The following is a 57306-nucleotide window of genomic DNA, read 5'->3' as shown; positions in this document are numbered from 1 at the left end:
ACGGGAATGGGAAGGGGCGGCGGGGGCGAAAAGCCCTCCGCCGCACCCCCTCACTTCACAGACCCCGCCATAACCCCCTGCACAAAGTGCTTCTGAAACGCGAAGAACACCACCACCGGCACCACCAGCGACACAAACGCCCCCGGCGCCAGCACATCGATGTTGCTCCCGAACTGCCGTATCTGCGACTGAAGTTGCACCGTCAACGGCTGCGACGAACTGTCCGCGAACAACAGCGCCACCAGCATGTCGTTCCACACCCACAGAAACTGGAAGATCGCCAGCGACGCAATCGCCGGCCGCCCCACCGGCAGCACCAACCGCGTAAAGATCCGCCACTCGCTCCCGCCGTCCATACGAGCAGCCTCCAGCATCTCCTTCGGCATCTCGGCGAAGTAGTTCCTCAGCAGGAACACCGCGAACGGCAGCCCGTACGCCACATGGAACAGCACGACCCCCGGAATCGTCCCGAACAGCCCGAGCTCACCGAAGAGTTTGGCCACCGGCAGCAGCCCGATCTGCACCGGCACCACCAACAGGGCCACCACGACCAGGAAGACGGGCTCCCGCCCGGGGAAGTCCAGCCAGGCGAAGGCATATCCGGCCAGCGCCGCCAGCACCACGACCAGCACCGTCGCCGGCACGGAGATCAGTACGGTGTTCCAGAAGGCCTGCGTCATCCCGGAGTTCTTCAGCAGCGCCGAGTAGTTGTCGAAGGACAGCCGGCCCGGGCTGCTGAACACCGTCCACCAGCCGCTGCTCGCCGAGTCCTGCGAGGACCGCAACGACGACAGGAACAACCCCGCGAGCGGCGTCAGCCACACCAGGCCGATCACCACCAGGAAAGCCTGCACCAGCCCGTTCCCCAGGCCACGCCTGACCGCGTTCATCGCTGACTCCTCCGGAAACGACGGACGTTGAAGACCATGGCGGGGACCACGAGAAGCAGGAGCAGCACGCCCAGCGCACTCCCCAGCCCCTGGTTGTTGCCGCCGCCGAAGGACACCAGCCACATCTGGGTGGCGAGCACGGTCGCGTCCTCCTGCACCGGCCCGGGCGCGATGATGTAGACGAGGTCGAACACCTTCATCACGTTGATCACGAGGGTCACGAAGACGACCGTGAGCACCGGAGCCAGCAACGGCACCGTGATCCGCCGGAAGATCTGCCACTCGTTGGCGCCGTCCATCCGCGCCGCCTCCAGCGCATCGCGCGGCAGCGTCGCGAGCCCGGCGCCGATCAGCACCATCGCGAACCCGGTCCAGATCCACAGATACGCCCCGATGATCGCCGGCGTGACGAGCATCGGCCCGAGCCACGAGACACCCTGGTACGGCTGCGCGAAGTTCGACGCGGGCAACTCCACCGTGTACGAGCCGGACTTCAGCCCCGCGAAGTGGAAGGAGCCGTCAGCCGCGGTCGTCGTACGCCCGACCGTCGTCCCGTCGTCCCCCACCGCCTCGACCTTCATCTCCGGCAGCCCGCTCTCCCGCGGGTCGACCCTGCCCTGCTTCCCGCCCCCGCCGGGGGTGAAGTCCAGGTAGACCACCCCGCTCACCTCGTCGGCCGCGGCCTTGCGGTGCGCGGCGCCGTACGCGCGCTCGGCACCGCCCGGCAGGTCCTTGGGGGCGACGCCCACCAGCCCGAGCGTCACCGACTGCCCCGGCGACACGCTCCCGCTCGTCCGGTACGAGCCGTCCGGCCCCGCCTTCAGCCCCTGGCCCACGCGGGCCCGCGCGGTCGGGTACTCCGACGTGCCCTTGAAGGCGTCGTGCACTGAGACCACGGCCGCGTTGAGCACGCCCTTGTTCGGGTCCTCGTCGTAGGCGAGCCGGAAGATGATGCCCGCCGCCAGGAAGGACACCGCCATCGGCATGAACAGCAGGAGTTTGAAGGCCGTCGCCCAGCGGACCTTCTCCACCAGTACGGCGAGGATCAGGCCCAGGCCGGTCAGCAGCGCAGGCGCCACGACGACCCAGATGGCCGTGTTCCGTACGGCTTTGAGGGTCGCCGGATCCCGGAACATCTCGGTGTAGTTCTCGCCGCCCACGAAGCGCGTCCCGGACGCGTCGAAGAAACTGCGGCCGATCGAGAACAGCACGGGGTACACGACGAGCGCACCCAGCAGGAGCAGCGCCGGGAAGACGAAGAGCAGGGCGATGATCCGGGCCCGGCGGCGGGAGCGCCGGGCCCGCTCGACGCCCGCGATCGCGGGCGGACTTGTCTCTTTCACCAGAGTCGCGGTCATGGCGCGTCAGCCCTTGTAGGCCTTGGCCGCCGCGGCCTCCAGCTGTGCCGCGGTGCCCTTCGGGTTCGACGGGTCGCTCAGGAAGTCCTGGAGCAGCTTCCACTCGCCCGCGCCCTTCGTGCCGCCGAACGCCGCCGGCGCCTGGTCGGACATGTCGAAGCGGACCGAATCCCCGGCGGAGACAAGGGACTTGGCAGTGGCACGGGTGACGTCGTCGCCGTAGGAATCGAGAGACAGCTTCTTGTTCGGGGACAGGAAGCCGCCGGCCTTCGCCCACACGGCGGCGGCCTCCGGGGTCGCCAGGTACTCCAGGAGCTTCATGCCGGCCTTGGCGTTCTTGCCGTCCTTGAGGACGACGGCCGCGTCACCGCCGCTGACCACCGGCGCCTTGCCGCCGTCGACCGCGGGGAAGGGGAAGAAGTTCGCGTCCTTGCCGATGGTCTTGCCGAACTGGTCGTGGGCGACGCCGGCGACGAAGTCGCCCTCGTAGACCATGCCGGCCTCGGGCTTGGGTCCGAACACCTTCTGCACCGAGCCCGGGAAGTCGGTGTTGAGGGCCTCCTTCTGGCCGCCGGCTATCAGCTGCTTGTCCTTGAACAGCTTGCCGAGGGTGCCGAGCGCCTTGACCACCGAGGCGTCGGTCCACTTCAGCTTGTGGGCGGCCAGGGCGTCGTACTTCTCGGGGCCCGCCTGGGAGAGGTAGATGTTCTCGAACCAGTCGGTGAGGGTCCAGCCGTCCTGCCCGGCGACGGAGAAGGCTGCGAGCCCGGAGTCGGAGACGGTGTGTCCGGCCTTCAGCATCGCGTCATAGGTCTTCGGCGGCTTGACGCCCGCCTGGGTGAGGGCTTCGGGGCTGTACCAGACCGTCGACTTGTGGGCGGCCTTGAAGTAGAGGCCGTAGAGGGTGCCGTCGACGCTGCCGTACTTCTTCCAGACGGGGGCGTAGCCCGCGTCGACGGCCTTGTCGGTGGTGGCGGACAGCGGCTTGAGCCAGCCCTTCTTCGCGAACTGCTGAAGCACACCCACCTGCGGGACCATCACCACGTCGGGCGCGTTGCCGCCTTCGATCTTGCTGCCGACGACGGTGGAGACGTTGTCGCCGGTGGAGATGAACTGCGTCTTGGCACCGGTCTTCGCGCTGAAGGCGTCGAGGACCTTCTGGAAGTTCTTCTGCTCGCTGCCGGTCCAGACCCCGGCCACCGTGACGGTCTGGCCGCCCAGCGACTTGTCGCCGCCACCGGCCGAGACCGGGCCGCCGCCTCCGCAGGCGGTGGCGCCGAGCGCGAGGGCAAGGGCGGTGCAGCCGGTGAGCAGGGTCGTGCGTCGTCGCATCATCGTTGATGTCCCTTCAAGGGGTGGGAAACTGACGAACAATCAGGGGTGGTGGGCGGTGGTGGTCAGAGGTCGTTGATCCACCAGGCCGCCGTCGAACCGGGCAGCACCCCCGCCGTGCAGGGGCCGCTGGACAGCAGCGGGGTGCCGGAGACCGGTGCGGGCATGGGTGCCGTACCGAAGTTGACGGCGCAGACGAGGCCGTCGCCGCGGACGAAGGCGAGGACGCCCGGCGGGGTGTCCAGCCAGTCGAGCGTTCCCTCGCCCAACTGGGGCAGTGCGGCGCGCAGTTGGAGGCCGTCGCGGTACAGGTGCCAGAAGGAGCGGGTGTCTGCGAGGGCGCGGTCGGTGGCGTACTCGGCGAAATACGAAGGCTGCGGCAGCCACGGCCGCGCGCTTTCGGCGCCGGAGGTGAAGCCGAAGGGTGAGGCCTGTCCGGACCACGGCAGCGGGACCCGGCAGCCGTCGCGGATACGGGCACGGCTTCCGGTGCGGCGGAAGATCGGGTCGGTGAGCACGTCGTCAGGCAGGTCGACGACCTCGGGCAGGCCCAGTTCCTCGCCCTGATAGATGTACGCGGCTCCGGGCAGCGCCAGCATCAGCAGTGCGGCGGCGCGGGCGCGGGCCGTGCCCAGGCCGCTGCCCTCCGGCGCGGGTTCGCCGTAGCGGGTGACGGTGCGGACCTGGTCGTGGTTGTTGAGGACCCAGGTGACCGTCGAGCCCGTGCCGGCGATGTCCTGCATGGCCTCGGTGATGACCTTGCGGAAGGCGTCGGCGTTCCAGGGTGCGCTGAGCAGGTCGAAGAAGAAGGCCTGGTGGAGTTCGTCCGGGCGGACGTACTGCGCGTGTTCGCGTGCGGTCGGCACCGACACCTCACCGACCAGCAGCCGCTCGCGGCCGTCGCGTGCCGTGTACTCCTCGCACACCGCCCTCCAGTGCCGCCACACGTCGTGCACCTCGGGCTGGTTCCAGGCGAGCGGGTTGACGGAGTCGCGGGTGCGGGCGTCGGCCTCGGGGTCGTCGGAGTCGGGCAGTTCGGGGTGCTTGTAGAGGCCGGCGGCGACGTCGATGCGGAAGCCGTCGATGCCACGGTCGAGCCAGAAGCGCAGGACCCGGTCGAACTCGGCGCCGGTCTCGGGGTTGCGCCAGTTCCAGTCGGGCTGTTCGGGCGCGAACATGTGCAGGTACCACTGGCCGGGGCGGCCGTCCGGCTCGGTCACCCGGGTCCAGGCGGGGCCGCCGAACATGGAGTGCCAGTTGTTGGGCGGTTCGCCGCCGTCGGCGCCGCGGCCGTCGGCGAAGTGGAAGCGGGCGCGGGCCGCGCTGCCGGGTTCCGAGGCGAGGGCCTCCTGGAACCACGGGTGCTCGCTGGAGCAGTGGTTGGGCACGACGTCCAGCAGCACCTTGACGCCGAGCTTCCGGGCGGCCGCCATCAGCAGGTCGAACTCGGCGAGGTCGCCGAAGAGCGGGTCGACGCCGCAGTAGTCGGCCACGTCGTAGCCGTGGTCGTGCTGCGGGGACGGATAGAAGGGGCTCAGCCAGATCCCGTCGACGCCCAGCTTCTTCAGGTACGGCAGTCCGGCGCGGACCCCGGCCAGATCGCCGATGCCGTCGCCGGTGCTGTCCAGGAAGCTGCGGACGTACACCTGGTAGATCACCGCGTCGCGCCACCAGCGGTACTTACTCAACATGCATGCATGTTAGGTAGGCGTGTCGTGAGGGTGTCAATGAAAGAAACGGAAGCTACTGCTGAGTCGGCATAGCAAAAGCGGACTTAAGGGGGCATTCTGAAGCCAGATGAGACTTCCGCGTTACCTAACAAGTAACTAGCGGCTGGAGACAGCTGCCAGCTCCCGCGCCAGCCTCTGCACCGCCGCGGCCGGGGTCTCGTGCCCGGTCATGGCGTCGCGCACGACCGCCTGCACCACCAGGCTGACCTGGTCGTAGCGCGGGCTCTTGGGGCGCGGCGCGGCGTGCAGGACACTCGTGCGCAGGGTCGGCAGATACGGGAACCGCCGTATCAGCTCGGGGTCCTGGTACAGCGCGGCCCGTACGGGCGGCAGCGCGCCGCGGGTGAGGACCTGACGCTGGACGGGCTCACTGGTGAGGTACGCGAGCAGGCGCGCGGCGGAGTCGGGGTGCTGTGCGTGCGTGTTGACGGCCAGGTTGGAGCCGCCGAGGACGCTCCTGCCGGGCCCGTCCGGGCCGGGCAGCGGTACGGCGCCGATCCTGCCGGCGACCGGGGAGCCCTTGGCCGAGGCGCCGACGTAGGCGTAGGGCCAGTTGCGGAGGAAGAGCAGACGGCCGTCCTGGAAGGCCTGCTTGGACTCCTCCTCCTTGTACATCAGCGCCTTCTTCGGGATCCAGCCCTCGCGCACGCCGCGGGCGAGGAAGCCGATGCCCTCGCGGGCGGCCGCCGAGTTGACGGTGACGCGTGCGCCCTCGTCGCCGAGGATGCTGCCGCCCGCGGAGTAGACGGCCTCGGCGGCGTTGACGGTGAGGCCCTCGTACGGGAGGAACTGCCCTGCGTAGCCGTCGAGTCCGTACTTCGGCGCGATGGTCTTCGCGTCGTACTCCAGCTCGGCCCAGGTGCGCGGCGGCGGGACGCCCTCCTTGGCGAGGATGTCCTTGCGGTAGAGGAGCAGTCCGGCGTTGGTGACGTACGGGACGGCGTACAGATGGCCGTCGTAGGTCGCCGTGTCCACGACCGGCTTCAGGAAGCTCTTCGTCGGGAAGCGGTCGCGGGGCAGCGGGCGTATCCAGCCCGCCGCCGCGAACTCCGAGGTCCAGCTGACGTCGATGTTGAGGACGTCGAAGCGGCTGCGGTCGCCGCCGCGCAGGTCGGTGACCATCTGCGCATGGGTCTCGTCGGCGGAGTCCGGGAGCTCGACGAGGGTGACCTTCTCGCCGGGGTGGGTGCGGTTCCAGCCCTGGAGGAGGGGGTCGAGGTAGTTGGTGAGGTCTCCGGCGGTGGCGAGCGTCAACGGTCCGCGGCCGCCCGCCGTGCCCTCCTCGGCGCGGGCGCCGGAGGCGACATATCCGGTCATGACCACGACGAGAACAAGGAGTCCCCTACCCGCGGCATGGATCCACCGCATAGGTTCCTCCCTGTACACCGGCGCCGGGCATCTTCGCCCGGAGTCAGAGGCCATGTATACCTGTTAGGTATGCGCGATACTAGGGCCTGGAGCACATTACGAGGACAGGAGGACAGCACGAGTGCGCCTGCCCCTCCTGGCACTCCTGGCACGCGGTCCGGCCCACGGCTACGAGCTCAAGCAGGACCTTGAGCAACTGCTGGGCTCCGCGTACCCTCAGCCGAACGTCGGCCAGATCTACGTAACCCTCGGCCGCCTCGAGAAGCAAGGGCTGATCGAGGGCGAGGACGTCGAGCAGTCGAGCCGACCCAACAAAAAGGTCTACCACCTCACCGACACCGGGCGGGAGGCGCTGCGCGCCTGGTTCGAGGAGCCCGAGGACGAGCCGCGGGTGCGGGACGAGTTCTTCATGAAGCTGGCGCTCGCTCCGCAGACCGGTCTCGCCGAGCAGATCGCCCTGATCAACAAGCAGCGGCGCCAGTACCTCAACACCATGCGCGACCTGTCGAAGCTGGCCGCCGCCGAAGACCGCGACAACCGCATCGCCCATCTGCTGATCGAGGGCGCGATGCTGCACCTGCAGGCCGACCTCGACTGGCTGGAACGGTGCCAGGAAGAGCTGGAGGAGCTGGAGTGAGCGACAGTCCCGCTCCCGTGCTGCACGCGGAAGGCCTGGTCAAGACGCACTACGGCGAGGGCGCGCCGGCGCATGCCGTGCGCGGGGTCGACCTGTGCGTCCGGCAGGGCGAGTTCGTGGCCGTCACCGGCCCGTCCGGCGCCGGCAAGTCGACCTTGCTGCATCTGCTGGGCGGGCTGCAGCGGCCGGACGGCGGCAGCATCCGGCTGGACGGTGAGCGCACGGATGCGTGGAGCGAGGCGCGCTGGGCGGTGGAACGCAGGAAGCGGATCGGGATCGTCTTCCAGTTCTTCAACCTCGTCTCCAATCTGTCGGTCGCCGACAACGTGGAACTGCCGGCCCTGCTCGCGGGGGTCGCACCGAAGCAGGCGCGGACCGAGCGGGAGCAGTTGCTCGGCGAACTGGGTCTTGGCGGCAAGGAGCGGAGCATGCCGGGCGAGCTGTCCGGCGGCGAACAGCAGCGGGTCGCACTCGCCCGTGCCCTGGTCAACCACCCGCCCCTCCTCCTGGCCGACGAGCCCGCGGGCAGCCTGGACAGCAAGGGCACCCGCGAGGTGATGCGGCTGCTGTCCCGCTTCCACCAGCGCGGCCAGACGATCGTGCTGGTCACCCATGACGCCCGGCTGGCGAGCGCCGCGGACCGTGTGATCAGCTTCTTCGACGGCCGGATCGCCGACGACGCGGAACTGGACGGCACCGGGGCGTCCCGCAGGACCGGGATATCCGGGGTGCTGGAGCTCAGGGACTGACATGCGGGTGTACGACGATCCCCGGAAGGCCTGAGCCGTATGCGAGCAACCCTGCGCTGGGCGCACTCCGATCTGCGCACGCACCGCGGCGAGGCGCTGTTTCTGGTTCTCGCCACCGCCGGGATCGTGGTGTCGCTCCTGCTGGCGACGGCCCTGTTCGGGTACGCCACCAACCCCTGGCAGCGGATCTTCACCCAGGAGCGCGGCGCGCACGTCTGGATCCACACGGACAAGTCCGCCCAGGTGGGGAAGCTGGCCGGCCTGGACGGGGTGCAATCCGTCGCCGGCCCCTACCCCACCGCCGTCGCCACCCTCGCCTCACGCGGCACCCGCGCCTCGGTCGAACTGCGCGCGACGCCCGAGCGCCCCCACGTCGGCCGCCCGTTGCTCACCGCCGGCCACTGGCTGACGGCCGCCACCCCCGACGGCGTGGTCCTGGAGAGCCGGCTCGCCCGCGCTCTGCTCGCCGAACCGGGTGACACGCTCACCCTGCCGGGCACGACACGGATGGTGACCGTCGTGGGCGTGGCCGACAGCGCGGAGCCCCGCTACCGCGCGAACGAGCAGCCGGGCCTGGTCTGGGCCCTCCCCTCCGCCGTGCCCCACCCCACCGGCCAGGTCATCGGCCTGCGCCTCACCGACCCCGACGACACGGACTACGCCGTCCAGCGCGCCGTCACCGTCCTCGGTGCGGGCGCCATCGGCGAGGTCTCCACCTGGCAGCAGGCCCGCGCCGAGGCACAGGGCGACAACAGGCTGCTGGGCCAGGTCCTGGGCCTCTTCGGCCTGGGCGCACTGGTCGCCGCGGGCCTCGCTGTCCACGGCGCGATCGCCACCCGCATCCGCGGCCACCTGCGCGACATCTCGGTCCTGAAGGCGATCGGCTTCACCCCGGCCCAGGTCGTCCGCGTGTTCCTGTTCCAGCACATCGCGTACGCCGTACTGGGCGCCGCAGCCGCGGCAACACTCACCCAGTCCCTGGGCAGCCGCTTCCCCGGCCGCCTCGGAGACGCCCTCGGCGTATGGCAGGGCCTGCCCGGCCACACACCGACCCTGTTCGCCATCCCGGCGGGCGCCGTGCTCTTCATCGGCGCAACAACGGCCCTCGCAGCCTGGCGAGCGGGCCGCGTACCACCGGTCCCGGTGGCCCGCCCTGCGGGTGCGGGGGGTACAGGGCTGTTCCTGGCTCGCAGAGCGCTCGGCCTGCAAGCCGCAACTCCCCCGCCCTACCGACTGCCACACGACGCCCGCCGGACACCCGACCCCCAACCCCAAGCTCCCACCGACGGCCGCCCCGCCCACCCGGCACCCCCGAACTCACCCCCCACCACCCCCCGACCAGCGGCCACGGGAGGCAGGGGGCTGCTGGAGAGGACCCGCCGAACCCTGAGACTGCAAGCCCCAACACCACCGGCCCACCAACTGCCACACGACTCCCGCCGGACACCCCATCCCCAACCCCAAGCTCCCACCGACGGCCGCTCCGAACCTGCACACATATCCCCAGCCCTGCACTCCGCCGCCCCCCGGCCTGCGGTTACGGGAGGCAGGGGGCTGCGGGGGATGGCCCGGCGGGTCCTGGGGCTGAAGCGGCGGACCGTCGCTTCGGCGGGGCATGCGCCTTCCAGTCCGGCGCGAGGGGTGTTCAGTCGTCCGGCCGCGGCTGCGGTGACCGGGCAGGCCGGCGAGCCCGCGCGCCACGCCGCGAGCCTGCAGCAGAGCGCACCCTCCGGCGGGCACCTCTCCGGCATGGCCCGGCGGGCTCTGGGTCTGGGGGTGCCGCCCGCCTTGGTGCTGGGCTGGCACACGGCCTCTGTCCGTCGGCTGCGGTCCCTGGCCACCGTGGCCCGGCTGGCGCTGCCGCTGCTGCTCATCGTCGTGGCGATGAGTGCCTGGACCACCATCGACCGTTTCCACAGCAGGCCCGAGCAGATCGGGCTGCCGGCCGCGCTCACCGTCCACGCCGACGCGGGTCTGAGCGACAGGGCCACCCGCGCACTGTTGCAACGCGACCCGCAGGTCGCCTCCGCCTACCCGGGTGTCGAGGTCGCCGCCCTGGTGCCGGGCCAGACGGCCACGATCGCCCTGCGCGGCCTCGGCACCAGCCACAACCCCTACCCGTACACCCTTGCCGAGGGTCGCCCCGCCCGCGGCAGCGACGAGGCGGTTGCCGGACAGGGCCTCCTGGACCTGCTGGACGTGCGCGTCGGTGACTGGGTGCGGATGACGGTCGGCGACCAGCCGCAGATCCTGCACATCGTGGGCCGCAGCATCGAACCGGAGAACGCCGGCCGGGTCATCTCCACCTCGCTCGACACCCTCCGCGAGAACGACCCGCGTCTCACCCCCACCCTCTACCAGCTCCGCCTGCGCCCCGGAGCCGACCCGCACGCCGTCGCCGGCAGGCTGGCCGCCGCCGGGCACGGCCGGCTCGACGTGCACGCCGTGACCAACCCGGCCGACGGGCTCTCGCCCCTGCGCTCGGTCGTCGTCGGCCTGATCGCCGTCCTGGCTCTCATCGGGCTCGTCGAACTGCTCACCGCGATCGGCGGCACGGTCCGCGAGGGCGAACGCGACCTGCTGGCCCTCAAGGCCATCGGGCTGTCCCCGCGCCAGATCACCGCGATCACCGTCACGGCCACCGGCTGCACGGCCCTGGCCGCCGTCCTCGCCGGTACGGCTCTTGGCACCCCCCTCGCACACTGGCTGATCGACTCCCAGGGCAGATCGAGCGGCATCGGCGCGGGGATCGCCCAGAGCCCCTCGCCGGTACTGCTCCTGCTCTTCGGTGCCGCCGCGGTGCTCGGCGCGGCCGCACTCGCCGCCCTCCCGGCGGCACGCGCGGCAAGACGACGGCTCGCGGACACCCTCAGCGCCGTGGCCTGACCGGGGCGGCCGGGCGCATCAACTGCCTTAGAAATCCTACGGGTTGCACGGCGACGGGAAGCGGACGGTCACGCGCCGCTCGCTTCCCCCTACCGCAGGGACGGTGTTACGCCCGGCCCCGCAACTCCCGGTACTTGGCGACCAGCGCCTTGCTGGACTCGTCCAGGCCCGCCACCGCCGCCCCCTCGGTCAGTGCGGGCTCGACCCGCTTGGCCAGCACCTTGCCGAGCTCGACGCCCCACTGGTCGAAGGAGTCGATGTTCCACACCGCGCCCTGCACGAACACCTTGTGCTCGTACAGCGCGACCAACTGGCCCAGCACGGACGGCGTCAGCTCGCGCGCCAGGATCGTCGTCGTCGGGTGATTGCCCTTGAACGTCTTGTGCGCCACCAGCTCCTCCGGCACGCCCTCGGCCCGCACCTCGTCCGGTGTCTTGCCGAAGGCGAGGGCCTGCGTCTGGGCGAAGAAGTTCGCCATCAGCAGGTCGTGCTGCGCCTTGAGCCCGTCGCTCAGCTCGGCCACCGGCTCGGCGAACCCGATGAAGTCCGCCGGGATCAGCTTCGTGCCCTGGTGGATCAGCTGGTAGTAGGCGTGCTGGCCGTTGGTGCCCGGCGTGCCCCACACCACCGGCCCCGTCTGCCACTCCACCTCCTGCCCGTCCCGGCCCACGCACTTGCCGTTGGACTCCATGTCCAGCTGCTGCAGATAGGCGGTGAACTTGGAGAGGTAGTGGCTGTACGGCAGCACCGCATGCGACTGGGCGTCATGGAAGTTGCCGTACCAGACGCCCAACAGGCCAAGGAGCAACGGCACGTTGGACTCCGCGGGCGCCGACCTGAAGTGCTCGTCCACCAGCCGGAACCCGTCGAGCATCTCCCGGAAGCGATCCGGGCCGATGGCGATCATCAGCGCCAGCCCGATCGCCGAGTCGTACGAGTACCGGCCGCCGACCCAGTCCCAGAACTCGAACATGTTGGCCGTGTCGATGCCGAACTCCGACACCTTCCCGGCGTTGGTCGACAGCGCCACGAAGTGCTGGGCGACGGCCTCCTGACCGGCTTTCAGCTCACCGAGCAGCCACTCGCGCGCCGAGGTCGCGTTTGTGATCGTCTCGATGGTGGTGAAGGTCTTGGAGGCGATGACGAACAGGGTCTCCGCCGCGTCCAGGTCACGGATCGCCTCGTGCAGGTCGGCGCCGTCGACGTTCGACACGAAGCGGACCGTGAGGTCGCGGTCGGTGTAGCTGCGCAGCACCTCGTACGCCATCGCCGGGCCCAGGTCGGAGCCGCCGATGCCGATGTTGACGACATTCTTGATGCGCTTGCCGGTGTGGCCCGTCCAGGCGCCGGAGCGGACCCGCTCGGCGAACTCGGCCATCTTGTCGAGCACCGCGTGCACACCCGGGACGACGTTCTCCCCGTCGACCTCGATCACCGCGTCACGCGGGGCGCGCAGCGCGGTGTGCAGTACGGCGCGATCCTCGGTCGTGTTGATCTTCTCGCCGCGGAACATGGCGTCCCGCAGGCCGAAGACGTCGGTGGCGGCGGCCAGCTCGCGCAGCAGCCGCAGGGTCTCGTCGGTGACGAGGTGCTTGGAGTAGTCGATGTACAGGTCGCCGACCTGGAGTGTGTACCCGGCGCCGCGTCCCGGGTCGGCGGCGAATAGGTCCCGCAGCCGCACTTCGCCGAGCTCCTCGCGGTGCTTGGCCAGCGCGGTCCACTCGGGCGTCTGGTTGAGTCTGTTACGGACGTCTGCGTTCATTTCGGACTTCAGCCTTCTTTCCTGCCTTGCCCCGCTGCCGGTCCCAACCTAGTTGATCAGCGCGTGACATGAGCGGTCGTGGTGTCGCCGTGCGGCGCAACCACAGGTACGTCCGGCTTGCGGGCAGGTATCAGGGCGAGGACCGACAGAACGAAGAAGGCGGCGGTGAGCAGGGCCGGCGTGTTCAGCCCCCAGGCGGTGGCGACCGCGCCGCCGAGCAGCGCGCCCGACGGAGCCCCGGCGACGGCCAGGGTACGGAAGGCGGAGCTGACCCGGCCGAGCAGGTCGGCGGGGGTGCGCTGCTGCATCAGCGTGGTCGTGTTGACGTTCCACACCATTCCCATGAAGCCGAACACCGCGAGTGATGCCGCCATCGCGGTCAGGCTGCGCACACTGCCCATGACGACGAGGGCGCCTATCTGCACCAGGCCGGCGAGCAGTACGGCCCGCATGGGCCCGAGTCGGGCGGTGACCTGCCGGTTCGCGGCTCCCCCGACCAGGCCGCCGACGGTGTAGGCGGTGGTGGCCGCCGCGTATCCGGTGGTGCCGGCGTCCAGCCAGCCGGTCACCAGGACGACCAAGGTGGCGATGAGAGCGCCCATGCCGATGTTGCACAGGGCGGTCGCGGCGCACAGTCCGCGCAGGGCCCGGTCGCGCCACAGGGTGCGCAGCCCCTCCGCGATCTCTCGGCGCAGGGTGCTTCCCGCCGGTTTCGGCCCGCGCTCGGGTGCCGCGGTGCGCAGCGAGGCGACCAGCGCGGCGGCCACCAGGAAGGTCCCGGCGTCGGCCGCGAAGGGAACGGCGGCCCCGGCGGCGAGCAGCAGCGGCACCGCCGGTGCCCCTATCAGGCCGCCCGCGATCTGCTGTCCCGTCATCAGCCGGGCATTGGCACTGCCGAGCGCCCCCTGGTCCACCAGGGCGGGCAGCAGGGCCGTGGAAGCGTTGTCGAAGAGCGTCTGGAGAGTGGTCAGCACGAAGGCGAGCGCGATGAGCAGCGCGATCGAGGCCTGACCGAGGGCGACGGCCACGGCGAAGGCGGCGACGAGCACTCCTCGTACCGCATCCACCGTCCACATGGCGCGCCGCTGGTCCACCCGGTCCGCGACCGCGCCGCCGAGGAGTCCGAAGACGATCCAGGGCAGATAGCCGCAGGCGGTCACGGACGCGATGAGCAGGGGGCGGTCGGTCAGGGAAGCGGCAAGCAGGGGCAGCGCCGCACCTCGCAGCGCGTCTCCGAACCGGGACACCACCGCGGCCGTCCACAGCAGCCCGAATCCCCCACGCCACGCGGGCGCAAGACTGCCCGCCTCCTCGACCGTCGCCACAACTCCCCCTCACGATCTGCCGATGCACAAACCGTAGAGGGCACCACTGACAATCGGTCCGGAGGCGGCCGGGGCCGGGTACGAAACAGCTCCGGCCAGACACCCCTCGGTGCCCGGCCGGCTCTCAACTCCTAGATCTCGCCCCGCAGTTTGGCGAGCGCCTCGGCGAGGATCGCCTCGCCGTCCGCGTCACTGCGCCGTTCCCGTACGTACGCGAGGTGCGTCTTGTAGGGCTCGGTGCGCGGCGGGTCCGGCGGGTTGTCCCGGTCCTGTCCGGCGGGGAAGCCGCAGCGCGGGCAGTCCCAGGTCTCGGGAACCTGCGCGTCGCTGGCGAAGCTGGGCTGCGTCTCGTGCCCGTTCGAGCACCAGAAGGAGATGCGCAGACGCGGCGCGGACTCGCCGCGCTCGGCCTCGCCCATCGGCCCCGCCCCGACCCGGCTTCCTCGGATCGCGTTGCCACTTGCCACGGTCGTAACTCCCTGCGTGATGGTGCCGCGAAGCGAGTCGGCGTTTCGCTTCGTTGCGAGCGCCTCAGTCTACGTAAGGCCCAACGCGCGTCCAGTGATTGGAGTTACACCCCCCACACCTAGACGCAAGCCCCATGATAGGCCGCGCTCAGCTGCGCGTACCGAACATGGGGCCTTACGTGCGGAATGTACGTGCTGTGTGCGTCGCTGCTCAGCTGTTCGACTTCATGATGATGCCGAGTACGACAATGCACGCGAACCAGAGCAGACCGATCACCACGGTGATGCGGTCGAGGTTGCGCTCGGCGACCGAGGAGCCGCCGACGGACGACTGCATGCCGCCACCGAACATGTCGGAGAGGCCGCCGCCCTTCCCCTTGTGCATCAGCACCAGCAGCATCAGCAGCAGGCTGAAGACGATCAGGGCGATCGAGAACCCCAAAACCACGGCTGGACCAACTTCCTCGGATTCGGATGAACGACGGGGGCACAGCAACCGAGCTGTGCCCCCGCAAGGGTACGACGTATCGCCGCTACCGCATACTCCCAGCTCGTGTCACTGGTCGCGGAAGCGCACGATCTTGACGAACTCGTCCGCGTCCAGCGAGGCGCCCCCGACCAGGGCGCCGTCGATGTCGGCCTGCGCCATGATCTCCGCGACGTTGCCGGACTTGACGGAGCCGCCGTACTGGATGCGGACCTGGTCGGCCAGCTCCTGGGTGTACAGCTCGGCGATCTTGCCACGGATGGCGGCGCAGACCTCCTGGGCGTCCTCGGCGCCGCAGACCTTGCCGGTGCCGATGGCCCAGACGGGCTCGTAGGCGATCACGACGGTCCCGGCCTGCTCGGCCGGGAGGTCCTTCAGACCGCCCTCGACCTGGGCGAGCGTGTGCGTGACGTGGTTGCCCGCCTCACGGACCTCGAGCTCCTCGCCGACGCACAGGATCGGGGTCAGGCCGTGCTTGTAGGCGGCCTTGACCTTGGCGTTGACCAGCTCGTCGGTCTCGTTGTGGTACTGGCGGCGCTCGGAGTGGCCGATCGCCACGTAGGTGCACTTCAGCTTGGCCAGCATCGAGCCGGAGATCTCGCCGGTGTAGGCGCCGGAGTCGTGGGCCGAGAGGTCCTGGGCGCCGTACTTGATCTTGAGTTTGTCGCCGTCGACCAGGGTCTGCACGGAGCGCAGGTCGGTGAAGGGCGGCAGGACGGCGACCTCGACGGCCTCGTAGTCCTTGTCCGCGAGGGCGAAGGCGAGCTTCTGGACGTGGGCGATGGCCTCGAGGTGGTTGAGGTTCATCTTCCAGTTGCCCGCCATCAGCGGCGTGCGCGTGCTCATTAAGGTCAGTCCTCCAGTGCGGCGAGGCCGGGGAGCGTCTTGCCCTCGAGGTATTCGAGGGAGGCGCCGCCACCGGTCGAAATGTGGCCGAATGCGTTCTCGTCGAAGCCCAGGAGGCGCACGGCTGCGGCGGAGTCGCCGCCGCCGACGACCGTGAAGGCCGGGGAGTCGAGGAGGGCCTGGGCGACCGCCTTGGTGCCCTCGGCGAAATCGGGGTGCTCGAAGACGCCCATCGGGCCGTTCCAGAAGACGGTGGCGGCGTCGGTGATCTTCGAGGCGTACAGCTTGCGGGACTCCGGACCGATGTCCAGGCCCATCTGGTCGGCGGGCACAGCGTCCGCGGCGACGGCCGTCGGGTTCGCCGGGGCCTTGGTCTTCAGGTCCGGGAACTCGGGGCCGACCAGCACATCGACGGGCAGGACCAGCTCGACGCCGGTCTTCTCCGCGCGCTCGATGTACTCCAGGACCGCCGGGATCTGGTCCTCCTGCAGGAGGGACTTGCCGATCTCGTAGCCCTTGGCCTTGAGGAAGGTGTACGCCATGCCGCCGCCGATGAGGAGGCGGTCGGCCTTGCCGAGCAGCTGGTCGATGACGGCGAGCTTGTCGGAGACCTTGGCGCCGCCGAGGGCGACGACGTAGGGCCGCTGCACCTCTTCGGTGAGCTTCTTCAGTACGGCGACCTCGTTCGCGATGAGGTAGCCGGCGGCGTGCGGCAGGCGCGCCGGGAGGTCGAAGACCGAGGCGTGCTTGCGGTGCACCGCGCCGAAGCCGTCGCCGACGTAGACGTCGGCGAGGGCGGCCAGCTGGTCCGCGAACTCGCCGCGCTCGGCGTCGTCCTTGGAGGTTTCGCCCGCGTTGAAGCGCAGGTTCTCGATGACCGCGACCTGGCCCGGCTCGAGACCGTCGACGGCGGCGTGGGCGGCGGGGCCGACGGTGTCCTGGGCGAAGGCCACGGGGGCGCCCAGGAGTTCACCGAGGCGCTCGGCGGCCGGAAGGAGGGAGAACGCCGGGTCCGGCGCACCCTTGGGTCGGCCGAGGTGCGAGGCCACGACCACCTTGGCGCCCGCGTCCGCGAGGGCCTTGACGGTGGGCAGGACGGCGCGGATACGGCCGTCGTCGGTGATGAGGCCGTCGGCGAGCGGCACGTTGAGGTCGGCGCGGACGAAGACCCGCTTGCCGTCCACGCCGTCGGCGAGAAGTTCGTCGATCGTCTTCATGTGAGGACTCCTGGTGAGGGCTGCTCTGATCGTACGAGGGCTGATCCGTACGTGAGTCAGGGCCCGGGCGGCGCGTCCCTGCGCTGCCCGAGCCCTGCGTTCACATCGAGTTGCCTGCTCTGTGGATCAGATCAGAGCTGGTTGCCGACGAAGACCGTGAGGTCGACGAGGCGGTTGGAGTAGCCCCACTCGTTGTCGTACCAGCCGAGGATCTTCACCGAGTTACCCTCCTGGACCATGGTCAGGGAGGAGTCGAAGGTGCAGGAGGCCGGGTCGCTGACGATGTCCGAGGAGACGATCGGGTCCTCGGTGTACGACAGGTAGCGCTTGAGGTCGCCGTCCTCGGAGGCCTTCTTGAACGCGGCGTTGACCTCGTCCTTGGTGACCTCGCGCTGCAGCGTCACGACCAGGTCGGTGGCCGAGCCGGTCGGGACCGGGACGCGCATGGCGATGCCGTCCAGCTTGCCCTTGAGCTGCGGGAGGACCAGGGCGGTGGCCTTGGCGGCACCGGTGGTGGTCGGGATGATGTTCTCGGCGGCGGCGCGGGCGCGGCGCAGGTCCGAGTGCGGGAAGTCCAGGATGCGCTGGTCGTTGGTGTACGCGTGGACCGTCGTCATCAGGCCCTTGACGATGCCGAAGTTCTCGTCGAGGACCTTCGCCATCGGCGCCACACAGTTGGTGGTGCAGGAGGCGTTGGAGATGACGTGGTGGTTGGCCGCGTCGTACTTGTCCTGGTTGACGCCCATCACGATGGTGATGTCCTCGTCCTTGGCCGGAGCCGAGATGAGGACCTTCTTGGCGCCGCCGGCGATGTGCTTCTCGGCGTCGGCCTTCTTCGTGAAGATGCCCGTCGACTCGACGACGATGTCGACGCCCAGCTCGCCCCACGGGATGTCGGCGGGGTTGCGCTCGGACAGCACCTTGATGGTGTGGCCGTCGACGGTGATCGTGTCGGCGGTGTGCGACACCTCGGCCTTGAGGCGGCCCAGGATGGTGTCGTACTTGAGCAGGTGGGCGGTGGTCGCGGTGTCACCCAGGTCGTTGACAGCCACGATCTCGATGTCTGCGCCCTGCTCCAGCAGTGCGCGGAAGTAGTTGCGACCGATACGACCGAAGCCGTTGATGCCTACGCGGATCGTCACGAACCGATCTCCTCGTTGGTACGCCGGCCATGCGGTGCCGGCGAGCTCTGTTTGGGATGTCCCCGACCACCCCCGACCCTACCTCCCTGAGGGCCCCGCAGTGACATCGAGATGCCGCATACACGGGCAGGCGGTCCGTACCCGCCAGTAGGGGTACGGACCGCCCGGGCCGAAAGATCGACTCACTCTTTTTGACTACGGAGAGCTAGTCATCGTTGACCGTGGTGTTCACCCTTCGAGGGCCGCGAGGGCCTTCTTGATGAGGGCGTCGCGGTCTGCCGCCGCGGTGACGTGCTCCAGGCCGAAGCCCAGCAGCACGGTCCGGTCGGTGGTGATCGCTCCGTATGTCCTGAACAGGGCGCCGGTGCGCGTCCAGTCCTTGAGGACGGCCGGGCTGCCCGCGGGCGGTCCGGACACGCTCCAGGCGCCGAGCGACGTCTCGAAACCCTCGGTCTGCGTCGCGGTGCCGCCGACAACGAGCGAGGCGTCGTCGGCGAGGACGCCGTGGCCGCCGGTACCCGGGTCGGTGACGTAGCTGATGGAGACCTCGACGGACTTGCCGGCGTAGGCGCTCAGGTCGAAGTTGACCTGCTCCCAGCCGTTGGAGGCGCCGGTGAGGCTGTTCCAGGCGCCGCTCGTGCCGGTCGCGGTGCAGTCGTTGTTGGCGATGGTCAGGTAGTGCTTGAGCCACGGGTGCTCGTTCACCAGGAAGCCCGCCCCGCACTCGCTCGGCACGGTCTGCCTGGTCGCGCCGCCCTTCTCCGGGAGGGTCGTCCAGTCGTCGGCGCCGGTGGTGTGGGCCTCGACGATGACGTGGTCGTAGCCGGGCTCGGTGTCCCACAGCAACTGGCTGCGCAGAGTGGGCTGCTGAGCCGCGGTGACACCGGTGAGGTCGATGGTGCGGGTGAGGCGCTTGTATGCGTCGTCGGTGTGGACGGCGGCCGCCATGAAGGATCCGGTGTACGGCCCGTACGGGTTGACGGTCCCGGCGAACTGGCCCGCGCCCGCGCTGGCGAACTGCGGGTACTTGTCGGCGGGCAGCGAGTCGGAGGTGACGCTGTAGGTACCCGCCTTGTCGAGCGGATTGCCGGTGGCGGCACCCAGCGCCCCGGTGAAGCCGTCGAGCTTGCCGGAGCCGGTGAATCCGGTGGCCCCGGGGGTCGACGTACGGGAGTAGGCGCCCAGGTAGTACTGGCTGAAGTCGTTCGACAGGGTGCCGCCGCCGAGGTCGACGCTGCCGCCGGCCTGCTCGCCCGCCTCGATCAGCTTGCCGCCCTCGTTGAGGTACGCGCGCAGCTGGAGCTGGGTGGCGTTGCCCGGGACACTCGCACCGGTGTAGTGGACGACCGTCCTGAAGTGCTTGAGCACGCCGAGCGCGTCGGGCGCGCCCTGGGTGGCGACGTCCCAGACGATCGCCTTGCGGCCGTTGGCTTTCAGCGCGTCCACATAGGTCTGCGCCTGCGTGGCAGCCGCACCTTCCTCGGCGACGACGAGGGTGTCGGCCTTGGGCCGCTGGGCGACGGTGTAGGTGAAGTGCTCGCTGGAGACCTTCTTGCCGCTCCTGCCCTTGCCGGTGAACCACACCTCGACCTTGTCGCCCGGGTCGCCGTCCCTGACCTTGGCCCGGTACTCGTCGAAGTGCAGGTTGTCGTCGCCGCCGTACGTCTCGCCGCCCTTCCAGGCCTTGAGCGCCAGGTCCTCCGTACGGCCACCGTTCACGCGGTACTTGAGCTCCTTGTCGCGCACGGCCTTGCGTACGACGACGGAGACCTCCTGGGCGGCGCCGCGCGAGTACGACGTGGCGAACGTGGCCGGGGTGAAGTCGGCGGCGGTCAGGCCGAGCGAGGAGGACGGTGTGTCGGGGTGCGGCGCGGTCTCGGCGACGGACAGCGCGAACGGGATGTTCTTCTCGAACTCCTGCTGGATCAGCTTCTCGTCGTCCGGGAAGTTGAAGACGGACTGGCAGTCGGCCGCCTTCCACTGGTCGTTGGGGTCGATGTTCGACGCCGTCTGACACGTCGACATCTCAGGGGTGAACATCGACATGCCGTTGACGTTCCCCGCGTGCCCGTCCGCCTCGCCGTTGGTGGTGTACAGCTCGGAGGAGACCTGCGGGCGGTAGCCGGGGATCGCGGAGTGATCCGGCGAACCGGCGAGGGCCTTGTAGACCACGTCGTCGGGCGTCGGGGTGGCCACCTGCCAGCCGACGCCGTAGAGGAGGAGTTCGGCGGCGGAGTGGTAGTTGATGGCGTACCTGAAGCCGATGCGCTTCTCGAAAGCGTCCAGCGCCCTGGTCTCGGGCTCGGAGGCGGGGCTCGCGCCGCGATAGGTCTCGCTGGTGGGGTTGGGGGACGAACCCTCGTCGTCGTAGCCCCACTTGTAGGCGAAGTTGCGGTTGAGGTCGACACCGTCACCGGTGGAGATGACACCGTCGCCGTTGACATCACGCAGGTTCTTGCGCCACAGGCGTGTGTCGGAGTTCTTGAAGGTGTAGTCGTAGCCGTCGGGGTTGGCCGAGATCACGAACCACAGCTCGGTGGAGTCCACGATCTTCTTGATGCGCTGGTCGGTCTTGTAGTGGTCCAGGTAGTAGTGCATCAGCCGGCGGGTCATCTCCGGCGTGATCCACTCGCGCGCATGCTGGTTGGACAGGTAGAGGACGGCTGGTTTCGAGCCGTCCTTGGACTTCTTCGCGCCCTTGGTCAGTTTGAGGGCGAGGATGTCCTGTCCGTTGACGGTCCTGCCGATGGAGACGACCTTCGTGAGAGCGGGGTTCTCCTGTCCGGTCCGGACGATCTCCTCCTTGAGGCCACCGCTTCCGCTGTACGGGCGGAACACTCCCTGGGCGGCGGCGTCCACGCGCTTCTCGGCCCTGGCCGAAAGAGTGTGCTCGGTGAGGGCGACGCCCTGCTTCTCGAGCTTGTGGGCCTGTTGGCCGGTGAGGTAGACCTCGACCGAGGCGGTGCCCTTCTCCGGGACGTGCTCGCCGAGTTCGTGGCCGTCCTGTCCGGCCGCCAGCAGCAGGGGTACCTGCTTGGCGGTGACGTCGGCGCGGTAGACCTTGACCTCGTTGGGGTCGGATCCCTGCGAACTTCCGTTCTGCGCCTGGGCTATGGGCGCGAGGCTCGCTCCGCCGAGCAGGAGCGCGCCGACAGCGAGGATCGATCTCGCTCTGTGTCTCATGAACCCCCCTAGCAATGGTCCGCCACAGCAGCGAACTGTTGCCAGGCTCATGACACTTCATGATCCAGTCAAGAGTGCCTCACGGACAGACAAATGCCGGTGCCGGCGTCCCAAGTGGGCGCCGGCACCGGCATGTTGAGCGTTCTTCAGGTGTACTTCTGCGAGGTCAGCCGACCAGGTTGTCGGCCATCTCCTCGGTGATGCTGGACTCCGTGCCCGGAATGCCGAGGTCGGAGGCGCGCTTGTCGGCCATCGCAAGGAGTCGGCGGATACGGCCGGCGACGGCGTCCTTGGTCAGCGGCGGGTCGGCGAGCGCGCCCAGCTCCTCCAGCGAGGCCTGCTTGTGCTCCATGCGCAGCCGCCCGGCGGCCGCGAGGTGCTCGGGGACCTCGTCGCCGAGGATCTCCAGGGCGCGCTGGACGCGGGCGCCGGCTGCGACGGCCGCGCGTGCGGAGCGGCGCAGGTTGGCGTCGTCGAAGTTGGCGAGACGGTTCGCCGTGGCCCGCACCTCGCGGCGCATCCGGCGCTCCTCCCAGGCCAGCACCGACTCGTGCGCGCCGAGGCGGGTGAGCAGGGCGCCGATCGCGTCGCCGTCGCGGACGACCACGCGGTCCACGCCGCGTACCTCGCGCGCCTTCGCGGCGATCGACAGCCGGCGGGCGGCGCCGACCAGCGCGAGCGCGGCCTCCGGGCCGGGGCAGGTCACCTCCAGGGAGGAGGAGCGGCCGGGCTCGGTCAGCGAGCCGTGCGCCAGGAAGGCGCCTCGCCAGGCGGCCTCCGCATCGCAGGTGGCCCCCGAGACCACCTGCGGGGGCAGACCGCGGATCGGGCGGCCACGGCCGTCGACGAGACCGGTCTGCCGGGCCAGCTGGTCGCCGCCGGCGACGACCCGTACGACATAGCGCGAACCGCGGCGCAGTCCGCCCGGCGCCATCACGATCAGTTCGGAGCTGTGACCGAAGATCTCCAGGATGTCCCGCTTCAGGCGCCGCGCCGCCATCGCGGTGTCCAGCTCCGCTTCGATCACGATGCGCCCGCTGACCAGGTGGAGGCCGCCGGCGAACCGCAGAATGGCGGAGACCTCCGCCTTTCTGCAGCAGGTCCGGGTGACGGGGAGCCGGGAGATCTCGTCCTTCACCGCTGCCGTCATCGCCATGGGCCGATCCTTCCATGCATCCGAAAAATACGGTCGTACGCGGCGGCCAGCAGCTCCGGGTCGTGCCGCGGAGTTCCGTCCCTCCGGGCCACCGGCGCGAGCTCGACCGCGGCACCGAACCGCTCGGCGGCCTCGGTGAGCACGTCACGGTCAGGCACGGCGGCCTCGTCGGCCAGCACCACGTCCAGGGCGAGTTTAGGGGCGTGTCGTCCCAAAACCTCCAAATGACGCTGCGGGGAGAAGCCTTCGGTTTCTCCGGGCTGCGGGGCGAGGTTCAGCGAGAGTACCCGGCGCGCCTTCGTCTCGGTGAGGGCGTCCAGGAGTTCGGGAACGAGCAGGTGCGGGATGACCGAGGAGAACCAGGAGCCGGGGCCGAGGACGACCCAGTCGGCGTCCAGCACCGCCTCGACGGCCTCGGGGACGGCGGGCGGGTCGTGCGGCACGAGGTGCACGGACTGCACCTCGCCCGGCGTGAGCGCCACGTTCGCCTGTCCCCGCACGGTGTCGACGTCCTCGGGCCGCTCCGGGGCGTGCCCCTTGACCAGTGCCTGCAGCTCCAGGGGTACGGCGGACATGGGCAGCACGCGCCCGTGCGCGCCGAGCAGCTTGCCGACCAGGTCGAGGGCCTGGACATGGTCGCCGAGCTGTTCCCACAGGGCGACGATCAGCAGGTTGCCGACCGCGTGTTCGTGCAGGTCGCCCTTGGACTGGAAGCGGTGCTGGATGACCCGGGCCCAGGTCTGTCCCCAGTCGTCGTCGCCGCACAGCGCGGCCAGCGCCTTGCGCAGGTCGCCGGGCGGCAGCACGCCCAGCTCGTCGCGCAGGCGTCCGCTGGAGCCCCCGTCGTCGGCCACGGTGACGACGGCGGTGAGGTCGCCGGTGATCCGGCGCAGCGCGGCGAGCGAGGCGGACAGGCCCATGCCGCCGCCGAGGGCGACGACCTTGGGCTGGGCGCCGCGGCGGCGCGGCCGGGCGCCGCGGGCCTCGACGGGCCGGCCCGCGCGGGACTCGGGCACGACCCGGCGCAGCCTGCTCAGCCGCGGAGAACGCTCCGTCATTCGCGTCCCATGTCCCGGTGCACGAGCACCGTCTCCACACCCTCGGCCGCAAGACGTGCGGCGAGCTTCTCCGACATGGCCACCGAGCGGTGCTTGCCGCCCGTGCAGCCGATGGCGATGGTCACGTAGCGCTTGCCCTCGCGGCGGTAGCCGGCCGCGATGAGGCGGAGCAGCTCGGCGTAGCGGTCGAGGAACTCCTTGGCACCGGGCTGGTTGAAGACGTACGCGGCGACCTCTTCGTTCAGGCCGGTGAAGGGGCGCAGCTCGGGGACCCAGTGCGGGTTGGGCAGGAAGCGCATGTCCGCGACCAGGTCGGCGTCGACCGGGAGGCCGTACTTGAAACCGAAGGACATGACGGTGGCCCGCAGCTCGGGCTCCTCCTCGCCGGCGAACTGGGCGTCCATCTTGGCGCGCAGCTCGTGCACGTTCAGGCTGGAGGTGTCGATCACCAGGTCGGCGTCGCCGCGCAGCTCGCGCAGCAGCTCGCGCTCGGCGGCGATGCCGTCGACGATGCGGCCGTCGCCCTGCAGGGGGTGCGGGCGGCGCACCGACTCGAAGCGGCGCACCAGGGCGTCGTCGGAGGACTCCAGGAAGACGATCCGCCGGGTGACGTGCTTGGCCTCCAGGTCGGCGAGGGACTCGCGGAGGTTGTCGAAGAAGCGGCGGCCGCGGACGTCGACGACGACCGCGATCCTCGCCACGTTGCCCTGCGAGCGGGCGCCGAGTTCCACCATGGTGGGGATCAGCGCGGGCGGCAGGTTGTCGACGACGAACCAGCCGAGGTCCTCCAGACACTTGGCGGCGGTCGACCTGCCCGCCCCGGACATACCCGAGATGATCACCAGCTCGGGAATGGCGGCCTCGGGCACCGCCCCGGGTGTGTCGCTGCCCGTAGCCACCTGTGCTCCGTCTCCGGCCTGGCTTTCTTGCCCGTCGTGCTCGTTCACATTCATGTCTCCTGCCCCCGTCGTTCGTCCGGGGCGCCCATGGTTACGGACTGCCCGCTGGAACCCATTGTTCCGGGTTCCTCCTCCATGATCTCTCCAGTCGCCGTGTTCACGGCGGGTGCGGCCGGGGCCGCCTGGGCGAGCGCCACGGCGATCGTCTCGGCCGTCTTGCGGCCTATGCCGGGAACCTCGCAGATCTGGTCGATGGTGGCGGATCGTAGTTTCTTCAATGAACCGAAATGTTTCAGGAGTGCCTGCTTGCGTGTGTCCCCGAGTCCCGGCACGTCGTCCAGCGGGCTCGAGCGGAAGCGCTTGGCCCGCTTGGTGCGCTGGTAGGTGATCGCAAAGCGGTGGGCCTCGTCGCGGACGCGCTGCAGCAGGTAGAGGCCCTCGCTGGTGCGGGGCAGGACCACCGGGTCGTCGTCCTCCGGCAGCCACACCTCCTCCAGGCGCTTGGCGAGGCCGCACACGGCGACGTCGTCGATACCGAGCTCGTCCAGGGCCTTCTTGGCGGCCGCGACCTGTGGCTGCCCGCCGTCGACGACGAGGAGCTGGGGCGGGTAGGCGAACTTCTTGGGGCGGCCGTCCTCCTCGGTGAGCGTGTTCTCGCCGTCGGCCCACTCCCCCGTCTTCTCCTTCTCCGCGAGGTACCGCTTGAAGCGGCGGTTGATCACCTCGTGCATGGAGCGGACGTCGTCCTGTCCTTCGAAGCCCTTGATCTGGAAGCGGCGGTACTCGCTCTTGCGCTGCAGCCCGTCCTCGAAGACGACCATGGAGGCCACGACGTCGTCGCCCTGGAGGTGCGAGATGTCGTAGCACTCGATGCGGAGGGGTGCGCTTTCCAGGTCGAGAGCCTCGGCGATCTCCTCCAGGGCGCGCGAGCGCGTGGTCAGGTCGGAGGCGCGCTTGGTCTTGTGCAGCACGAGCGCCTGCTGGGCATTGCGCTCCACCGTCTCCATCAGGGCCTTCTTGTCGCCGCGCTGCGGGATGCGCAGCGAGACGCCCGAGCCGCGGCGCTCGGTGAGCCACTCCTGGACGGGCTCGACCGGGTCGGGCAGGGCCGGGACGAGGACCTCCTTGGGGACGGAGTCGCCCTTCTCCTCGCCGTACAGCTGCTGCAGGGCGTGTTCGACCAGGGCGCCGGTGGTGATCTCCTCGACCTTGTCGGTGACCCAGCCGCGCTGGCCGCGCACCCGCCCGCCGCGCACGTGGAAGATCTGGACGGCCGCCTCCAGCTCGTCCTCGGCGACCGCGATCAGGTCGGCGTCGGTCGCGTCGGCGAGCACGACCGCGTTCTTCTCCATGGCCTTCTTCAGGGCCTCGATGTCGTCGCGCAGGCGGGCCGCCCGCTCGTACTCCATCTCCTCGGCCGCCTGGGTCATCTGCTTCTCGAGGCGGCGGAGGTACGTCCCCGTACGGCCGGCCATGAAGTCGCAGAACTCCTCGGCCAGTTCGCGGTGCTCCTCGGCGGAGACGCGCTCGACGCAGGGGGCGGAGCACTTGCCGATGTAGCCGAGCAGACAGGGGCGGCCGGTGCGGGCGGCGTTCTTGAAGACACCCGCCGAGCAGGTCCGCACCGGGAAGACGCGCAGCAGGAGGTCCACGGTGTCGCGGATCGCCCACGCGTGCCCGTACGGCCCGAAGTAGCGCACCCCCTTGCGCTTGTGGCCGCGCATCACCTGGACGCGCGGAAACTCCTCGTTCATCGTCACCGCGAGGTACGGGTAGCTCTTGTCGTCGCGGTACTTGACGTTGAACCGGGGGTCGTACTCCTTGATCCAGGAGTACTCCAGCTGCAGGGCCTCGACCTCCGTGGACACCACGGTCCACTCCACGGACGCAGCCGTGGTGACCATGGAGCGGGTGCGGGGGTGGAGGCCGGCCAGGTCCTGGAAGTAGTTCGCCAGGCGCTGGCGCAGGCTCTTCGCCTTTCCGACGTAGATCACCCGGCGGTGCTCGTCACGGAACCTGTACACCCCTGGCGAGTCCGGGATCTGTCCCGGCTTGGGGCGGTAGCTGGAGGGATCGGCCATGTCTCACACCCTACTGGCGAGCGCTGACAGTGCGGCGGGCCTGTGGACAACGCCGCCGCGCGGGCCACCGGGACTCGAGGAACGTCGCAAGAGCCAGGACACTGCGGTGATCGTCGCCGGCCTGGGTGAGGCGGCGTCTGCCCGGGCTGCTGGGGGCGTCTCGTCCGCTCGGTGACCCACACTCTGCGGGCCGTGCCCGTGTGCGAGGCCCGTGCCGGGGGTCGAACGGCGTCTCCCGCCCGCCCCACCGGAAAGGTGCTCGGCAACGACGGGACCGGCGCACCGACTTGGAGCCACCGATCGGGTCTCGGCCAGGAGTACACCGCTGTTGGGTCTCAGGTGTTGTCGGGACTAGGTCAACACGCTTCAATGCGGGGGAACTCGGGACCGGGAACGACGGCGTACGGATGTGAAGACTCCACGGCGCCGACGGGGTGGCCCCGACACCACGCAGAACCCGGCCCGACCAGCCGTAGCGAGCATTCACAGAAAGGCCCCTGCATGCCGCACGCCACACAGCACGCGGACGTCGCCGTCGTCGCGACCGCAGAACTGGACTCGGCCCTGCGAGGCGGCCCCTTCCATGTCGCACTGCGTGCCGCGATCGCCGCCCGCGGACTGCCGCTGCAGCGCGTGCAGCACCATCTGTCGCGCTACGGGGTCAAGGTCGGTGTGACGAGCCTGAGTTACTGGCAGCAGGGTGCCCGACGCCCGCAGCGCCCCGAGTCCCTGCGGGCGGTACGCGCGCTGGAGGAGATCCTCCAGCTGCCGGAGGAGTCCCTGATCCGGCTGCTCGCCGAGACCGACGAACCCTCGTGCGCGGGGCGGCCCGCAGGCCGCTCCTACCGCGCCCTGGTGGAGGCCTCGGGCGTCCTGGAGCGGCTGCTGGCGGAACTGGGCTCGCCCCTGGACGGCGGCCTGCACACCCTCGGGCACCACGAGCGGGTACGCATCGGCGCGCACCGCGAACTGGCGGGGCGCGAGTCCCACCACATAGTGCGCGCCCACAAGGACGGCGTCGACCGCTTCGTGGCCGTCCACCACGGCGACCCGGGGTGCGCGCCGGAACGCATGCGGGTGCACGCACTGGAGAACTGCCGCACGGGACGCGTGCGCGTGCACCACGACACCGGCGTGCTCGTGACCGAGCTCCTCTTCGACACCCGCCTGCGGGCCGGGGACACCTTCCTCTTCCGCTACGGCATCGAGGACGGCACCGCCGGCGTGTCCCGCGAGTACATCCGCGGCTTCGGGCCGGCCGGCGGGCAGTACGCGCTCCAGGTGCGCTTCGACGAGCAGGCCCTGCCCTCCCGCTGCCACCGCTTCGCCCAGCACTCGCCCGCGGCCCCGCGCAGCGGCCGCCAGGAACTGCCCCTCAGCGGCCGCCACCGCTCGGTCCACCTCGTCGAGCCCCGGGTGCGGACGGGGATCGTGGGCATCGGGTGGGACTGGGAGTGAGCCCTGCCCGACGGGCCGGCCAGATCGGCGCACTTCTCCCTCATTACTGGACGTAAACGTTTGCGCAAACGTTTACGTGGGACGCCGGATGGGATACCGTCCCGGCCGGAAGGCACGCGGTGCCGTCGAATGAGGCCGGGCCCAGGAAGGGGGACGCGATGGCGACCATGGCCGACGTCGCTCGAAGCGCCGGGGTGTCCGTGGCGACCGTCTCGCACGTCCTGAACGACACCCGGCCCGTCCTGCCCCACACCCGCCAGGCGGTCCTGGACGCCGTCGACCGGCTCGGCTACACCCCGAACACCCTCGCCCGCTCCCTGGTGACCTCGCGCACCCGCTCCATCGGGCTCGCGGTGTCGGCGATCAGCAACCCGTACTTTACCGAGATCCTCCAAGGCGTCGAGGCGGGCGCCCTGGAACACGGCTACAGCCTGCTCATCGCCGATCCGCACGACGACCCGGAGCACGAGCGCAAGGTCGTCCAGCTCCTCCAGGAACGCCGGGTCGACGGCATGATCGTCGCCCCTTCGGCGAACCCGGGCGACCTCCTCGCCTACCTCGGCCGCCACGGCGTGCCGGCCGTCTTCCTGGACCGGCTCGTCGCCACCCCGGCCGACGGCACGCCTGCCTACGACCAGGTCTGCGCCGAGAGCGTCGAACCCACCACCCGGCTGGTCACCCATCTCGCCGAGCTCGGCCATCGCCGGATCGCCCTCGTCGCAGGCCGGCCCGGGCTCAGTACCACCCGCGAACGCGTCGCCGGGTACCGCCACGGCCTCGCCGCCTCCGGGCTCCCCCACGACGAACGCCTTCTGGTGCACGGCAACTCCGAATCCGCCGACGCCGAGCGCGCCACCACGGCTCTTCTCTCCCTCGCCGCCCCGCCCACCGCTCTCGTCACCGCCAACAACGCGATGACCATCGGTGCCCTGCGCGCCCTGCGCGACCGCGGTCTGTCCGTGCCCGAGGACATGGCCCTGTGCTGCTTCGACGACTTCGCCTGGGCAGACCTGTTCTCGCCCCGACTGACCGCCGTCGCCCAGCCCAGCCGGGAGATCGGCGCCCAGGCGGTACGGGTGCTCCTGGAACGCCTCGCCTCCCCGGACCGCCCCGCCCGCACCCTGCGGCTCCCCTGCACCTTCGTCCACCGGACCTCGTGCGGCTGCCCGGACGAACCGGTGCGGTCAGAACAACCCGAACAGACAGAGAAGTTCGAGAAATCCGAGAAGCCCGAGAAGTTCGGGAAGCGCGAGAAAGGAACCGCCTCGTGATCGTCGTCGCCGGTGAGGCTCTGATCGACCTGGTACCGCAGGGTACGGGGGCCCTCGCAGGCCTGAAGCCGGTGCTCGGCGGCGGCCCGTACAACACGGCCGTGGCCCTCGGCCGTCTCGGCTCCCCCACGGCGTTCTGCTCCCGCACCTCCCGCGACGCCTTCGGCGAGGCGTTGCTCGACGGGCTCCGTGCAGCGGGCGTGGACGTCTCGGCCGTGCAGCGCGGTGCGGAGCCGACCACCCTCGCGGTCGCCACGATCGACGGAAACGGATCCGCCGCCTACTCCTTCTACGTCGAGGGCACCGCCGACCGGCTGTTCGCGGCGCCCGAGGCGCTCCCCGCCGGGACGCGGGCCGTGTCCTTCGGCACCTGCTCGCTCGTCCTGGAGCCGGGGGCGACGGCCTACGAGAGCCTGCTGCGGACCGCGGCCGCGCAGGGCGTGTTCACCGCACTCGACCCCAACATCCGGGCGGGCCTGATTCCCGACGCGGACGCCTACCGGGCGCGTTTCCGGAGCTGGCTGCCCTCGGTGTCGCTGCTCAAGATGTCCGAGGAGGACGCCCTGTGGCTGGGCGGCTCCCCGCGGGAGTGGCTGGCCGCCGGACCCGCGGCGGTCGTGATCACTCATGGCGGCGACGGGCTCAGCGCCTTCACCCGGGACGGGGCGGTGTACCCCGCGCCGGGCGAGAAGGTCGACGTCGTCGACACCATAGGCGCCGGCGACACGGTGAACGCGGCGCTCCTGCATGGTCTGGCCGCCCGAAACGCCCTGTCCTCCGAGGCGCTCCTGGGACTGGGCGCCGAGGGCTGGACCAGGCTGCTGCGCTTCGCGGCGCGGGCAGCCGCGATCACCTGCTCCCGGGCGGGCGCGGAGCCGCCGTACGCGTCCGAAGTGGACGAGGCGTAGGGGCCGTTTTATCCCGTGCGCGGGCCCGGCAGCCCGGCCGGCAACGAGCGGCGCCCCCGAGGGGGGTTCTCCCGCGGGGGCGCCGAACTGTTCCGGACCTGTTCAGGCCTTCCGTGCCCGCGTCGTCTTCTTCGCGGGCGTGGCCTTCTTCGTGGCACCGGCCGCCTTCTTCGTGGCCGTGCTGTTGGCGGTCCTGGCCGTCGCCGTCTTCTTCGCCGTCGCCCCGGCCGCGACCGTCTTCCTGGCCGCGGTCTTGCGCGGGGCCGGCACCGAGCTGGCGTCGCTGATCCGGTCGGCGCCGAGGATCTCCCGCAGGAACTTGCCGGTGTGGCTGGCCGGGACCCCGGCCACCTCCTCGGGCGTGCCCTCGGCGACGACGAGTCCGCCGCCTGCGCCGCCCTCGGGGCCCATGTCGACGACCCAGTCGGCGGTCTTGATCACGTCGAGGTTGTGCTCGATGACGATGACCGTGTTGCCCTTGTCGACCAGGCCCGCAAGCACCGTCAGCAGCTTGCTGATGTCCTCGAAGTGCAGACCGGTGGTCGGCTCGTCCAGCACGTACACCGTGCGGCCGGTGGAGCGCTTCTGCAGCTCGCTGGCGAGCTTCACGCGCTGCGCCTCACCGCCGGACAGGGTGGTGGCCGACTGGCCGAGCCGGACGTAGCCGAGACCGACGTCGTTGAGCGTCTTGAGGTGGCGGTTGATCGCCGGGACCGCCTCGAAGAAGTTCATGGCTTCTTCGATGGGCATGTTCAGGACCTCGGAGATGGACTTGCCCTTGTAGTGGACCTCCAGGGTCTCCCGGTTGTAGCGGGCGCCGTGGCAGACCTCGCAGGGGACGTACACGTCCGGGAGGAAGTTCATCTCGATCTTGATGGTGCCGTCGCCCGCGCAGTTCTCGCAGCGGCCGCCCTTGACGTTGAAGGAGAAGCGGCCGGGTAGATAGCCGCGGACCTTCGCCTCGGTGGTCTCCGCGAACAGCTTGCGGATGTGGTCGAAGACGCCGGTGTACGTCGCCGGGTTCGAGCGCGGAGTGCGGCCGATGGGCGACTGGTCGACGTGCACGACCTTGTCGACGAGGTCGTCGCCGTCCACGCGCGTGTGCCGGCCGGGAACGCTCCTCGCGCCGTTCAGCTCACGGGCCAGGTGCGTGTACAGGATGTCGTTGACCAGCGTCGACTTGCCGGAGCCGGACACGCCCGTGACGGCCGTGAACACGCCCAGCGGGAAGGAGACGTCGATGTCCTGGAGGTTGTTCTCACGGGCGCCGTGCACCGTGAGCCTGCGGGAGGGGTCCTGCGGGCGGCGGATGTCGGGCAGCGGGATCGACTTCTTGCCCGCCAGGTACTGGCCGGTCATGGACTCGGCGTTGGTGAGCAGTTCCTTCAGGGAGCCGCTGTGCACGACCTTGCCGCCGTGCTCGCCCGCGCCGGGGCCGATGTCGACGACCCAGTCGGCGACCTTGATGGTGTCCTCGTCGTGCTCGACGACGATGAGCGTGTTGCCCATGTCGCGCAGTCTGACCAGGGTCTCGATCAACCGGTGGTTGTCGCGCTGGTGGAGGCCGATGGACGGCTCGTCCAGGACGTACAGGACGCCGACGAGGCCGGAGCCGATCTGGGTGGCCAGGCGGATGCGCTGGGCCTCGCCGCCGGAGAGGGTGCCGGCCGCGCGGTTCAGCGAGAGGTAGTCCAGGCCGACGTCGACCAGGAACCGCAGCCGCTCGTTGACCTCCTTCAGCACCCGCTCGGCGATCTTCTTGTCGCGGGCGTTGAGCTTCAGCTCGCCCAGGAAGTCGGCGCAGTCGCTGATGGACATGCCGGAGACCTCGGCGATCGACTTCCCCATGATCGTGACCGCGAGGACGATCGGCTTCAGGCGGGTCCCCTCACAGGTGGGGCAGGGCACCTCGCGCATATAGCCCTCGAAGCGCTCGCGGCTTGCGTCGCTCTCGGCCTCGCTGTGCCGGCGCTTGACGAAGGGGACGGCGCCTTCGAAGGGCGTGGTGTAGACGCGCTCGCGCCCGTACCGGTTGCGGTAGCGGACCTCGATCTGCGTCTTGTGGCCGTGCAGCAGAGCCTTCTTGGCGCGCTGCGGCAGGCCCGCGAAGGGGATGTCGGTCCGGAAGCCCAGGGCGTCCGCCAGGGCGCCGATCAGGCGGCCGAAGTAGTCCTTGGTGTGGCCGTGCGACCACGGGTGGATGGCACCCTCGTCGAGGGACTTGTCCTCGTCCGGGACGATCAGCTCGGGGTCGACCTCCATGCGCGTGCCGATGCCACTGCAGTCGGGGCAGGCGCCGAAGGGCGAGTTGAAGGAGAAGGAGCGCGGTTCCAGCTCCTCGAAGGACAGGTCGTCGTACGCGCAGTACAGGTGCTCCGAGTACATGCGCTCGCGCTCGGGGTCGTCCTCCGGGAGGTCGACGAAGTCGAGCACGACCATGCCGCCGGACAGGCCGAGGGCGGTCTCCACGGAGTCGGTGAGGCGGCGCTTGGCGGAGTCCTTCACCGTCAGGCGGTCGATGACCACCTCGATGGTGTGCTTCTCCTGCTTCTTCAGCGTGGGCGGGCTGGAGAGCTGGATGGTCTCGCCGTTCACGCGCGCGCGTGAGTAGCCCTTGGTCTGGAGGTCGGCGAAGAGATCGACGAACTCTCCCTTGCGCTCGCGCACCAGCGGCGACAGCACCTGGAAGCGGCTCCCCTCCGGCAGCTCCAGGACCTTGTCGACAATGGCCTGCGGCGACTGTCGCGAGATCGGGCGGCCGCACTCGGGACAGTGCGGCTTGCCGATGCGCGCGAAGAGCAGACGCAGGTAGTCGTAGACCTCGGTGATGGTGCCGACCGTCGAGCGCGGGTTGCGCGAGGTCGACTTCTGGTCGATGGAGACGGCCGGGGAGAGACCCTCGATGAAGTCGACGTCCGGCTTGTCCATCTGACCGAGGAACTGACGGGCGTACGAGGAGAGCGACTCCACATAGCGCCGCTGCCCCTCGGCGAAGATGGTGTCGAAGGCCAGCGAGGACTTGCCCGACCCCGACAGGCCCGTGAAGACGATGAGCGAGTCGCGCGGCAGGTCGAGCGAGACATTCTTGAGGTTGTGCTCGCGCGCGCCACGGACGATGAGACGGTCGGCCACGCCGGTCCGCACCTTTCTTGGCTTGAGAGGAGTGACAGGGGCGAGGCCCCCGTGCTTTCTCAGACTAGGGGGAGCCACTGACAACGCCGGTCGGATTCCCGGGTTGCATAACAATCCCCGGCCCTCCAGCATGCCCGACGCCACGCCCGACCATATAGCACGCGCATTCGATTTACGGCACGGCTTCACCACCTTCACCCAAAGGTGTGGCGAAGCTAGGGTCAGCAGCATGATTGATCACGGTGATGACCTGGCGTCTGTACGTGACGCAACGGACCGGCTGCTCACCGCAGCCGCCAAACTGGACAACGCGTCGGTGGCCGAGCCGTCACGGCTCCCCGGCTGGACCCGTGGCCACGTCCTCGCCCACCTCGCCCGCAACGCGGACGCGCTCGTGAACGTCCTCGAGGGCCGTCCCATGTATCCGTCCGGGGAGGCCCGCGACGCCGACATCGAGCGGGACGCCCCGCGCCCCCTCGACGTCCAGCTCGCCGATCTGCGCGACAGCGCGGCCCGCTTCCAGGAGACGGGAGCGGCGCCGGCGGACTGGTCGCGCACGGTGGAGCTGCGCAACGGGGTCACCGACTCGGCGTCCAGGGTGCCGTTCCGCCGGTGGGTCGAGGTGGAGCTGCACCACGTGGATCTCGGCATCGGGTACGAGCTGGAGGATCTGCCGGCGGAGTTCTCGGAGCGGGAGATCGATTTCCTGGCCGCGCGCTTTTCCGGGCACCCCGATGTGCCCCCCACCCGGCTGACGGACGGCACGCGCGCGTGGCGGACGGGCCGGGAGGCGACGGAGCCGGAGGTCACCGTCTCGGGCCCGGCGCCGGATCTGCTCGGCTGGCTGGCCGGGCGCCGCGACGGCTCCGGACTCACCGTGCAGGGCGGCCCGCTGCCGGCGCTCCCCCCGTTGTGACCGCGCGGCCCATGGCGGGGGCTCCTGCCGCGCTCCCCCGCTATAGGCTGCCGCCATGACGTACAGCGGACAGGTGACGGTCGGCGGCCCGGCGGATGTGCACGAGCTGAAGGACCTGATGATCACCAAGATCGCGGTCGGCCCGATGGACAACAACGCCTATCTGCTGCGCTGCCGGGCCACCGATGAGCAGTTGCTGATCGACGCGGCCAACGACGCGGACACGCTGCTCGGCATGATCGGTGACGACGGCATCGCCTCCGTCGTCACCACCCATCAGCACGGCGACCACTGGCAGGCGCTCGCCCAGGTCGTCACGGGCACCGGCGCCCGCACGTACGCGGGCCGGGAGGACGCCGTCGGCATCCCGGTGCCGACCGACGTCCTCGTCGACGACGGCGACACCATCCGGGTGGGGCACGTGGAGCTCACCGCGCGCCACCTGGTCGGGCACACTCCGGGCTCGATCGCCCTCGTCTACGACGACCCGCACGGGCATCCCCATGTCTTCACGGGGGACTGCCTCTTCCCCGGCGGTGTCGGCAACACCCGTAAGGATCCGAAGGCGTTTGCCAGTCTGATCCACGACGTCGAGACGAAGATCTTCGACGTGCTGCCGGACGAGACCTGGGTCTACCCCGGACACGGCAACGACACGACCCTGGGCGCGGAGCGGCCGCATCTGCCGGAGTGGCACGCGCGCGGGTGGTGAGAACGCCGAACGGCACACAGGGGCGGTCAGGTTCCACGACCTGACCGCCCCTGTACGCGTCGGCCCGCTTGCCGCCTCGAGAGGACGGGCCCGTGACCCATGGGAGTCATGCCCTACAGCGCGCCGAGCGGCAGATGCGTCACACCTCGGCCGCGCCCGTCGTGACGCGAAGGGTCGCGCCCCGCGCCTCGGCGCTCGATCCGGCGTGAACTCCCCGTACGCCCGCGCCGACTTGGCTCACGTGCCCCGTGTGAACCATTCACACGAGCCGAAGTCCTGCGCGCGCTCCCCGAGCACCTTGTTGCGCAGTCAACTGGAAGCAGCCCCGCACAGGATGACGGCTCCTGCGCGGTATGGGCCGCCGGTCTTTCGATCCCCGCCCTCGACCGGCGGCCCCGGCGTTCTCTCAGGAAGTGTTCACAAGGCCGCAACACGCGTTCCCACTATGCGGACAATTCCCGTCGTGACCTCGACAAACGGGATGCTGGACTGCCACTCTCCCGCCATGCACCTTGCCCCTCGCGCACTGCGCCGCGCCGTCGCCGCGGCAACCATAGGCCTGCTCGCCACCGCTGTCGGCTGCGCTCCGCAGCCGGAGGACAAGGCCGCGGCCACACCGTCCGGTTCGGCCCCGAAGACCTGCGCCAAGGGCAAGCTGGCCACCAAGACGTCCGGCAAGCTGACCATCGCCACGGACGAGCCCGCGTACGAGCCGTGGTTCAAGGACGACAAGCCCGCCAACGGCAAGGGCTTCGAGTCCGCGGTCGCCTATGCGGTGGCGCAGCAGCTCGGCTACGACAAGAGCGCCGTCGTCTGGCAGAGCGTGCCCTTCAACAAGGCCTTCGCGCCCGGCGTGAAGACCTTCGACTTCGACATCAACCAGGTGTCGATCAGCAACGAGCGCAAGAAGGCCGTGGACTTCTCCTCCGGCTACTACGACGTGCGCCAGGCCGTCATCGCGCTGAAGGGCTCCAAGGCCGCGAAGGCGACGAGCATCGCGGATCTCAAGGGCCTCAAGCTGGGCGCCCAGGTCGGCACCACCAGCCTCGACTACATCGACGACGTGGTGAAGCCGAAGCAGGAGGCCGCGGTCTACGCCAAGAACGACCAGGCCAAGTCCGCGCTGAAGAACGGCCAGGTCGACGCCATCGTCACCGATCTGCCGACCGCGTTCTACATCACCGCGGCCGAGGTGACCGAGGCCAGGATCGTCGGGCAGTTCGAGAACCAGGGCGGTACGCCGGAGCAGTTCGGGCTCGTACTCGACAAGGGCAGCGCCCTCACCTCGTGCGTGACGGGCGCCGTCGACGCCCTTCGCAAGGACGGCACGCTGGCGAAGATCGAGAAGCAGTGGCTCTCGGACGCCGTCGACGCTCCGGTGCTCAAGTGACCGTCGCCAAGGAGGAGTCCGGCCGGGAGGACGCGGACGACAAGGGTGACATGCCCGGCGGGGGCGACGGCTACGTCCCGTCGCAGCGGCGCATCGAGCGTGAAGCCTTCAAGCGCGCGCGTGCCCGCCGCGCGACGGCGATCGCCGCGCTGTCGACCCTCGTCACAGGCGTGGTCCTCTATCTGATCGTCGTCAATGCGCCCGGCTGGCCGCGCACCAAGGAGACGTTCTTCAACGGGCAGTACGCGCGCGAGGCGTTCCCCAAGGTCCTCGAAGGGCTCTGGCTCAACGTCCGGCTGCTGCTGATCTGCGGCGCGGCGGTGCTGGTCCTCGGCATGCTGATCGCCATCGCGCGCACCCTGCGCGGTCCGGTGTTCTTCCCGCTGAGGGCGCTGGCGGCCGCCTACACCGACTTCTTCCGCGGGTTGCCGCTGATCATCAACCTGATGATCGTGGTCCTGGGTGTTCCCGCGCTGCGGCTGCAGGGCGTGACCGTGGACCCGGTGCTCCTCGGCGGTACGGCGCTCACGCTGACGTATTCGGCCTATGTGGCCGAGGTGTTCCGTGCCGGCATCGAGTCCGTGCACCCCTCGCAGCGCGCAGCGGCCCGCTCGCTCGGCCTCACCAACCGGCAGGCCCTGCGCCATGTCGTCCTGCCGCAGGCCGTGCGCCGGCAGGTGCCGCCCCTGCTGAACGATCTGGTGTCGCTGCAGAAGGACACCGGACTCGTCTCGATCGGCGGCGCGATCGACGCCGTACGGGCCGCGGACATCATCGTGGGGCGCAGCCTCAACTACACGCCGTACATCGTCGCGGGTCTGGTATTCGTGGCGCTGACCATCCCGATGACCCGCTTCACTGACTGGGTGACGGCACGGATGGACCGCCGGCGGGCCCAGGGAGGATCGATATGAGCGACGCGCCCGTGCTGCGCATGGAGTCCGTGCGCAAGACCTTCGGCGACTCGGTCGTCCTGCGCGATGTCGACCTGGAGGTCGCGCCGCACACGGTGACCGCGTTGATCGGCGCCTCCGGCTCGGGCAAGTCGACGCTGCTGCGGTGCGCGAACCTCCTGGAGGAGATCGACGACGGGGCGATCTGGTTGGACGGCGAGGAGATCACCGATCCGCGCGCCGACCAGGACGCGGTTCGCCGCCGTATCGGCGTGGTCTTCCAGGCCTACAACCTGTTCCCGCACATGACGGTCCTGGACAACGTCACCCTTGCCCCGCGGCGGGTGCACGGCGCCTCCCGTGCGGAGGCCGAGGAGCGTGCCCGGGAGCTGCTGGACCGGCTCGGGCTGGGCGGCAAGGCGAGCGAGTACCCGGACCGGCTGAGCGGCGGTCAGCAGCAGCGGGTGGCGATCGTGCGGGCTCTGGCCGTACGGCCGCGGCTGCTGCTGCTCGACGAGATCACCGCCGCCCTCGACCCCGAGCTCGTCGGCGAGGTCCTCACCGTCGTGCGGGACCTGAAGGACGACGGCATGACCATGGTGCTGGCCACGCACGAGATGGGCTTCGCCCGGGACGTCGCCGACCAGGTTTGTTTTCTGGACTCGGGGGTGGTCCTGGAGCGCGGAACCGCCGAGCAGGTCTTCGGCGACCCGCAGCAGGAACGCACGCAGCGGTTCCTGCGGCGGATCGTGGAGGCGGGCCGGCTGTAAGACTCGGGCGCCTGGTGATCGGGGCTTACGCGTCGGCCTGAGCGACCCCCACCAGCGCCGCGACACGCTCCACGCCGAACACGTATCCCTGTACTCCGCACCCGGCGATGACGCCGTCGGCGCGCAGGGAGACGTACGAGTGGTGCCGGAACGACTCGCGCTGGTGGATGTTGGAGATGTGCACCTCCAGCACGGGCAGTCCGTCGCAGGTGTTGAGTGCGTCCAGAATCGCAACTGACGTGTGGGAGTACGCCCCGGGGTTGATGACGATCCCGCAGTGGTTCAGCCGTGCCTCGTGGATCCAGTCGACCAACTCGCCCTCGTGGTTGGACTGCCGGAAGTCCACCGTGCCGCCGTGCGCGGCGGCCGCCTTGGCGCACAGGGCCTCGACGTCGGCGAGGGTGTCCTTGCCGTAGATCTCCGGCTGGCGCTGGCCGAGCAGGTTCAGGTTGGGCCCGTTGAGGATCATGATCGGGGCGTTGGCCAGGGTGCGGGGCACGGTTCCTCCGGTCCGGTGGTTTGCGGCGATCCGTCGAGGACCGCTGTTCGCACCCGGTTTATCACGGTGCATTCGCGGCGGGACGGCCCGCACTCCCGACGGCCCGCCCGGCGCATCACCTCCCGTACCGGCGAGGCCCGATCACGCCCGTGCGTCCCCGTAACCCGCTGTCACCGTGGGTAGTTGACGCGGCATGCACGACGTACGCACCGTAATGAGACCCTCCATGCTGCGGCTCGCGGCCGCCTCGCTCGCCGGGACGGCCATCGAGTTCTACGACTTCTTCGTCTACGGGACCGCCGCGGCGCTGGTCCTGGGGCCGCTGTTCTTCCCGGCGTTCTCACCGGTGGCGGGCACTCTCGCGGCCTTCGTCACGTTCGGCGTGGGGTTCGTGGCGCGGCCGCTGGGCTCGGTGCTGTTCGGGCACATCGGGGACCGGCGCGGACGCCGGCCGGTCCTGGTCGGCTCGCTGCTGCTGACCGGCGCTGCCACGGTCGCGGTCGGCTGTGTGCCGACGTACGAGTCGATCGGTGGGGCCGCCCCCGCACTGCTCCTGGTGCTGCGTTTTCTGCAGGGGCTGGGGCTCGGCGGGGAGTGGGGCGGGGCGGTGCTGCTCACCGCCGAGCACGCGCCCGCCGAACGGCGTGCCCTGTGGTCGAGCTTCCCGCAGGTCGGGCCCGCCCTGGGGTTCCTGCTCGCCAATGGTGTGGTGCTGGCGCTGTCGGCGACGCTGTCCGACGCGCAGTTCGCCCAGTGGGGATGGCGGGTGCCGTTCTGGGCGGCGGGTGTGCTGGCCGCGGCGGGGCTGTGGCTGCGGTCGTCGCTCGCCGAGAGCCCCAGCTTCCTGGAGATCGACGACCACGCGCGCGTGCCGCTCGCGGAGGTCGTGCGCGGCCACTGGCGGCTCGTCCTGCTGACGGCCGGGGCGCTCTCCGTCGGGTACGCGATCTTCTACACCGTGACGACCTGGTCCCTCGCGTACGCGACGGAGCGGCTCGGGGTGAGCCGTACTGTCATGTTGACCTGCATCATGGCCGCGGTGGTGGTGATGGGCGCGCTCACCCCGCTGGCCGCGCTGCTCGGGGACCGCTACGGGCGACGGCCGATGTGCCTGGCCGGGTGCACCGCCGCCACCGCTTGGATGTTTCCGACGGTCTACCTCCTCGCGACCGGTGAGCCGCTGCTGATGTTCGCCGGCTTCCTGGGGGCGCTGCTCGCGTTCGTCACGATGTCCGGGGTGATCGCCGCGTATCTGTCCGAACTGTACGAGCCGCGGGTGCGCTGCACGGGAGCGGCTGTCGGCTACAACCTCGGCGGGGTACTCGGTGGCGCGCTCACGCCGATCGCGGCGACGGCGCTGGTCGGGCACAGCGGCCGGGTCCCGTGGGGCGTGGGGGCCTATCTGACGGGGATCGCGCTGCTGAGCCTCGGGTGCTTCGCGCTGCTGCCGGAGACGCGGCCGGTGGCGGTGGTCGCCCCGGAGCCGGTCATGGATTGATGGCGAGCTCCAAGTACGCCGCGAACAGCACCAGATGGACCCCGCCCTGCAGCGGCGTGGCCCGGCCCGGCACCACGGTCAGGGAGCTCACCACCACGGTCAGGGCGAGCAGCACCATGTGGGTGGAGCCGAGGCCGAGGACGAGCGGGCCGGAGAGCCAGATGGATGCCAGGGCGACGGCGGGGATGGTCAGGCCGATGCTGGCCATGGCGGAGCCGAGGGCCAGGTTCAGGCTGGTCTGCACCCGGTCGCGGCGGGCGGAGCGCAGGGCCGCGATGGTCTCGGGGAGCAGCACCAGCAGGGCGATGATCACGCCGACGACCGCGTGGTGCAGTCCGGCGGCCTCCACTGCGGACTCGATGGTGGGCGACACACCCTTGGCCAGGCCGACCACGCCGATCAGCGCGAGACCGAGCAGGGCCAGGCTGATCCACGCGGTGCGGACGGTCGGGGTGTCCGCGTGGTCGTCGGTGGTGATCACCCCGCCCTGGCGGCTGATGGGCAGGAAGTAGTCGCGGTGCCGCACGGTCTGGGTCGCGACGAACAGGCCGTAAAGGATCAGCGAGGAGATCGCGGCGAAGGTCAGCTGTACGCCCGAGAACTCCGGGCCCGGCTTGCTGGTGGTGAACGTCGGCAGTACCAGGCTGAGCGTGGCCAGGGTGGCGACGGTGGCGAGCGCGGCGCCGGTGCCTTCGGGGTTGAAGACCGCGGTGCCGTGACGCACGGAGGCGACCAGCAGACAGAGGCCGACGATGCCGTTGCAGGTGATCATCACCGCCGCGAAGACCGTGTCCCTGGCCAGGGTCGAGCTCTTGCCGCCGCCGTCTGCCATCAGGGTGACGATCAGGGCGACCTCGATGACCGTGACGGCGACCGCGAGTACGAGGGAGCCGAAGGGTTCGCCGACCCGGTGGGCGACCACCTCGGCGTGGTGCACGGCGGCGAGGACGGCGCCGGCGAGGACGAGGGTGACCACAGCGACGACCGCGGCGGGCAGATCACGCCCCCAGGTGAAGGCCAGCAGGACGATCGATAGCACCGGCACGACGGACGTCCACTGCGTCGTGAGCGACCTGAGCCGAGCGATCATGCAGCGATCGTGGCAGAGACGTACGGGCCCCGCACCCGGGCGGTGCGGGGCCCCTTCGGGGGGTGCGCGGCTATTTGAGCTCGCTCATCTCCAGCAGGTCGCAGTTGGTGAACGTGCGCTCGCCAATGCTCAGCGCGCCCATCTGCTCCGCCATCTTGGCCGTCTCGGGGTCGTTGCTGTTCCGCATCGCGTCCTCGTACGACTCGAATTCGATCAGCGCCAGATAGCGGCGGGGATTGTCCCGGTCTTTGAGGAGCATGCTGTGCGTGGGGCCGCCCGCCCGGCCGGCGTTGCGCTCCCTCGCCTCCTGCACCAGTTGCTGCATCTCCTCCAGACGCTCGGTCTCGAAGGTGATGATCTGTACGAACTTCATGGGTACCTCCACGCGGCCAGGGCGCTCCCTGGCCGGGAAACGCGCTCAGGAAACAAGCAAGCACCGGGAGCGGTGCGCGGCAATTCGCCGCGCACCGCTCCCGGTGGTGGTTGTTTCTACGTCCGTCGCAGTCAGGCCTGGATGCTGTCCTTCGCAGCGCCTTCGCTCTGCGCCTGCGCCGCCTCGGCCGCCGCCTGCTTCTTTGTCGCCCTCAGGCTGGTGATGGTGGTGACGATCAGGACCGAGCAGATCACGCCGAGGGAGACCGGGATGGAGATCTCCGGGACGTGGACGCCGGACTCGTGCAGCGCGTGCAGCACCAGCTTGACGCCGATGAAGCCGAGGATGATCGATAGGCCGTAGCTGAGGTGGACCAGCTTCTTCAACAGGCCGCCGATCAGGAAGTACAGCTGCCTGAGGCCCATCAGCGCGAAGGCGTTGGCGGTGAAGACGATGTACGGGTCCTGGGTCAGGCCGAAGATCGCGGGGATCGAGTCGAGGGCGAACAGGACGTCGGTGGTGCCGATCGCGAGCATCACGACCAGCATCGGCGTCATGACCCGCTTGCCGTTCTGCTCGATCCACAGCTTCGTGCCGTGGTAGCGGTCGGCGACGCCGAAGCGGCGCTCGGCGGCCTTGAGCAGCTTGTTCTCCTCGAACTCCTCGTCCTCCTCATCGGCCCGGGCCTCCTGGATGAGCTTCCAGGCGGTCCAGATGAGGAAGGCACCGAAGAGGTAGAAGACCCACGCGAAGCTGGCGAGGATCGCCGCACCGGCGGCGATGAAGATCGCCCGCAGGACCAGGGCTATGAGGACGCCGACGAGCAGCACCCGCTGCTGGTACTGGGAGGGCACCGCGAACTTCGCCATGATCAGGACGAAGACGAAGAGGTTGTCGACGCTCAGGGACTTCTCGGTGATGAAGCCCGCGAAGAACTCGCCGCCGGCCTGGCCGCCGCCGAAGAGGAGCAGACCGAGTCCGAAGAGCCCGGCCAGGGCGATCCAGACGACCGTCCAGATCCCGGCTTCCTTGATCGAGACGTCGTGCGGCTTGCGGCCGATGAAGAAGTCGACCGCGATCAGGGCGGCAAGGCCCACGATGGTAAGGACCCACAGGGTCGGGGAAACATCCACTGCGCCTCCGGCAATACGTAACGGCAGATGACCAGCGTCGTCGCGCTGCCGGAGGTCTCTTCCACCCAGGGTGGGCCGACGCCCCGGGATCAGTTCTGATCCGTATTGACGGGTACGCCGCAGTCGACAGGGAGTACTCCCCTCCGTGAGGACTACAGTACCCCAATCACCAAGGAAAGGTAAAGCAATTAGCAAAGAAAAGGTCAAAGAGCCTGTTCAAGGCGCCTTTACCGGTACTTGGTGCGGGCCGTTGCCACCTGGGTGAGCACCTGCTGGAGCACCTGGCTGCCGGGCGGCACGAGGGCCGGCTCGTAGGTCCAGGCATGGCCGACCCACGGGTCGGCGAGATGGTCGTCGGGCAGCGGGGTGAGGCGCAGCAGCGAACGCCACAGGGGGTCGAGGAGAGGCCCGTAGCCGGCGGCCTCCTCGCGGTCCGCGACCATCATCAGGTGGACGCCGACGGCCGGGCCCTCGTCCGCGAGATAGCGCAGCTGGGTCACCGCCCGGTCGTCGAAGCCGTGCGGGAAGTCGTTGACGATCAGGAGCTGCTCGGCGGTGTCCAGGCCGGGCGGGAGCGAGTCGGCGGCACCGCCGCGCACCGCCATCTGCACCAGGTCGACGCGCTGGGTGAGCCGGGTCAGGACGTCCGTCACGCCCGTCGCGCCCAGGGCGGGCGGGCTCGCCAGCACGCCGCTGTGCACCAGCGGTGCGAGCGCCTGGCCTGCGGAGCCGGCCGGGTCGATGACATGCACGCTGAACTCGTCCGCCGGATAGACGGCGAGCAGCCGTGCCGCGAGCGCCACCGCGGTGTCCATGGCAAGGCGCCCCAGCTCATGGGCGTTTGCGGACGAGTCGTCGAGTGATGCGGGACGTCCGCTGTCGATCCACAGACCGCGTTCGAGCGGCAGGCGGACCAGCATCGGGATGCGCAGCAGCTCGCTCTCGGGCAGCGAGAGGTCGCCCAGGCGCAGGGCCATGGGGATCTCCATCGGCACCCGGTAGCCGTGCCAGACGGGGTTGTCCCAGCGCGCGAACGCGGGCGGCAGCGCGGGCTCGACGACCTCGGCCTCGGCGGCGAGCTGGGCGAGGTCCCGGTCGAGGGCCGCCCTGGCCTGGTCGACGAGCTGCGCGTGCTTGGCGCGGGCCCCTTCCCGGGCGGCATCGCCCTGTCCGCCGATTCTGTTGCGCGGGTCGGAAAGGGCCTGGTCGAGCTCCTTCTCCATGCGCGAGTCGGCGAAGTCGACGGCGCTGCGGTAGGCGGCCGTGGTGCGGGCCAGGTCTTCGAACATGCCCCAGACCTGGTTGTACAACCGCTCGTCCATGGACCAGCCGGTCGCGTCGCCCGCGACCGGCGGCGCGGGCTGTCCGGGCGGGGCCGGGGGCACGGTCGGCGGGGGCGGTGGCGGCGCGGCGGCCTGCCGGCCCGGATGGCTGTAGTCGACCGGGCCGCCGGCGGTGGGCGAGGAGGGCTGCGTGACCGCGGAAGGATCCGCCGGGTATCCGGGCTGGGTGCCCTCTGGTCCGTACGGAGATGTGGGCGGAGGGGGTACGGGACCGGGGGCGCCCTGGGGTGCCGCGGGGCCGCCCTGGTCGGGCCCGTGCGCCGGTGCGGCGGCCTGGCGTGTGCGGTCCCCGTCCGCGCTGCGCTGCGGGGGTGCAGGCACCGAGCGGGCCAGGCCTTGGGCCACAGCCTCGTTGATGGTGCCCGCGAGGCGTTGGGCCTCGGGCAGGCCCTGGTCGGCGAGGAGCTCGGCGAGGCCGCCCGCGTAGCCCTGGCCGACTGCACGCACCTTCCAGGCGCCCTGCCGGCGGTAGAGCTCCAGGGCGACGACTGCGCACTCGGCGTCCAGGCCGGTGATCGTGTAGCTGGCGACCTCGGTGCCGTCGAGGCCGGTGACCGCGACGAAGGGGGCGGTCACCGTGCCGAAGCGGACCGGGCCTCCGCCGCCCGCCGTGGGCAGGGCGAGCAGCACATTGACCCGGTGCACGGCCTCCGGCATGGCGTCCAGGTCCACCGCGAGACGGTGGTCGGCGGCCGCCTGCTTGGAGACCTCGAGCCCGGGCAGGGTGGGCGCGCCCGGGTGGGCCACCCATTCGACGCCGCGGGCCTTGCCCTTCTCGTCGCTGAGCGTGGCCGAGGCCACGATCGGCGTGCCGGCCGCAACCCGGATCTCGAGACGGGACTGGGAGAGCGGGTGGTTCTGCCCCCGCACCAGCTCGGCCGTCATCGCCCTCGTCCCCCTGTGTCGCTGGTGTGTCTTGTCGTGGGCCGCCAGGGCCTGTCTTTGCGGCAGGCCCTGGCGGGGTGGCTCTACAGGTGCGGCAGGATCGCCGGCATCAGGTCCTGGAAGGTGCGGCCGTTGGCCGGGGTGCCGAGGGCCGTCATCGTCCAGCCCGGGCCCGAGCGGTGCACCTTCGCCATGATCTGGGCCGTGTAGGCGCCGCCGCCCGCCAGCGTGTAGCGGGCGAGCTCCTGGCCGTTGGTCTCGTCGACCAGGCGACAGAACGCGTTCTGCACCTCCTGGAACGTCTGGCCCGTGAATGAGTTCACGGTGAAGACGATCTGGTCGATGTGGACCGGGATGCGCGCCAGGTCGACGAGGATCGCCTCGTCGTCGCCGCCCTGGCCGACACCGCCGACGAGGTTGTCACCGGTGTGGCGCACGGAGCCGTCGTCGCTCACCAGGTGGCGGAAGAAAACGACGTCGACCGGCTGCTTGTCGGCGAACAGGACGGCGGAGGCGTCCAGGTCGATCTCCCGGGTGCGCGAGCCGAACAGGCCGCGCCGGGGAGCCGCCTGCCAGCCGAGACCCATGCGGACCGCGGTCAGGCTGCCTCCGTCGTTCTTCTGCAGACTGATGGCCTGACCCTTGGTCATGTTGACGGTCACGCGCTGATTCCCCTCTCGAACTGTCCCCTGTTGCCGCAGAGTCCGCGGTTGACCAAAACCCTACGCAGGGCCGCCGAGAGTGCCGCACCCCGACCCGTACTTTGTGTCGGTCTTGCAACACAGAGCGCGTACGCCGAGGTCCGGCGGCGGCAGCGTGGTCAGGCCAGCCCCGCCTCCCTCATCTGACGCAGTTCCTTCTTCATCTCGGAGACCTCGTCGCGCAGCCGCGCCGCGATCTCGAACTGGAGGTCGGCGGCAGCGGCGCGCATGCGCGCCGTCATCTCCTCGATCTGGTCGGCGAGTTCGGCGGCGGGACGGTCGGTCGGGACCGTCTCCTTGGCCTTGGCCTTGCCCTTGCCCTTGGCGGTCTTGGCACTGCCAGCCGCCTTGGAGCCGAGGGCGGGCACGGGTGCCTTCGCGTCCTTGCCGTCCTTCAGCTTGCGGTAGCCCGAGCCGAGCAGCTGCTCCGTGTCGACGTCCTCGCGGGCGATCTGGGCGACGATGTCGTTGATCTTCTTGCGGAGCGGCTGTGGGTCGATGCCGTTCGCCGTGTTGTACGCGACCTGCTTCTCCCGGCGGCGGTTGGTCTCGTCGATGGCCTTCGCCATCGCCGGGGTGATCTTGTCGGCGTACATGTGGACCTGGCCGGAGACGTTGCGCGCGGCGCGGCCGATCGTCTGGATCAGCGACGTGCCGGAGCGCAGGAAGCCTTCCTTGTCGGCGTCGAGGATGGCCACCAGGGACACCTCGGGCAGGTCGAGGCCCTCGCGCAGCAGGTTGATGCCGACCAGGACGTCGAACTCGCCGGAGCGCAGTTCGCGCAGCAACTCGACGCGGCGCAGGGTGTCGACGTCGCTGTGCAGATAGCGGACCTGGATGCCGAGCTCGAGGAAGTAGTCCGTGAGATCCTCGGCCATCTTCTTGGTGAGGGTGGTGACCAGGACGCGCTCGTCCTTCTCGGTGCGGGTGCGGATCTCGTGCACCAGGTCGTCGATCTGGCCCTCGGTGGGCTTGACCACGACCTCCGGGTCGATCAGACCGGTAGGGCGGATGATCTGCTCCACGGCGCCGTCCGCGCGCGAGAGCTCGTACTTGCCGGGGGTCGCCGAGAGATAGACCGTCTGTCCGATGCGCTCCTGGAACTCCTCCCACTTCAGCGGCCGGTTGTCGAGGGCGGAGGGCAGGCGGAAGCCGTGCTCGACGAGGGTGCGCTTGCGGGAGGCGTCGCCCTCGTACATGGCGCCGATCTGCGGGACGGTGTTGTGGGACTCGTCGATGACCAGCAGAAAGTCGTCCGGGAAGTAGTCGAGCAGGGTGTTCGGCGGGGAGCCGGGCGAACGGCCGTCGAAGTGCATCGAGTAGTTCTCGACGCCGGAGCAGGAGCCGATCTGGCGAAGCATCTCGAGGTCGTACGTGGTGCGCATCCGCAGGCGCTGGGCCTCCAGGAGCTTGCCCTGCTTCTCCAGCTCGGCCAGCCGCTCGCCGAGCTCCTTCTCGATGTCGTTGACGGCCCGCTCCAGGCGCTCCGGTCCCGCCACGTAGTGGGTGGCCGGGAAGATGTACAGCTGCTGGTCCTCGCTGATGATCTCGCCGGTGAGGGGGTGGAGCGTGGAGAGGGCCTCGATCTCGTCGCCGAACATCTCGATGCGGACGGCGAGTTCCTCGTAGACCGGGAAGATCTCGATGGTGTCGCCGCGGACGCGGAAGGTGCCCCGGGTGAAGGCCAGGTCGTTGCGGGTGTACTGGATGTCGACGAAGCGGCGCAGCAGCTGGTCGCGGTCGATCTCGTCGCCGACCCTGAGCGGGACCATGCGGTCCACGTACTCCTGAGGCGTGCCGAGGCCGTAGATGCAGGACACCGAGGCGACCACGACGACGTCGCGGCGGGTGAGCAGCGAGTTGGTCGCGGAGTGGCGCAGGCGCTCGACCTCCTCGTTGATCGAGGAGTCCTTCTCGATGTAGGTGTCCGACTGCGGGACGTAGGCCTCGGGCTGGTAGTAGTCGTAGTACGAGACGAAGTACTCGACCGCGTTGTTCGGCAGCAGCTCGCGGAATTCGTTCGCCAGCTGGGCGGCCAGGGTCTTGTTCGGCGCCATCACGAGGGTGGGGCGCTGAAGCTTCTCGATCATCCACGCGGTGGTGGCGGACTTGCCGGTGCCGGTCGCGCCGAGCAGGACGACGTCCTTCTCGCCTGCCTCGATGCGCCGGGCCAGCTCGGCGATGGCCTGCGGCTGGTCGCCGCTGGGCTGGTAGGGGCTGACGACCTCGAAGGGCGCCACCGTGCGTTCGATGTTGGAAACGGGCCGCATGGAGTCAACCGTACGACCCGGCACTGACAACGCGGGCCGATCAGCGGTTCTGCGGGGTGCGGGAGCTGCGTCGGCCCGGCTGCCGGGCCGGGCGGAGCGGGGGGCGGTGGGCCGGGTGGTGGACGGCCGGGTGGGCGGGGACGCCCGGCTTGTTCTCGGCGGGGGCCAGGGCGGCCTTGCCCATGACCATCAGCGGGTCGAACATCACGACCACGGCGGCGAGCAGCAGGAAGGCGAGCGGGCCGATCAGCATGGGCCACAGCAGCGTGGCGGGCGAGTCCCCGGAGGCGGGCGCGGCCGTGTCGTGGAGGTGGACGCTGAGGGCCGCCATGCCCGTGTAGTGCATGCCGCTGACAGCGAGCCCCATGACGAGGCTCGCGCCCACGCTCCACAGGAAGCCCCTGACCTGTCCGGCCGCCCACAGGGCGGCGGTTGCGGCCACCATCGCGATGACGACGGAGACGGCGACGGTCACCGTGTTGTATTCCAGCTTTCCGTTCAGGCGCATTCCCGCCATGCCCAGATAGTGCATCGAGGCGATTCCCAGGCCGGTGATCGTGCCCCCTGTGAACAGGGCCGTTCCCTTCGCCCCCTTGTAACCGACGATGAAGATCCCGATGCCCACCATGACGATGGCGACACCGAGGCTGGCGAACGTGGTCGCCTTGTCGTAGTGGATCGGCGCCTGTTTGACGGTGAACCCCATCATCGCGACGAAGTGCATGGTCCATATGCCGGAGCCGATGGCCGCCGACCCGAGGGCCAGCCAGCCGGGCCGCCAGGATCGGGTGACGAGCATGGATCTGGTCGTGCAACGCAGCCCCAGGGCGCCACCGAGGGAGGCCATGAGATAGGCCACCACCGGTGTGACGAGTCCGTAGCTGAATCCGTCGACCGTGCCTTGCATGCGCGGCTGCCCTTCCCGCCCTCTTACGTCCCGGAATTCCCTGAAATGCGCCCCCTCCCAGGACCGCCCGAGCGGTCAGGGTTGAGGCAGAGAGTATGACCCCCACCAGAATGGTCGAACGATTTTCCGGCAAAGAAACACGTCGTTACCCCAGTTGTGCGGCCGCAGTGTGCGGACTTGGGCGACTCCATTCATTGTGTGGTCGTTCTGTACCCCACCGTCGTCGACGCTCTGCTGTCACAGTTGAGCTGTCCGTGTTCATACGACACGAGGAGTACGCATGTACGCGCGCGCAGTCGCCGCCATCACCACCGCGCTCCTGGGGACCGCCGGCCTCCTGCTGCCCGGCTCCGCCGCGCGGGCCGGCGACGTCGACGCACTGCCCCTGGTCATCGGGCACCGGGGGGCCTCCGCCTATGCGCCCGAGAACACGCTGGCCTCCATCGACAAAGCGGCCCGGCTGGGCATCGCGTGGGTGGAGAACGACGTGCAGCGCACCAAGGACGGTGAGCTCGTCGTCATCCACGACGACAGCCTGCAGCGCACGACCGACGTCGAGGAGGTCTTCCCCTGCCGGACGTCCTGGGACGTGAAGGACTTCACCGCGGCCGAGATCGCGCGCCTCGACGCGGGAAGCTGGTTCGGACGCCGGTATGCGGGTGCGCGCGTGCCGACGCTGGACGAGTACATGCGCCGTGTCGAGCACAACCACCAGAAGCTGCTGCTCGAGATCAAGAATCCCGAGCTGTACCCGGGCATCGAACAGCAGACCCTGAAGGTGCTCGGCAACGACGGCTGGCTCGACCCGCAGCACCTGGCCGACCGGCTTGTCGTGCAGAGCTTCAGCGCGGACAGCCTGCGCATCGTCCACGACCTGAAGCCCGCCGTCAGGACGGGCTTCCTCGGGACACCGCACCTCTCGGACCTGCCCGCCTATGCGCGCTTCACCGACGGGATCAATCCCTCGTTCGGCTCGATCTCGGTGGGTTACGTTTCCGCAGCGCACGACTTCACGGGGCCGCACGGTAGACCGCTCAACGTCTTCACATGGACCGTGAACGACGCGGACACCGCCCGGCAGGTCACCCGGTACGGCGTGGACGGCATCATCACCAACGAGCCCGACGTGGTCCGGGCCGCCCTGCAGGCGCCCTGAGCCCCGTTCCCCGGGCGATGTCAGTGGCGGGTCGTACGGTGGGCGCATGGACAGCGATGGGCAGTACGAACAGCAGGTCGTGTGGGCGGTGGTCGGCACCGGGATCGGTCCGCTGCTGCTGGCCGCGACCCGCGAGGGCCTGGTCAACGTCGTGTTCCACGCCACGGACGGGGTGCGTGACAAGGCGCTCGAGCGGCTGGCGTCCCGGCTGGGCCGCGAGCCCGTCGAGGCACCCGACTCGCCCCTGCTGGCCGTGGCGATACGGCAGGTCGAGGCGTACTTCGCGGGCGAGCGGCGCGACTTCGAGCTGCCGCTGGACTGGTCGCTGATCTCGGGCTTCAACCGGCAGGTGCTGCGCGAGTTGGCCTCGGGGGTGCCGTACGGCGCGGTCGTGGGCTACGGCGACCTGGCCGGGCGGGTGGGTCAGCCGGGCGCGGCCCAGGCGGTGGGGATGGCGATGGGGTCCAATCCGCTGCCGGTCGTCGTGCCCTGCCACCGGGTGGTGGAGAGCGACGGGGGCATCGGCGGGTTCGGGGGCGGGCTGGAGACCAAGCGCAAGCTGCTCGCGTTGGAGGGGGTCCTGCCCGAGCCGCTGTTCTGAGACACCGGCTCCGGGGGCGCGCGAAGGGTGGTCGGGAAGCGGAGGCGGTAGCAGACTCCGCCATGCGCACAGCCACTGGCATCCGAGGGTTCGGAGCCGAAGGGACGGCGATCACGCATGAGCGGAAACAGGGCAGTCGCGTATCTCAAGCCGGGCGCGGTGGAAGTCAGGACCATCGACTACCCGACGCTTGAACTCCAGGACGGGCCGGGGGTCGCACCCGAGAACGTCGGCCGCAAGTGCCGGCACGGTGTGATCCTCAAGGTGCTCGCCACCAACATCTGTGGAAGCGACCAGCACATGGTGCGCGGGCGGACGACCGCACCGGAGGGGCTGGCGCTCGGACACGAGATCACCGGAGAGGTCGTCGAACGGGGTCCGGACGTCGAGTTCATCGACATCGGCGACATCGTCTCCGTACCGTTCAACATCGCCTGCGGGCGGTGCCGCAACTGCAAGGAGCGCAAGACCGGCATCTGCCTGAACGTCAACCCGGCCCGCCCCGGGGCGGCGTACGGCTATGTCGACATGGGCGGCTGGGTCGGCGGTCAGGCCGAGTACGCCATGGTCCCGTACGCGGACTTCAACCTGCTGAAGTTCCCGGACCGGGAGGAGGCGCGCGAGAAGCTGCTGGATCTGACCATGCTGTCGGACATCTTCCCGACCGGCTTCCACGGCGTGGTGTCCTCGGGCGCCGGGGTCGGCTCGACGGTGTACATCGCCGGGGCGGGTCCGGTCGGTCTCGCCGCGGCCGCGTCGGCGCAGTTGCTGGGCGCCGCCGTGGTCGTCGTCGGCGACCTCAATGCCGAACGCCTCGCGCAGGCACGGAGCTTCGGCTGCGAGACCGTCGACGTCTCCCAGGGAAGCGTCGAGGACCAGCTCGTGCAGATCCTCGGCGAGCCCGAGGTGGACGCGGCGGTCGACGCGGTCGGCTTCGAGGCACGGGCACACGGCAAGGACGCCCCCGAGGCGCCGGCGACGGTGCTCAACTCGCTGATGGGCATCACACGGGCGGGCGGTGCGCTGGGCATCCCCGGGCTGTATGTCACGGACGACCCCGGCGGGATCGACGAGGACGCGAAGTCCGGAACGCTGAAGGTGCGGCTCGGGCTCGGCTGGGCCAAGAGCCATCACTTCGCGACCGGACAGTGCCCGGTGATGAAGTACCACCGGGGCCTGATGATGGCGATCCTGCACGGGCGCGTGCACATCGCCAAGGCGGTCAACGCGACCGTCATCGGCCTGGAGGACGCACCGCGCGGTTACGCCGAGTTCGACCAGGGCGCCAGCCGCAAGTACGTGCTCGATCCACACGGAGCACTGGCCGGCGTACGTCCCGTCTGAACTCGTGAGCAGCAGGACAGGCAGGGGATATGGGGTGCCCACGCGCGCGTGGGCACCCCGCTGGTCCGCCCGGGCACCTCGCTAGTCGTAGTGCCGGGCTTCGAAGACGTTTCCGTCCGGGTCGCGGAAGTAGAAGCTGCGCCTGGCCTTTCCGCGGGCGCCGTAGGAGTCGTGGGAGAACTCGGAGACGGGGACGGCGCGTTCCTCGAGGCGGCTGTGCAGGGCGTCGAAGTCGTCGCCGGGCAGGGCCAGGCAGACGTGGTTGACGGGGTGGCCCGCGCTGTCGGCGGCGCCTGGGAGCATCTTCATGTGCTCCGCCATGGAGTGGGGCATGAGGTCGAGGATGGTCTCGTCGTTGAGCCGTACTGAGGGGAACGACGCCTTCCCCGCGGAGAACTCGGTGATCCTCAGGGGGCGCAGTCCCACCGCCTTCTCGTAGAAGTCGGCCGAGGCGACCGGGTCGTGTACCCACAGGACGACATGGTCGAGACGTGTCGTGTTGTCCGTCATGTTCTTCAGGCTGGTACCGCCTCCCCCGGACCGCAAGGGTGTGCGCGGAGCTCCCGGCCGCGGGGCTACGCCTTGGTCCCCCACGCCGAGATCATCGGGGCCGTGGCCAGGTCCATCCCGCCGGCCTCGATGTTCGCCAGGTGGCGGTCGATGTCCTCGTTCGTGGCGAGGTTCGCGGTGACGAGGGTGTCGCGGATCTGGCGGATCGTGGCCGACTCGAGGACGGCGCAGGCCGGGGAGGTGAGGGGGAAGTACGCATCGGCCTCGACGCCGCGCAGGCCGGCCTCGCGGAGCAGGCGTGGCAGGCGGCGGCCGTAGGAGAGGTCGGCGCCACGGTCGGCGAGCAGCCGGCGGAATCCGTGCCGCAGACGGTTGGCGAGTCGTTGCTCGGGACCGTGTTCGTCGGGGCAGACCAAGGGCTGCAGGGCGGGGTCGGCGTCCTCGATCAGTAGCCGGCCGCCGGGACGCAGGGCCTTGATCATCGACTGCAACGCCCGTTCACGGTCCGGCACATGGACAAGGACCAGCCGGGCGTGCACCAGGTCGAAGCCCTCGCCCGGCGGTTCCTCGGCGCCCACGTCGTGGACGCGTACCTCCACCGGCGGGCGGGCCACGGAGGCGAGCAGCGATGTGCCGATGTCGGTGGCGAGTACCTGTCCGCTCGGGCCGACCTTCTCTGCCAGCCAGGACACCACGGAGGTGCCGCCCGCGCCGACCTCCCAGCAGCGCCGGCCGGAGCCGATGCCGAGCCCTTCCAGGTGCCGGAAGGTGGTGGGGTCGAAGAGGGTGGCGAAGGCCTCGAAGCGCTCTCCCGCCTCCGTCTGCCGGTTGTCGAGAAGATAGCCGTCGGATCGCTTCATGACGCGATCATCCCAGTTGCCCGGCTTGCCGGAAGCGGTCGACGAGTCACCTACGGCGAGTCGGGCAGACGTTCCGTTGTCCAACCCCTTCGTCCACAGGCGGGAACCAAACGGAATGAGCTGCTCCCACAGGCTCACCCGCCCCTTACACAGACCTGGCAAACTGGCGCGCCAAGGCACAGACAGGCGGCTCACCACGGTGGCGAACCGCGAACCGCGCATCGAGCCCGGAGATCCACGCAAGGAGATCCAGATGTCCATGGCAGGGAATCTGCGCAAGGTCACCCACCTCAGCAGGGTCGGCGGCCTGCGCAAGGTGGCACGGCTGGCCAGGCGTCGGCCACGCGTCGACCTGAGTCACCCGGCCCGGTCCCCGCTGGGCTCCTCGGTGGTGAACTGTGTGACGTACCGGGACGGCGCACGGGTGCCCGGAGGCAGTGATCTGGTCGACGCAGTGGAGCGGGTGCGGAAGTACGGTGACGGGTTTGTGTGGCTGGGTCTGCACGAGCCGACGGATCAGGAGTTCGCGGGTATCGCCGAGCTCTTCGATCTGCATCCGCTGGCGGTCGAGGACGCGGTCGAGGCCCATCAGCGCCCCAAGCTGGAGCGCTACGGCGAGACGCTGTTCGCGGTGTTCAAGACGGTCTGCTACGTCGAGCACGAGGAGCTGACGGCGACCAGCGAGGTGGTGAACACCGGCGAGATCATGGTGTTCGTCGGCGTGGACTTCGTGATCACGGTCCGGCACGGGATGCACGGTTCGCTGGGCCCGCTGCGCGAGGAGCTGGAGGCCGACCCCCAGCAGCTCGCGAAGGGACCGGCCGCGGTGCTGCATGCGATCGCGGACCATGTGGTCGACGACTATCTGCACGTCACCGATTCGGTGCAGGCGGACATCGACCAGGTGGAGATGGACGTGTTCGCGGAGAACGGCGCGCGGGCCGACCCCGGCCGGATCTACCAGCTCAAGCGTGAACTCCTGGAGCTGAAGCGGGCCGTGGTCCCCCTCGGCCGCCCCGTCGAGGACCTTGCGACCCGGCCGATCCGGGTGGTCGACCCGGAGATACAGGCCTACTTCAGGGACGTCCTCGACCACCTCATGCGGGCGAAGGAGCAGATCGCCTCCTTCGACGAACTGCTCAACTCGATCCTGCAGGCCCATCTGGCGCAGGTCACGGTCGCGCAGAACGAGGACATGCGGAAGATCACGGCCTGGGCCGCGGTGATCGCCGTACCGACGATGGTCTGCGGTGTGTACGGCATGAACTTCGATCACATGCCGGAGCTGCACTGGAGGTTCGGATACCCCCTGGTCATAGGCGTGATGGTGGCGGCCTGCCTGGTGCTGTACCGCGGTTTCCGGCGCAGCGGCTGGCTGTGAGGCGCTCCGTCGTGCAGGTCAGCGCGTCGTGCTCCGTGCGTACACGCTGTGGGCGAAGTCGGCGATCTGCTCCTCCGTCAGATGACGGGCCACGTCGGCCTCGCTGATCATGCCGACCAGCCGCTTGTTCTCGATGACGGGGAGCCGGCGGATCTGGTGGTCCTGCATCTCCCGGAGCACGTCACCGACGTCGGCGTTCGCGTCGATCCAGCGGGGGGTGCCGTGGGCCATCTCGCCGGCGGTGACCTTGGCCGGGTCGTGGCCCATGGCCACGCAGCCGATGACGATGTCGCGGTCGGTGAGGATGCCGCAGAGCCGCTCGTTCTGGTCGCTGATGGGCAGGGCTCCGACGTTCAGTTCGCGCATCAGCTGGGCCGCGCGGTCCAGTGTCTCGTGGGCGGGGATCCACTGGGCACCACGGTGCATGATGTCTGAGGCGGTGGTCATGGAGTACCTCCCGGTGCCGGACGGCCGGCGCGATGCGGGAACGCACCGCTAGTCCCGGCGCCCTACATTCTCGCCGCGCGGCCCGGCCCCTGCACCCGGAACTCTGCGGTGACGGGCGGCCGGGGAGCGCCGTCTCAGAAACCTCAGGCAGAGAAACCCACGATCTTCCGCGGGACGATGCGGATGATCACGCGGGTCTCATCGTCCTTCTCTCCGGGCGGGTCGATGCCGAGGTACTTGTGCGAGAGCTCGTACGGGAGCCGCTTGCCCTCGTCGGGAAGGATCTCGGCGGTGCCGCGGATCTCGACCGAGGTGTAGGGGTCGGCGAGGTCGAAGACCGAGAGGCTGATGCGGGGGTCGCGGCGGAGGTTGCGCACCTTCTGGCGTCCGTCGGTGGAGGAGAAGAGCACGGTGTCGCCCTCGCGCTTGATCCAGACCACCGAGTTCTGCGGGGCGCCGTCGGGGCCGAGGGTGGCGACGCTGGCGAAGTTCTTGCCGTCGAGGAGGGTGCGGACGGAGTCGGCGAAGGGGACGGGATCACTCGAGGAGGTCGTCATGAGACCACAGTAACTATATGCACGTGCATATAAAAGGGGTTTGCCGATCAACCTCACCGGCCGGCCGAACTGGATGGCCGAACTGGATGGCCGACCGGCCTCTCCAATGGTCAGCCCCTCCAGGCGGGATGGCGCGGGTCGTCGGCCCGTACCAGGACGTTGGCCGTGCCGGCCGGGTCGGTCTCGCCCGCGTAGCGCTCGAAGGCGGGGAGTGTCCAGTGGTCGGCCTCGGGGGTGCGGCGGCGGAGGGCGCCGGGTGAGAGGAGGACGTGGACGGTCAGGTCGAAGGGGAACCAGTGGCGCAGCAGGAGGGGGCCGTGCAGCAACAGGAAGCCGCCGGGCGGGAGTTGGGCGTAGGGAGTGCGGGTGGCGCGGTCGGTGACCGGGTCCCACAGGTCGGGCAGGACACGTCCGCCGCCCCCGGGTTCGAGGGGGCCGAACACCTCGCGCCACAGGGCGCCGGTGTCCAACCAGCCGTCGTAATAGGCGTCGACGTCATGGTGGCCGTACTCGAGGCGGACGGAGGCGGGCCGCAGAAAGCCCTCCGCGCCGACAGTCAGCGAGGGGCGGCCGCGTACGCGCAGGGCCTCGGCGACGCGTTCGGCGAGGTCTCCCGGGCGGGCTGCCGGGGCTCCGTCGAAGGCGATGCGGGGCCAGGGGCTGCCGTCGGCCGGTTTGAGGTCGAGCAGGCGCTCGGCCAGGAGGTCGCCGAGCCGGTCCCAGGTGATCGCTTCGAGTCGCACATGGCCCATGATGCGTCAGCCGTCGGCCGGGATGCTCCTCGCCCCGATGGGTGGGGAGTACGGAGGAGGAGCGGAGGGAGAGGGTGCAGTGGGCGCGATTTCGCGGTAGTCCGGAGTGCCGTCGGGGGGAAGGAAACACTTATGGCACGTCTCGCAACGCCTGCGCCCCGCACCGGGCTTGTCGTCTTCCAGCCGATCAAGAGACGGCACTGCGGGGAGTGTCATGCGGGGCCGTTGCCGCTGCTGGTGCTCGAGGAGGGGGCACCGCGGTGTCTCGACTGTGCCGACCTCGGGCATCTGGTGTTCCTGCCGCGCGGCGACACCGCGCTGACCCGGCGGTCACGGGAGGAGAGTGCGCTGTCGGCGGTCGTGGTGCGCTTCAACCGGCGCAAGTCGCGGTACGAGCGGCAGGGCGTCCTGGTCGAGGAGGCGGGGCTCGCCCGGGCCGAGGAGCGGTGCCTGGCGGACGCGGAGGCGCGGCGGCGGCGCCGGGTGCGGGACGCCCGGCGGCGGATCGCGGAGGACCTGCGGTTCACGGAGGCGTTCGCGGCGGAGATACGACGGCTGTTTCCCGGCTGCCCGACGGAGCGGGCCCGGGCGATCGCGACGCATGCGTCGGTGCGCGGCAGCGGGCGGGTGGGCCGGAGTGCGGCGGGGCAGGCCCTGTCCGAGGGGGCGGTGGTCTCAGCGGTCGTGGCGTCCGTACGGCACGTGGACACGCCGTACGACCAGCTGCTGATGAGCGGCGTACCGCGGCACGAGGCCCGGCGACGGATCGGGGCGGCGGTGGAGACGGTGCTGCGGGGGTGGCGATCGGAGGAGGCGGGGGTCGGTTGACGTGGGGCGGGGGCCGCCGGCGCAGGGCGGGATCGGTCGACGAAAGACCGGGGCCCGTGGGCGACGGGCCTGGGTTCTGTCGCCAAAAGTCCGGGGTCGTAGCCAAAGGCGGGGGCCATTGACGAAAAAGATCGGGTCGGTCCAGGAA

48 protein-coding genes are annotated in these 57306 nt (G+C 70.0%); 17 read left to right on the top strand and 31 right to left on the bottom strand.

What is annotated here, in order from left to right; all coding sequences use genetic code 11:
* Window positions 1–50: 50 nt before the first annotated feature.
* From IH68_RS0113000 to IH68_RS0112980, 5 genes are all read right to left on the bottom strand, one after another.
* Window positions 51–890, bottom strand: a complete 840-nt coding sequence (locus tag IH68_RS0113000) for a carbohydrate ABC transporter permease (protein ID WP_030933355.1) — start codon at window positions 888–890, stop codon at window positions 51–53.
* Window positions 887–2248, bottom strand: coding sequence for an ABC transporter permease subunit (locus IH68_RS0112995; RefSeq protein WP_030933353.1), 1362 nt, complete (start codon window positions 2246–2248; stop codon window positions 887–889). The genes IH68_RS0113000 and IH68_RS0112995 overlap by 4 nt, the downstream gene beginning before the upstream one ends.
* Window positions 2249–2254: 6 nt before the next feature.
* Window positions 2255–3583 (bottom strand): ABC transporter substrate-binding protein, encoded by a 1329-nt coding sequence (locus IH68_RS0112990; protein WP_030933351.1) that lies wholly within the window; start codon window positions 3581–3583, stop codon window positions 2255–2257.
* Between the two features lie 62 nt (window positions 3584–3645).
* Window positions 3646–5271 (bottom strand): glycoside hydrolase family 13 protein, encoded by a 1626-nt coding sequence (locus IH68_RS0112985; RefSeq protein WP_030933349.1) that lies wholly within the window; start codon window positions 5269–5271, stop codon window positions 3646–3648.
* Between the two features lie 135 nt (window positions 5272–5406).
* Window positions 5407–6678 carry an ABC transporter substrate-binding protein gene (locus IH68_RS0112980; protein ID WP_030933346.1) on the bottom strand — a complete coding sequence of 424 codons (1272 nt, stop codon included), beginning with the start codon at window positions 6676–6678 and terminating at the stop codon, window positions 5407–5409.
* Between the two features lie 121 nt (window positions 6679–6799).
* On the opposite strand from IH68_RS0112980, the gene IH68_RS0112975 reads away from it, so the two are divergent.
* Genes IH68_RS0112975 through IH68_RS0112965 form a run of 3 tightly spaced genes read left to right on the top strand, consistent with a single transcriptional unit; the run spans window position 6800 to window position 10950 of the window.
* Window positions 6800–7315, top strand: a complete 516-nt coding sequence (locus IH68_RS0112975; RefSeq protein WP_030933343.1) for a PadR family transcriptional regulator — start codon at window positions 6800–6802, stop codon at window positions 7313–7315.
* Window positions 7312–8064, top strand: coding sequence for an ABC transporter ATP-binding protein (locus tag IH68_RS0112970; RefSeq protein ID WP_030933340.1), 753 nt, complete (start codon window positions 7312–7314; stop codon window positions 8062–8064). Before IH68_RS0112975 ends, IH68_RS0112970 begins: the two co-directional genes overlap by 4 nt.
* A 39-nt stretch (window positions 8065–8103) precedes the next feature.
* A complete protein-coding gene (locus IH68_RS0112965) occupies window positions 8104–10950 on the top strand; it encodes an FtsX-like permease family protein (protein WP_030933337.1) in 2847 nt (948 codons plus the stop codon).
* Between the two features lie 106 nt (window positions 10951–11056).
* Here IH68_RS0112965 and pgi read toward each other — a convergent pair whose 3' ends face one another.
* From pgi to uvrC, 12 genes are all read right to left on the bottom strand, one after another.
* The gene (pgi, locus tag IH68_RS0112960) at window positions 11057–12712 is read right to left on the bottom strand and encodes a glucose-6-phosphate isomerase (RefSeq protein ID WP_030933334.1); all 1656 of its coding nucleotides are present in this window, start codon (window positions 12710–12712) and stop codon (window positions 11057–11059) included.
* Window positions 12713–12768: 56 nt separating this feature from the next.
* Complete coding sequence (locus IH68_RS0112955; RefSeq protein ID WP_030933330.1) at window positions 12769–14037, bottom strand: MFS transporter; 1269 nt, start codon at window positions 14035–14037, stop codon at window positions 12769–12771.
* 131 nt (window positions 14038–14168) lie between these two features.
* Window positions 14169–14504, bottom strand: coding sequence for an RNA polymerase-binding protein RbpA (locus tag IH68_RS0112950; RefSeq protein WP_003976875.1), 336 nt, complete (start codon window positions 14502–14504; stop codon window positions 14169–14171).
* 211 nt (window positions 14505–14715) lie between these two features.
* Window positions 14716–14952, bottom strand: coding sequence for a preprotein translocase subunit SecG (secG, locus tag IH68_RS0112945; protein WP_078912428.1), 237 nt, complete (start codon window positions 14950–14952; stop codon window positions 14716–14718).
* A gap of 108 nt (window positions 14953–15060) precedes the next feature.
* Window positions 15061–15837 carry a triose-phosphate isomerase gene (tpiA, locus tag IH68_RS0112940; RefSeq protein WP_030933324.1) on the bottom strand — a complete coding sequence of 259 codons (777 nt, stop codon included), beginning with the start codon at window positions 15835–15837 and terminating at the stop codon, window positions 15061–15063.
* A gap of 5 nt (window positions 15838–15842) precedes the next feature.
* On the bottom strand, window positions 15843–17054 hold the full coding sequence (locus tag IH68_RS0112935) for a phosphoglycerate kinase (RefSeq protein ID WP_030933321.1): 1212 nt from the start codon (window positions 17052–17054) through the stop codon (window positions 15843–15845).
* A gap of 131 nt (window positions 17055–17185) precedes the next feature.
* A complete protein-coding gene (gene gap / locus IH68_RS0112930) occupies window positions 17186–18196 on the bottom strand; it encodes a type I glyceraldehyde-3-phosphate dehydrogenase (protein ID WP_030933319.1) in 1011 nt (336 codons plus the stop codon).
* Between the two features lie 228 nt (window positions 18197–18424).
* Window positions 18425–21379, bottom strand: coding sequence for a M14 family metallopeptidase (locus IH68_RS0112925; protein WP_030933315.1), 2955 nt, complete (start codon window positions 21377–21379; stop codon window positions 18425–18427).
* Between the two features lie 166 nt (window positions 21380–21545).
* Window positions 21546–22535 (bottom strand): DNA-binding protein WhiA, encoded by a 990-nt coding sequence (gene whiA, locus IH68_RS0112920; RefSeq protein WP_030933313.1) that lies wholly within the window; start codon window positions 22533–22535, stop codon window positions 21546–21548.
* Entirely contained in the window at window positions 22526–23593 is a 1068-nt protein-coding gene (locus IH68_RS0112915) for a gluconeogenesis factor YvcK family protein (protein ID WP_030933312.1), read from the bottom strand. Before IH68_RS0112915 ends, whiA begins: the two co-directional genes overlap by 10 nt.
* A complete protein-coding gene (gene rapZ, locus IH68_RS0112910; RefSeq protein ID WP_030933311.1) occupies window positions 23590–24546 on the bottom strand; it encodes an RNase adapter RapZ in 957 nt (318 codons plus the stop codon). The genes IH68_RS0112915 and rapZ overlap by 4 nt, the downstream gene beginning before the upstream one ends.
* Entirely contained in the window at window positions 24543–26573 is a 2031-nt protein-coding gene (gene uvrC, locus IH68_RS0112905) for an excinuclease ABC subunit UvrC (RefSeq protein ID WP_030933310.1), read from the bottom strand. The genes rapZ and uvrC overlap by 4 nt, the downstream gene beginning before the upstream one ends.
* A gap of 501 nt (window positions 26574–27074) precedes the next feature.
* On the opposite strand from uvrC, the gene IH68_RS0112900 reads away from it, so the two are divergent.
* The 3 genes from IH68_RS0112900 to IH68_RS0112890 all read left to right on the top strand — a co-directional run bounded on the left by IH68_RS0112900 (window position 27075) and on the right by IH68_RS0112890 (window position 30210).
* Window positions 27075–28031 carry a hypothetical protein gene (locus IH68_RS0112900; RefSeq protein ID WP_030933309.1) on the top strand — a complete coding sequence of 319 codons (957 nt, stop codon included), beginning with the start codon at window positions 27075–27077 and terminating at the stop codon, window positions 28029–28031.
* 158 nt (window positions 28032–28189) lie between these two features.
* Window positions 28190–29302 carry a LacI family DNA-binding transcriptional regulator gene (locus IH68_RS0112895; RefSeq protein WP_030933307.1) on the top strand — a complete coding sequence of 371 codons (1113 nt, stop codon included), beginning with the start codon at window positions 28190–28192 and terminating at the stop codon, window positions 29300–29302.
* Window positions 29299–30210 carry a carbohydrate kinase family protein gene (locus IH68_RS0112890; protein WP_030933304.1) on the top strand — a complete coding sequence of 304 codons (912 nt, stop codon included), beginning with the start codon at window positions 29299–29301 and terminating at the stop codon, window positions 30208–30210. The genes IH68_RS0112895 and IH68_RS0112890 overlap by 4 nt, the downstream gene beginning before the upstream one ends.
* Before the next feature lie 102 nt (window positions 30211–30312).
* Here IH68_RS0112890 and uvrA read toward each other — a convergent pair whose 3' ends face one another.
* Window positions 30313–33342, bottom strand: coding sequence for an excinuclease ABC subunit UvrA (gene uvrA, locus IH68_RS0112885; RefSeq protein WP_030933301.1), 3030 nt, complete (start codon window positions 33340–33342; stop codon window positions 30313–30315).
* 229 nt (window positions 33343–33571) lie between these two features.
* Here uvrA and IH68_RS0112880 point away from each other — a divergent pair, with 229 nt between their 5' ends.
* The 5 genes from IH68_RS0112880 to IH68_RS0112860 all read left to right on the top strand — a co-directional run bounded on the left by IH68_RS0112880 (window position 33572) and on the right by IH68_RS0112860 (window position 38023).
* Window positions 33572–34258, top strand: a complete 687-nt coding sequence (locus tag IH68_RS0112880; protein ID WP_030933298.1) for a maleylpyruvate isomerase family mycothiol-dependent enzyme — start codon at window positions 33572–33574, stop codon at window positions 34256–34258.
* A 55-nt stretch (window positions 34259–34313) separates the two neighbouring features.
* Window positions 34314–34970 carry an MBL fold metallo-hydrolase gene (locus IH68_RS0112875; RefSeq protein WP_030933294.1) on the top strand — a complete coding sequence of 219 codons (657 nt, stop codon included), beginning with the start codon at window positions 34314–34316 and terminating at the stop codon, window positions 34968–34970.
* A 505-nt stretch (window positions 34971–35475) separates the two neighbouring features.
* Window positions 35476–36360 carry an ABC transporter substrate-binding protein gene (locus IH68_RS0112870; RefSeq protein WP_030933290.1) on the top strand — a complete coding sequence of 295 codons (885 nt, stop codon included), beginning with the start codon at window positions 35476–35478 and terminating at the stop codon, window positions 36358–36360.
* Window positions 36357–37274 carry an amino acid ABC transporter permease gene (locus IH68_RS0112865; RefSeq protein ID WP_030933287.1) on the top strand — a complete coding sequence of 306 codons (918 nt, stop codon included), beginning with the start codon at window positions 36357–36359 and terminating at the stop codon, window positions 37272–37274. The genes IH68_RS0112870 and IH68_RS0112865 overlap by 4 nt, the downstream gene beginning before the upstream one ends.
* Complete coding sequence (locus tag IH68_RS0112860; RefSeq protein WP_030933284.1) at window positions 37271–38023, top strand: amino acid ABC transporter ATP-binding protein; 753 nt, start codon at window positions 37271–37273, stop codon at window positions 38021–38023. The genes IH68_RS0112865 and IH68_RS0112860 overlap by 4 nt, the downstream gene beginning before the upstream one ends.
* Before the next feature lie 25 nt (window positions 38024–38048).
* On the opposite strand, the gene aroQ is transcribed toward IH68_RS0112860, so the two are convergent.
* Window positions 38049–38522, bottom strand: a complete 474-nt coding sequence (gene aroQ, locus IH68_RS0112855) for a type II 3-dehydroquinate dehydratase (protein ID WP_030933280.1) — start codon at window positions 38520–38522, stop codon at window positions 38049–38051.
* Window positions 38523–38748: 226 nt separating this feature from the next.
* On the opposite strand from aroQ, the gene IH68_RS0112850 reads away from it, so the two are divergent.
* Entirely contained in the window at window positions 38749–40020 is a 1272-nt protein-coding gene (locus IH68_RS0112850) for an MFS transporter (protein ID WP_030933276.1), read from the top strand.
* Here the strand turns inward: IH68_RS0112850 and IH68_RS0112845 are convergent.
* The 7 genes from IH68_RS0112845 to IH68_RS0112815 all read right to left on the bottom strand — a co-directional run bounded on the left by IH68_RS0112845 (window position 40010) and on the right by IH68_RS0112815 (window position 48722).
* Window positions 40010–41110, bottom strand: a complete 1101-nt coding sequence (locus IH68_RS0112845; protein ID WP_030933273.1) for a calcium:proton antiporter — start codon at window positions 41108–41110, stop codon at window positions 40010–40012. The two genes, IH68_RS0112850 and IH68_RS0112845, sit on opposite strands and share 11 nt — an antisense overlap.
* A 70-nt stretch (window positions 41111–41180) precedes the next feature.
* Window positions 41181–41483 carry a hypothetical protein gene (locus IH68_RS0112840; protein ID WP_030933270.1) on the bottom strand — a complete coding sequence of 101 codons (303 nt, stop codon included), beginning with the start codon at window positions 41481–41483 and terminating at the stop codon, window positions 41181–41183.
* Window positions 41484–41614: 131 nt separating this feature from the next.
* Window positions 41615–42616, bottom strand: coding sequence for a TerC/Alx family metal homeostasis membrane protein (locus IH68_RS0112835; RefSeq protein ID WP_030933267.1), 1002 nt, complete (start codon window positions 42614–42616; stop codon window positions 41615–41617).
* A gap of 227 nt (window positions 42617–42843) precedes the next feature.
* On the bottom strand, window positions 42844–44844 hold the full coding sequence (locus IH68_RS0112830; RefSeq protein ID WP_030933264.1) for a TerD family protein: 2001 nt from the start codon (window positions 44842–44844) through the stop codon (window positions 42844–42846).
* An 83-nt stretch (window positions 44845–44927) separates the two neighbouring features.
* Entirely contained in the window at window positions 44928–45506 is a 579-nt protein-coding gene (locus IH68_RS0112825; RefSeq protein ID WP_030933261.1) for a TerD family protein, read from the bottom strand.
* A gap of 158 nt (window positions 45507–45664) precedes the next feature.
* A complete protein-coding gene (gene uvrB, locus IH68_RS0112820; protein WP_030933259.1) occupies window positions 45665–47815 on the bottom strand; it encodes an excinuclease ABC subunit UvrB in 2151 nt (716 codons plus the stop codon).
* A gap of 40 nt (window positions 47816–47855) precedes the next feature.
* Entirely contained in the window at window positions 47856–48722 is an 867-nt protein-coding gene (locus IH68_RS0112815; protein ID WP_030933256.1) for an MHYT domain-containing protein, read from the bottom strand.
* A gap of 280 nt (window positions 48723–49002) precedes the next feature.
* Between IH68_RS0112815 and IH68_RS0112810 the strand changes: the two genes are divergently transcribed.
* The 3 genes from IH68_RS0112810 (at window position 49003) to fdhA (ending at window position 51823) form a co-directional block, all read left to right on the top strand.
* Complete coding sequence (locus tag IH68_RS0112810; protein WP_030933254.1) at window positions 49003–49878, top strand: glycerophosphodiester phosphodiesterase; 876 nt, start codon at window positions 49003–49005, stop codon at window positions 49876–49878.
* Between the two features lie 46 nt (window positions 49879–49924).
* The gene (locus tag IH68_RS0112805) at window positions 49925–50479 is read left to right on the top strand and encodes a methylated-DNA--[protein]-cysteine S-methyltransferase (RefSeq protein ID WP_030933253.1); all 555 of its coding nucleotides are present in this window, start codon (window positions 49925–49927) and stop codon (window positions 50477–50479) included.
* A gap of 117 nt (window positions 50480–50596) precedes the next feature.
* Window positions 50597–51823 carry a formaldehyde dehydrogenase, glutathione-independent gene (gene fdhA / locus IH68_RS0112800; RefSeq protein WP_030933250.1) on the top strand — a complete coding sequence of 409 codons (1227 nt, stop codon included), beginning with the start codon at window positions 50597–50599 and terminating at the stop codon, window positions 51821–51823.
* A gap of 81 nt (window positions 51824–51904) precedes the next feature.
* Here the strand turns inward: fdhA and IH68_RS0112795 are convergent, their stop codons facing one another.
* Both IH68_RS0112795 and IH68_RS0112790 read right to left on the bottom strand, forming a co-directional pair.
* A complete protein-coding gene (locus IH68_RS0112795) occupies window positions 51905–52333 on the bottom strand; it encodes a VOC family protein (protein WP_030933247.1) in 429 nt (142 codons plus the stop codon).
* Between the two features lie 65 nt (window positions 52334–52398).
* Window positions 52399–53193, bottom strand: a complete 795-nt coding sequence (locus IH68_RS0112790; RefSeq protein WP_030933244.1) for a methyltransferase domain-containing protein — start codon at window positions 53191–53193, stop codon at window positions 52399–52401.
* A gap of 253 nt (window positions 53194–53446) precedes the next feature.
* Between IH68_RS0112790 and IH68_RS0112785 the strand changes: the two genes are divergently transcribed.
* Window positions 53447–54574: a magnesium and cobalt transport protein CorA gene (locus IH68_RS0112785; RefSeq protein WP_030933242.1), complete on the top strand. Its 1128-nt coding sequence runs from the start codon at window positions 53447–53449 to the stop codon at window positions 54572–54574.
* An 18-nt stretch (window positions 54575–54592) separates the two neighbouring features.
* Here the strand turns inward: IH68_RS0112785 and IH68_RS0112780 are convergent, their stop codons facing one another.
* The 3 genes from IH68_RS0112780 to IH68_RS0112770 form a co-directional block, all read right to left on the bottom strand.
* Window positions 54593–55021: a CBS domain-containing protein gene (locus tag IH68_RS0112780; RefSeq protein ID WP_030933239.1), complete on the bottom strand. Its 429-nt coding sequence runs from the start codon at window positions 55019–55021 to the stop codon at window positions 54593–54595.
* 143 nt (window positions 55022–55164) lie between these two features.
* Window positions 55165–55578 (bottom strand): PPOX class F420-dependent oxidoreductase, encoded by a 414-nt coding sequence (locus tag IH68_RS0112775; protein WP_030933236.1) that lies wholly within the window; start codon window positions 55576–55578, stop codon window positions 55165–55167.
* 110 nt (window positions 55579–55688) lie between these two features.
* On the bottom strand, window positions 55689–56330 hold the full coding sequence (locus IH68_RS0112770; protein ID WP_030933234.1) for a hypothetical protein: 642 nt from the start codon (window positions 56328–56330) through the stop codon (window positions 55689–55691).
* Between the two features lie 132 nt (window positions 56331–56462).
* Here IH68_RS0112770 and IH68_RS0112765 point away from each other — a divergent pair, with 132 nt between their 5' ends.
* Window positions 56463–57158, top strand: a complete 696-nt coding sequence (locus tag IH68_RS0112765) for a DUF2293 domain-containing protein (RefSeq protein WP_078912427.1) — start codon at window positions 56463–56465, stop codon at window positions 57156–57158.
* The last annotated feature ends 148 nt before the right edge of the window (window positions 57159–57306 follow it).

It is taken from the genome of Streptomyces sp. NRRL S-646 (assembly GCF_000720765.1).
Classification (GTDB): domain Bacteria; phylum Actinomycetota; class Actinomycetes; order Streptomycetales; family Streptomycetaceae; genus Streptomyces.
This window is presented reverse-complemented; position numbering and strand designations above follow the sequence as displayed.

Bases quoted from the DNA above. Each gene is read 5' to 3' on its own strand.
- IH68_RS0112840 (WP_030933270.1), bottom strand. From the start codon at position 41,483: ATGAAGTTCGTACAGATCATCACCTTCGAGACCGAGCGTCTGGAGGAG.
- IH68_RS0112935 (WP_030933321.1), bottom strand. From the start codon at position 17,054: ATGAAGACGATCGACGAACTTCTCGCCGACGGCGTGGACGGCAAGCGG.
- IH68_RS0113000 (WP_030933355.1), bottom strand. From the start codon at position 890: ATGAACGCGGTCAGGCGTGGCCTGGGGAACGGGCTGGTGCAGGCTTTC.
- IH68_RS0112860 (WP_030933284.1), top strand. From the start codon at position 37,271: ATGAGCGACGCGCCCGTGCTGCGCATGGAGTCCGTGCGCAAGACCTTC.
- uvrB (WP_030933259.1), bottom strand. From the start codon at position 47,815: ATGCGGCCCGTTTCCAACATCGAACGCACGGTGGCGCCCTTCGAGGTC.
- fdhA (WP_030933250.1), top strand. From the start codon at position 50,597: ATGAGCGGAAACAGGGCAGTCGCGTATCTCAAGCCGGGCGCGGTGGAA.
- whiA (WP_030933313.1), bottom strand. From the start codon at position 22,535: ATGGCGATGACGGCAGCGGTGAAGGACGAGATCTCCCGGCTCCCCGTC.
- IH68_RS0112850 (WP_030933276.1), top strand. From the start codon at position 38,749: ATGCTGCGGCTCGCGGCCGCCTCGCTCGCCGGGACGGCCATCGAGTTC.
- IH68_RS0112965 (WP_030933337.1), top strand. From the start codon at position 8,104: ATGCGAGCAACCCTGCGCTGGGCGCACTCCGATCTGCGCACGCACCGC.
- IH68_RS0112765 (WP_078912427.1), top strand. From the start codon at position 56,463: ATGGCACGTCTCGCAACGCCTGCGCCCCGCACCGGGCTTGTCGTCTTC.
- IH68_RS0112925 (WP_030933315.1), bottom strand. From the start codon at position 21,379: ATGAGACACAGAGCGAGATCGATCCTCGCTGTCGGCGCGCTCCTGCTC.
- IH68_RS0112995 (WP_030933353.1), bottom strand. From the start codon at position 2,248: ATGACCGCGACTCTGGTGAAAGAGACAAGTCCGCCCGCGATCGCGGGC.
- IH68_RS0112980 (WP_030933346.1), bottom strand. From the start codon at position 6,678: ATGCGGTGGATCCATGCCGCGGGTAGGGGACTCCTTGTTCTCGTCGTG.
- tpiA (WP_030933324.1), bottom strand. From the start codon at position 15,837: ATGAGCACGCGCACGCCGCTGATGGCGGGCAACTGGAAGATGAACCTC.
- IH68_RS0112845 (WP_030933273.1), bottom strand. From the start codon at position 41,110: ATGATCGCTCGGCTCAGGTCGCTCACGACGCAGTGGACGTCCGTCGTG.
- IH68_RS0112780 (WP_030933239.1), bottom strand. From the start codon at position 55,021: ATGACCACCGCCTCAGACATCATGCACCGTGGTGCCCAGTGGATCCCC.
- IH68_RS0112810 (WP_030933254.1), top strand. From the start codon at position 49,003: ATGTACGCGCGCGCAGTCGCCGCCATCACCACCGCGCTCCTGGGGACC.
- IH68_RS0112895 (WP_030933307.1), top strand. From the start codon at position 28,190: ATGGCGACCATGGCCGACGTCGCTCGAAGCGCCGGGGTGTCCGTGGCG.
- IH68_RS0112815 (WP_030933256.1), bottom strand. From the start codon at position 48,722: ATGCAAGGCACGGTCGACGGATTCAGCTACGGACTCGTCACACCGGTG.
- uvrC (WP_030933310.1), bottom strand. From the start codon at position 26,573: ATGGCCGATCCCTCCAGCTACCGCCCCAAGCCGGGACAGATCCCGGAC.
- rapZ (WP_030933311.1), bottom strand. From the start codon at position 24,546: ATGAATGTGAACGAGCACGACGGGCAAGAAAGCCAGGCCGGAGACGGA.
- IH68_RS0112830 (WP_030933264.1), bottom strand. From the start codon at position 44,844: ATGACGGCCGAGCTGGTGCGGGGGCAGAACCACCCGCTCTCCCAGTCC.
- IH68_RS0112795 (WP_030933247.1), bottom strand. From the start codon at position 52,333: ATGACGGACAACACGACACGTCTCGACCATGTCGTCCTGTGGGTACAC.
- IH68_RS0112880 (WP_030933298.1), top strand. From the start codon at position 33,572: ATGATTGATCACGGTGATGACCTGGCGTCTGTACGTGACGCAACGGAC.
- IH68_RS0112990 (WP_030933351.1), bottom strand. From the start codon at position 3,583: ATGATGCGACGACGCACGACCCTGCTCACCGGCTGCACCGCCCTTGCC.
- IH68_RS0112870 (WP_030933290.1), top strand. From the start codon at position 35,476: ATGCACCTTGCCCCTCGCGCACTGCGCCGCGCCGTCGCCGCGGCAACC.
- IH68_RS0112785 (WP_030933242.1), top strand. From the start codon at position 53,447: ATGTCCATGGCAGGGAATCTGCGCAAGGTCACCCACCTCAGCAGGGTC.
- IH68_RS0112985 (WP_030933349.1), bottom strand. From the start codon at position 5,271: ATGTTGAGTAAGTACCGCTGGTGGCGCGACGCGGTGATCTACCAGGTG.
- IH68_RS0112915 (WP_030933312.1), bottom strand. From the start codon at position 23,593: ATGACGGAGCGTTCTCCGCGGCTGAGCAGGCTGCGCCGGGTCGTGCCC.
- IH68_RS0112775 (WP_030933236.1), bottom strand. From the start codon at position 55,578: ATGACGACCTCCTCGAGTGATCCCGTCCCCTTCGCCGACTCCGTCCGC.
- IH68_RS0112805 (WP_030933253.1), top strand. From the start codon at position 49,925: ATGGACAGCGATGGGCAGTACGAACAGCAGGTCGTGTGGGCGGTGGTC.
- IH68_RS0112790 (WP_030933244.1), bottom strand. From the start codon at position 53,193: ATGAAGCGATCCGACGGCTATCTTCTCGACAACCGGCAGACGGAGGCG.
- IH68_RS0112875 (WP_030933294.1), top strand. From the start codon at position 34,314: ATGACGTACAGCGGACAGGTGACGGTCGGCGGCCCGGCGGATGTGCAC.
- pgi (WP_030933334.1), bottom strand. From the start codon at position 12,712: ATGAACGCAGACGTCCGTAACAGACTCAACCAGACGCCCGAGTGGACC.
- IH68_RS0112770 (WP_030933234.1), bottom strand. From the start codon at position 56,330: ATGGGCCATGTGCGACTCGAAGCGATCACCTGGGACCGGCTCGGCGAC.
- IH68_RS0112900 (WP_030933309.1), top strand. From the start codon at position 27,075: ATGCCGCACGCCACACAGCACGCGGACGTCGCCGTCGTCGCGACCGCA.